This is a genomic window from Coprococcus sp. AF16-5, assembly GCF_003479365.1.
In the GTDB taxonomy this organism is placed as follows: domain Bacteria; phylum Bacillota; class Clostridia; order Lachnospirales; family Lachnospiraceae; genus Coprococcus; species Coprococcus aceti.
Map to the genome: position 1 here is coordinate 1 of NZ_QUGZ01000003.1, position 57,671 is coordinate 57,671.

A 57,671-nucleotide genomic window follows, 5' to 3' on the forward strand; every position below is an offset into this window, starting at 1 on the left:
TGTTTGGAATTTCAGGGTTGTCATGTTGTTAATTTTTCAAGGTTCTTATATAGCTCTGATACTAAGTATGTCTAACGGAGAAGGAGGGATTTGAACCCTCGCGCCGCTATTAACGGCCTACTCCCTTTCCAGGGGAGCCCCTTCAACCGCTTGGGTACTTCTCCAGTATCAAGCGCTTGAACTTTCATTATGTATGAAAGCCAGCGGAGAGAGAGGGATTCGAACCCTCGCGCCCTTTCGGACAAACGGTTTTCAAGACCGCCTCGTTATGACCGCTTCGATATCTCTCCAAGTTGTTTTTGTTCGTCGCCATCAACCGGCGACTTGTACATATTATCACTTTACCATCTTTGTGTCAACATCTTTTTCCAAAAAATTTGAAGCAATTTTTAAATCCTCAGGAGTGGTGATTTTCAGGTTCTCATACGCCCCCATTATCACCTTCGTTCTGACGCTGCTATAACGCTCCACTATCATTGTGTCATCCGTTATAACCTGACATTTGTCATGCGCCAGTCCATCATAACAGGTAAGCAGAAGTTCCCTGTTAAAACTCTGTGGAGTCTGAACCTGCCACAGCCTGGATCTATCAGGAGTATCCACTCCCATCTGATCCTCATCTACTATCTTGATGGTATCCTTCACAGGTACACCCACTGTACACGCAGAATATATCTTTACTGCATCTATAGAATCTGTGATGATTTTCTGGGTTATGCATGGTCTCGCACCATCATGGATGAGTACATACTTCGCACCATCCGCCGCAATAAGTCCATTATGTACGGAGTCATAGCGCTCTGCCCCACCGGTCACGATCTTCCTGACTTTGGTGATGTTGTACCTGTCTACTATGTCATTTCTGCAATATTCTACATAATCCTCACCTGTGACAAGGATTATGTCATCAACCGGACTGTCCTGAAAGGCCTTGAGCGAATAATACAGTACGGGATAATCTCCCAGCGTCATAAACTGCTTAAGTATATCGCTGTGCATCCTGCTGCCCTTTCCGGCTGCAAGGACTATTGCCGTGACCTTTACTTCATCCACTGTATCAAAGATTTCTATATTTGATTCCTTGTAATCAGCATTATCCGCATCGCCCATGTTCATCTTCTCCTTAGTAGTAGTCTGACACCATCACACACTTGACCAGGCTGGTTATCTCTCACCCAGCTTGAGGTTTGGTATGGCATTCAGATCCCATCCATGTCTTGTTCCATTTATGTATTCGTAGTATCCCGCCGCACCTATCATGGCCGCATTGTCCGTGCACAGTATCGGCGACGGATGATACAATGTAAGCCCAGCCTGCTCACAGGCCGCCTTCATGCTGGCTCTGAGAGCAGAATTGGACGCAACTCCGCCAGCTATGGCTATCTTATCCATATGGTATTCCTTTGCCGCAGCAACCGCATGCTCTGTGAGCACTTCCGTTACTGCTTTCTGGAACGATGCTGCCACATCGGCCTCATTGATCTGCTCGTCTCTCATATGAGCCTGATTGATATAGTTGAGCACTGCGGACTTCAGGCCACTAAAGCTGAAGTCATAGGCTGATTCTGCCACCTTTGCCCTTGGAAATTCTATAGCGTCAGGGTTGCCCTCCTTCGCCTTACGATCTATCTTCGGTCCTCCCGGGTAGCCCAGTCCTATAGCCCTTGCTACCTTGTCAAATGCCTCTCCTGCCGCATCATCCCTGGTTATTCCCAGTATCTCAAACTTGCCGTAATCGACTACCTTTACAAGATGTGTGTGACCTCCTGACACAACAAGGCACATGAACGGAGGCTCAAGCTCCTTGTTCTCTATATAATTTGCTGCTATATGACCTTCTATATGATGCACACCAACAAGTGGTATATCTTTTGCAAATGCTATGGCCTTGGCTGCTCCCACACCAACGAGAAGAGCACCAACAAGCCCCGGTCCATATGTGACTGCAACCGCATCTATGTCATCCAGTGTGCACTCTGCCTCTTTGAGCGCCTGTCTTATGACCTGTGTAATCTTCTCTATGTGCTTTCGCGAAGCTATCTCCGGCACAACGCCTCCATAAAGTGTATGGATATCTATCTGTGAATATATTATATTTGACAGTACGTTTCTTCCATTCACAACAACCGCTGCGGATGTCTCATCACATGAGGATTCTATAGCCAGTATCTTTACATCTTTCTCCATAATTCATCTCACCTTTGTCGATCTATTCTACTCCTCCGAAAACTTGAGCGTTGTTGTCGTCCTGTCCTTTGCTGCAATAGTTCTCGGGAATATCTCTCTTATCTCATCCATAAACACCGCCGGTTTTGCCATCGACGGACTGTAATGTGTAAGCCACATCTCCCCCACATCTGCCTTTGCCGCTATGGCCGCAGCCTCCTGCATCATCATATGCTTATGCTCTATGGCTTTTATCTCTTTCTCCTTTTCGCCGTACATACCCTCGCATATGAACAAATCTGATCCGACTGCATACTTCTCTATAAGGGGGGTCGGTCTGGTATCTGTGCAGTATGTGAGCTTCAGGCCCTTGCGGTCAGGACCAAGCACCATATCAGGAGTATATATGTGTCCATCCTCCTCGTATGTGTTGCCCTTCTGCAAGCCATTCCAGTATTTCATTGGAATCTCATTCTCTCTAGCTCTGTCCACGCTGAATTTTCCTGTTCTTGGAAGCGAAAGGGAATATCCATAACATGTCACATTGTGATTCACCCTGAATGCATCCACCCTGAGATCCTCCCACATAAAGCTCTCCTCAGCCTCTGAGAGCTCCTGGAACCTGATCTCAAACGGAAGCTCAGGCGCTATAACCCTTAGGGAATTGACTACCTTCTCAAGTCTCTTTGGGCCAACCATAAGAAGTGGCTCCGTTCTCTCGGCATTGCCTATCGTGAGCAGCAGCCCCGGCAATCCGCTTATATGATCTGCATGAAAATGTGTGAAGCAGATCACATCTATCTGCTTAAAGCCTATCATGCCCTGCTGACGCATTGAGGTCTGGGTTCCCTCTCCGCAGTCTATCAGCATCTCGTGTCCGTTATATCTGACCACGAGAGATGTAAGTGCCCTGTATGGCAGCGGCATCATCCCTCCGGTCCCCAAAAGACATACGTCTATCATCTTCTATCTCCATTTCTAAGGCAGAGTCTATATGCATACTCTATGCATACTCTGTCACATCATCTATTTCTGGAGGTATGACACATTCATTTACAAGTCTGTCGTAACAGCCCTCACACATCCTGAGTGTGTATTTTCTGCCATCCTTTTGTGAGAAATACCCCCATTCCTTCTGAATAAGGACGTAATCCTCCTTGTTATGCATATCTCCAAATACAATTATCCTTCCACACCTATTACATCTGATCTCACTCATATTTATCTCCTGTCCGACTGCATGCAGCCCTGTTATGAGTCTGATTATAAGCCAGATCCTTCACAGAATATACCGACAATGTTTTCCAGCCGTGCAAATGTGTTCTCCACGCACTGTATATTCTGCATATATCTATTACTACAACTGTTTTTGCATAACCAGACCATCCTCCACCGGTGAGTCGTAGTATTTTTTTCTTGTAGAAATTTTTATAAATCCAAACTGCTCATACATAGCTATCGCAGCAGCGTTGGATTCCCTGACTTCCAGAAATATGCTCTGCACATTCCTGTCCTTGCAGTCATCGATCATGGCTTCCATCAGCTTACAGCCGATGCCACGACGTCTTGATCCGGCATCCACTGCTACCCTGAGCAGATCTGCACTGTCACACACCGCCGAATATATGATATAGCCGGCGATTTCTCCTTCAGAAGTCTCAAGGATCTTGACATGATCGTATGTCCCCTGTATAGATGAGGACACCATCTCCTCATTCCACGGATGCGAAAACACCGCCATCTCAAGTGCAGCTATCCCGGCCAGGTCTTTCATATCTGCCAGTCTCGGGCGTACATGGGAAAAACAGCTATTCATGTCCATCATTCTCCAGTTTTGCCTTTTCAGCTCTCTCCCGCTCTGCCTGTGACTGTCTGAGATATTCAGGGGCAAATGTATCCCCCTCCTCATACTGTCCGGCTGCATATCTCACCTGGGCTGCGGCTGCCACCGAGCCAGCTCTCTGCTTATTCATGTGTGCCGGAGCAAATGCGTAGTCTGCCGTCATCTTCTCTTTTAAAACATCAGCATACACATCTATTCCATCTCCCACAAATATAACCTTTTCCCCTCTCTCATTGAGCTGGTCTATAAGGTCGGCAATATCCATAGGAGTCTGATCCATTATCGTCTCAAGCCTGTCATCACTGTTAAAACTGTAAAGTCCCGTATACACCTGTTTTCTTCTCGCGTCCATGATAGGGCAGATAAGTCTGTCAGTTCCCCACACATTGTATGCAAGCCCCTCAAGTGTCGGCACCGCAATAACCGGTATATTCCATGCAAGTGCAAGTCCCTTGACCGTCGCTGAGCCTATCCTGAGTCCTGTAAATGATCCCGGTCCTGCAGCAACAGCCAACGCATCAAAGCTCTCTTTGTCCGTCTCTGTCATCTTCACGATCTCTTCCAGCATAGGAAGCAGTGTCTGGGAATGTGTCTTCTTGTAGTTGGTTGTATATTCAGCTATCAAATTATTGTTCTCGACTATGGCAACGCTCGCCACAAGTCCTGAGCTGTCAAATGCTAAGATCTTCATATCTGATCATGCCTCTCTTCTATCGTAATACGCCTGTAATCAAGGCCCTTCGAAAGGTCCTTCTCTATGTCGATTCTGGTATATGTGTCAGGTAATATCTCCTCGATGAGGTTAGCCCACTCTATAAGGCATACTCCATCTCCATACACTATCTCATTGTAGCCTATCTCATCCATCTCGTCTACATCGCCGATCCTGTACACGTCAAAATGATACAGAGGCAATCTGCCCTCGTCATACTCCTTCACAATAGTGAAAGTCGGGCTGTTCACCACTTCAGTGATTCCAAGTCCAGCTGCCACCCCCTGGGATATTATCGTCTTGCCAACTCCCAGATCTCCATATATACAGTACACTTGGCCAGGAGCTGCATTCTGTCCAAGCTGCACTCCTGCATTGTAGGTTTCTTCCTTGCTATTACTCTCTATGACCATATTCTCTCCTGTCTGTCATACATATGTGTTCTCTCCGGTATTCCGGAACTATTCTGTTACCTCTAAAGATTGAGCGTGATCTTCCTGCCTTTTGCTTCAAATGGTCTGTATGCAACACCAGCCATGTCAAACATTTTCTTGGAGGCTATGGTGCTCTCTGTCATCGCATACTTGTCTGACATATACACTACTTCCTTTATACCGCACTGAATAATAGCTTTGGCACATTCATTGCACGGGAACAGAGTAGAATATATGATCGCATCCTTGAGATTGCCACCTCTGTAATTAAGAATAGAGTTCAGCTCCGCGTGGCATACATAGAAATATTTGTTGTCAAGCGGGGCTCCGGACTTTCCCCACGGCATTGTGTCATCGTCGCATCCTGCCGGCATACCATTATATCCCATGGACAGAATTCTGTTGTTCTTGTCCACTATACACGCGCCAACCTGCGTTGACGGGTCTTTGCTTCTCTCTGCCGACATCATCGCAATGCCCATAAAATACTGATCCCACGATATGTAATCTGTTCTCTTCATACCCTGACTCCTTTCAACTTCTTTTATATCCCCCTTATCTACGGGTGCAGACGCATGAAAGGCGCTCCGCGCGGCGTCTGCTTCATCATAAGGAATCCCCCGCCTTAACGGCGGTTCCCCCTTATGATAATATAAGCCGGAGTTTCCCCCGGCGTATATTGTAAGGTCCTGCAGAACAGAACTTCATATGATTCTGTTAGAATTAACGATCGCCGAGTGCGAACTTGTCATGGATCGCGTTCATTGCACGCTCTGTATACTGCTCGTCGATGAGAACTGTAACTCTGATCTCTGATGTTGAGATCATTCTGATGTTGATATTCTCATCATAGAGAGCCTCGAACATCTTGGCTGCAACACCTGCATTTGACTGCATTCCTGCACCAACGATAGAAACCTTTGCAACATTCTTGTTGACATCTATGCTCTCAAACTTGCCTATGTTGTTCTTGATGATCTCCTCTGCTTTGTCTGCATTCTCATCACTACATGTGAATGTAATATCCTTTGTTCCATGTCTTCCTACTGACTGCAGTATCATATCTATATTGATGTCATTCTTTGCAAGCAGGTTGAAAAGCTTGAATGCAACACCCGGTGTGTCCTCTAATCCTACAACTGCCACTCTCGCTGAATCTGCATCCGCTGCAACTCCACTAACTAACATCTTCTCCATTCCAGTATCCTCCTTAACTATTGTACCCTCTGAAAAATTGAGACTTGAACGAACAACCAGCTGAACGCCGAACTTCTTTGCAAGCTCAACTGAACGGTTGTGCAGAACGCCTGCTCCAAGTGTAGCAAGCTCAAGCATCTCATCGTATGTTATCGTATCCAGCTTACGTGCGGTCTTTACCTTACGTGGATCTGCTGTATATACTCCATCCACATCTGTGTATATCTCACACGCATCAGCGTTAAGTGCCGCTGCAAGTGCAACAGCCGTTGTATCTGAACCACCACGACCAAGAGTTGTGTAATCGTCATACTTGTTAATTCCCTGGAATCCTGTGACAATAACTATCTTTCTCTGCTCCAGCTCATGTCTTATTCTCTCAACATCGATTCTCTTCAGACGCGCATTGCCATACACTGAAGTTGTATGCATTGCCACCTGGAATGCATTCAGAGAGATTGCAGGAACTTTAAGAGAATTCATAGCCATAGCCATAAGCGATACGGACATCTGTTCACCTATTGTAAAAAGCATATCCATCTCTCTCTTAGGTGGATTCTCATTTACCTGCTTAGCCATATCTATCAGCTCATCTGTGTATTTACCCATCGCAGACAGAACTACGACTACGTCGTTCCCCCTCTGCCAGTCCTCAATACATCTTTTGGCCACGTTAAAGATTCTTTCGGTATTTCCAACAGAAGTACCACCAAACTTCTTTACTATTAACATATTGTCCTCCTGATCGCTCATTTGAAAATTTGTATATTTAACTCTTCACCGGAGCGGTCCGGTAAAAAGAAATAAGCCTTTTGTAAAATACCGCAATTCCACTAGGATTGCAAGGTCATTGAATAATATTGTACTAATCCAGCACTCTAAGAGCACTCTTGACACCAATCTTATTGCAACGTGCCTCAAATTCACCCTCTGTGATCACTGCTGTAACAAATGCCTTTTCATCGAGATCAGAATCGACATACTCAACATCACCAAATACCGCCTTGATGGCAGCCTCATCCTTCTCATCTGTTCTGACAAAGAATCTGCTCTCTGAGTCCGCAAATGTACCCATCTCAAGTTCTTCGTCCTCCCATATGATAGGAACATGTCTTCCCGCATTCTTCACTGCATCAATAACGTCTGATACAACCGCAGACGCTGTTGGAAGCTTTCCGGCGCCCTTGCCGTAGAACATTACGTCGTCAAGTGCATTACCATGTACAAGTATGCCATTGTATACATCATCTATCTTTGCCAGCGGATTGTCATGTGGAAGCATGACCGGGGCAACATATGAATATAGCTTGCCGTCTGTTTTTCTGGTTGTTCCGACAAGTTTTACAGAGTAACCCATCTTATCTGCATACTTGAAATCATCTGTTGTTATCCTGGTTATTCCCTCCATATGTATCCTGTTGTAATCCAGGTTCTTGCCATATACGAGAGATGTAAGTATAGCTATCTTTCTACACGCATCGCCACCCTCTACATCAGCCTCAGGATTGCGCTCCGCATATCCGAGCTCCTGTGCCTGCTTCAGCACTGTCGCATAGTCAGCCCCCTCTTTATCCATCTTGGTTAGGATGTAATTCGTTGTACCATTGAGTATTCCTGTGATCTCCGTAACATCATCCGCAGTTATGGATGTGTTAAGTGGTCTTATAACAGGAATTCCACCGCCTGCTGATGCTTCAAAGAAGAAATTGATATCGCCCTCTCTGGCAATCTTTATAAGCTCAGGTCCATGAACGGCCACAAGCTCCTTGTTGGAGGTTGCCACACTCTTGCCGGCAAGCAGACACTTCTTGACAAATGTATATGCAGGCTCAACACCTCCCATAACCTCCACAACGACGCTTATATCATCGTCGTTAAGTATATCTTCAAAATCATGGGTGAGAATGTTCTCGACAGGATCCCCAGGAAACTCCCTGAGATCAAGCACTCTCTTAACGTTTATCTCCTGTCCAGCTCTCTTGTTAACAATATCATGGTTGGTGTTAATCACTTCCACAACTCCTGAACCCACTGTACCATAACCTAATACTGCTATATTCACCATGTTTTTATCTCCTTCTTATCTCCTTTTTCTGCATAATAATGCAAGTTTAGTACGTCATTACTTTATCAGTATAAAGCGTCATTGTCAAAGACTAATTTCTTATCATCAAATGACTCTCATGTGCTGCTACACCTCAACCTTATTCACCCATTTGAGATAGGCTGTCATAAATCCATCAAGATCTCCATCGAGAACCGCCGATACATTTGAATTCTCATAGGATGTACGTTTATCCTTGACCATGGTATACGGTTGGAGCACATACGATCTTATCTGACTTCCAAAACCATTGTCAGTTACCTCTCCGCGGATGTCCGAAATCTTCTCCAGATTCTCCTGTTTCTTCAAAAGATAAAGTTTGGACTTCAGCATCTGCATAGCCTTATTCTTGTTCATGAGCTGTGATCTCTCATTCTGGCACTGAACAACTATACCGGTAGGATAATGTGTGATTCTGATGGCCGATGATGTCTTATTGATATGCTGGCCACCTGCACCGCTCGATCTGTAGGTATCTACCCTTATATCTTCATCCCTAATCTCTATCTCCAAATCCTGTTCTATATCCGGTATGACATCACAGGATGCAAACGAAGTCATTCTCTTGCCGGCCGAATTGAATGGTGATATTCTTACCAGTCTGTGCACTCCCTTCTCTGACTTGAGATATCCGTACGCATGCTGCCCATTTATCTGAATGGTCACAGACTTTATACCAGCCTCATCGCCCTCAAGGAAATCGAGCACCTCAACACTCATGCCGTGCTTTTCTGCCCATCTGGTATACATTCTGTACAACATACTCGCCCAGTCGCAGGACTCCGTTCCGCCCTCTCCTGAATGGAGTGTGAGTACCGCATTACAGTCATCAAACTCGTCAGTGAAGAGAAGATTTATCCTATACTCCTCAAATTCCTTCGTAAATATATCTATCTGCTCCCCTATCTCAGGCACAAGACTCGGATCATTCTCCTCCTCCGCCATCAGGATCAGTGTATCTATATCCACATAGTCATTCTCAAGCTTCTTATAGTTGTCAACCAGATCCTGAAGTCCCTTCAGTTCCTTCGATACCTCACGGGATCTGTCGATATCATCCCAGAAACCCGGCTGTTCCATCTCATAATTAAGCTTTGCTATTCTGTCTGTCTTGTTTTCAATGTCAAGGGATGACTTGACCTCCCCCAAGGGATCCCTATAGGAGGCCATCGTCGCCCTGAACTCATCCAATTCTATCACTTGGTTTCTCCTGTATCACGTATTTATGCGTTCTTACCGCAGCAGTTCTTATACTTCAGACCGCTTCCGCATGGACAGAGATCATTTCTGCCTATCTTCTTGGCTTTCTTTACAGGTCCCCTTGACACTGTGTCATCCTTATTAGTTCCTGTAACCTTATTCACCTCTTCACGCTCAATCTTCTGCTCAACCTTTATTCTGAGAAGAAGCTTTACGGTATCCTCACGGATCGCTGCTGTCATGTCATTGAACATGTCATATCCTGCGAATTTGTATTCTACAACAGGATCTCTCTGGCCAAGTGATCTAAGTCCGATTCCCTGTCTCAGATTATCCATGTCGTCGATATGATCTGTCCACTTTCTATCTATAGTCTTGAGGAGTATAACTCGCTCGATCTCTCTCATCTGATCAGGATCACCAATCTCTTCCTCCTTGGCAGCATAGAGCTCAAGAGCTTCATTGTACAGTCTATCCTTCAGCTCGCTGATATCTGCCTTTTTGATCTCCTCTTCGGTAAGTGTAACCGGCTCAGCAAATGGAACTATGCCCCTTATCATGTCATCCAGCTCTACCTGATTCCAATCCTCAGGTGCTGTCTCTGATGAGCATACCTGATCTACTGCTGCATTTATATCATCCTTTATCATCTTGAGGATAACCTCGTGCATGTTCTCGCCGTCAAGAACTCGTCTACGCTCCTTGTAAATGATCTCTCTCTGCTCGTTGTTAACACGGTCATACTCAAGAAGATTCTTTCTTATGGCAAAGTTGTTACCCTCGATCTTCTTCTGTGCCTTCTCTACGAAGTTGGAAATAGTCTTATGCTCTATCTCCTCGCCCTCAGGTATCTTAAGGGTATCGTACACTGACATAACTCTCTCTGATCCGAAAAGTCTCATCAGATCATCTTCCAGTGACAGATAGAACTTTGACTCTCCCGGATCTCCCTGTCGTCCTGAACGTCCACGGAGCTGATTATCGATACGTCTGCTCTCGTGCCTCTCTGTACCGATGATCCTGAGTCCTCCGAGCTCTGCAACACCCTCGCCGAGCTTGATATCAGTACCACGTCCTGCCATGTTAGTCGCGATGGTTACCGCATTCTTCTGTCCAGCATCCGCAACTATCTCAGCCTCAAGCTCGTGGAACTTGGCATTGAGCACCTTGTGAGGTATCTTTCTCTTGGACAGCATATGACTGAGTTCCTCTGATGCGTCGATATTGATCGTACCGACAAGCACCGGCTGTCCCTTTCTGTAACTTATATTAATCTGCTCAACGATCGCATTGAGCTTTTCTTTCTTAGTCTTAAATATAGAATCCGGCTGATCTATTCTCTGTATAGGTCTGTTCGTAGGAATGACAACAACGTCCATTCCATAGATCTCTCTGAACTCCTCTTCCTCTGTCTGGGCTGTACCTGTCATACCTGCCTTCTTGTCAAACATGTTGAAGAAGTTCTGGAATGTGATCGTTGCAAGAGTCTTGCTCTCTCTCTTGACCTTTACATTCTCCTTTGCCTCTATAGCCTGATGCAGACCATCTGAGAATCTACGTCCGGGCATGATACGTCCGGTAAACTCATCAACGATGAGTACCTCATCATCCTTCACCACATAATCTCTGTCTCTGAACATGAGGTTATGTGCACGGAGTGCCAGGATGATATTGTGCTGGATCTCCATGTTCTCAGGGTCTGAGAGGTTGTCAATATGGAAGAACTGCTCTACCATCTTCACACCATTTGCAGTGAGCATGACGTACTTGTCCTTCTCATTTACAAGGAAATCTCCATCCTCCTCTATCTCTGTCTTCATGAGCATATCCATCTTGGATATCTCTCCATCACCCTCACCTCGCTTCATCTGTCTCGCAAGGTAATCACACATCTTGTAGAGCTCTGTGGACTTGCCGCTCTGACCGGATATGATAAGAGGAGTACGTGCCTCATCGATAAGGACTGAATCCACCTCATCGATTACACAGTAGTGAAGATCTCTCAGAACAAGCTTCTCCTTGTAGATTACCATGTTATCTCTCAGGTAATCGAAACCGAGCTCGTTGTTGGTAACATATGTAATATCGCAGTTATACGCCTCACGTCTCTCGTCTGTTGTGGAACTGTTGAGTATGATTCCGACCTTAAGTCCGAGGAATTCATGCACCTGCCCCATCCATTCAGCATCTCGCTTTGCCAGGTAATCGTTGACAGTTACAACATGGACACCCTTTCCTTCAAGGGCATTCAGATAAGCAGGAAGTGTTGATACAAGTGTCTTTCCTTCTCCCGTTCTCATCTCTGCGATTCTTCCCTGATGGAGAACTATTCCTCCTATGAGCTGTACCCTGTAATGCTTCATTCCAAGTACACGGTATGCAGCCTCTCTCACAACCGCAAATGCTTCTACCAATATATCGTCTAACGTCTCGCCGGCAGCAAGTCTGTCCTTAAACTCTTGTGTCTTGCCCCTCAGCTCTTCATCTGAAAGTGCCTGCATCTTCTCGTCGAGTGCCTCTATCGCATCAACTATAGGATTGATCTTTTTCAATTCCTTCTCGCTGTGCGTTCCAAATATTTTCTCAAACAAACCCATGTTGTTTTTGACCTCCTAGCTATCGTTATTCAGGGTACATTCTAACATCATATGACATTTATATCAAGCAAAAAGGAGACCTTCTATAACCGAAAGTCTCCTTTAAAATACTATATTCAATTATCATCGGCACTTATATTAACCGTGCTTTTGCCAATATCTGATCTTAATATTCAGGCTCGATGATTCCGTATGTGCCGCCCTTTCTCTTGTATACGACATTGACCTCATCTGACTCTGCATTCCTGAATACATAGAAATTATGTCCAAGCAGATCCATCTGGATACATGCATCCTCTGGATACATAGGTTTTACTTCGAACTTCTTAGTTCTCACGATCTTGATATCGTCATCATCCTCAACGTCCTCGTCGACAAATGCATCGTTCAGGTATGCTACATTCTGCTCCTTGTCAATGAGCTTCTTACGATGCTTGGTAACCTGTCTCTCAATAACCTCTACAACGAGATCGATCGAAACATACATGTCATCACTAACCTGCTCGGCTCTGATGATATGTCCCTTCATAGGAATCGTTACCTCTATCTTCTGTCTATCTTTCTCAACGCTGAATGTGACCTGTGCGCCAGTATCAGCCGCAAAGTACTTCTCAAGCTTTGAGAGCTTGTCCTGTACTGCATTTCTAAGTCCTTCTGTAACTTCAATGTTCTTACCGCTGATTATGTAATTCATGATGCCCAACTCCTTCTTTTTTGGATATGATCCAAATTGATATGACCATTATACCACAACGAGTCTTTTTTTCAATATATTTGACGTATTTTTATGTGCATATTGACAACTTTATTTATTTTCGCTGTCATGTTTTCGCCATTTTACACAAAAAGCGCACATGTATACCATGTGCGCTTCAATGTATTCATTATACCCTATTATATACAGCTTGTCTACTGTCCTATGATTCTGACTGCACAGAGCGGATCTCTGTAGAATGCAGAGGATATCTTGATACCGGTCTCCTCTGTGCTGGCATGTACTATCATTCCGTCTCCGATATATATAGCGCAGTGCTCTATAGAGCTGTCTCCATAGAAAAGTATGTCTCCAGGCTCAAGACTTGAAGTGTCTACTCTTGTTCCATACTGTGACTGTGCTCCCGCTGAGTGTGGAAGTGAATATCCAAACTGAGCGTATACAGCCATGACAAAGCCTGAACAGTCAGCTCCATCCGTAAGGCTCGATCCGCCATATACATATGGATTACCCACAAACTGTGTTGCAAAGTTCGCAAGGTCTATTCCTGTCTGGCCGCTCGGTGCCACTACATTGTTCTGTGAATCGTCTGAATCACTGCTGTCAGATGATGTGTCGTCTGATGTATCCGATGACTGATCTGCAGAATCTGTATCCGGCTGATCTGGCGTGTAGGAATCATCCTCTGTGCTCTGGCTGTCATCTGATGCGTCCTCAGCTTCTGCCTCGTCTGCGCTCTCCTGTTCCTGTCTTGCCTGCTCCTCTGCCGCCTTTTCTTCCGCAGCCTTCGCATCAAGCTCTGCCTGGATCTGCTCCATGGACTTGGCAGTTGCAAATGCATATGTATCATCTACAAATTCAGTGCTGACATAACCATTCGTCTCGTCGTCAAGTGCTATCTGCACCCATTTGTCATCCTGTGATATGACATCAAAGCTCTGGCCTGATCCAACCTGTGTTATACAGTCGGAGTTCACATCAGCCTCTGTTCTTACGTTGAGTGTCTCTGTATTGACAGTTACCTGCTTCGGACAGTTCGCCTCGGCATAGGCTCCCGCATCATCTCCAAAAAGAAGCAGGTCATTCCTTATGTATCCTGTACAGTCACCTGATGTGACCTTGGTCCACTCCTTGCCCTTCTTCTCTATGGTTGCTATTCCATTGTTCCCTATGATACCAACTACATCTGAATCAGTTCCGGCTCCCGATCTTATATTCACATAATCCTCGGTGGCAACAAGACACTTATCCTTGAAATCAGGATATTTCACCTTGTTCTCTTCGCTTGTCTTGTCCTTCTTGGTCTCCGCAGCATTCTTTCCTGCGGATGCTGTAGTCTTCTGTGCATCTGTGGACGTTGCCGCCTTTGCAGCATCGCCTGCGTTTTTATCATTGCCCGCAAGGGTGTTAGCATATCTGTCAAATGCAGATGAAATACCTACAGTTGAATCGCTGTATATCTGTCCCGCGCTCACCGTTCCTATGGAAGTGGTGATCATCATTCCTGCCGCTGCAGCAACAACTATAGTCTTCTTAAATGACTTTGCTTTAGACATTATAAAAAACCTCCTGTGCTGATCTTAACGCAACAATTATTACATCTTTGTTACAAATCTATTGTAGTATAGCAATAATGATTACATTTGTCAACACAGGAGGCGTTGTTTTATACGTTTGTATTTATTTTTTGTTACATATTTGTTACATGTACTAGTTTGAAATTACAACTCCATCCTCGCCATTTACAGTAACTATAGAGCCCGACTTAAGTATCTTGGTCGCGTTCTGTGCACCCAGGATAACAGGTATGTCACGGCTGAGTCCGACTATGGCAGCATGTGAATTGCCCCCGTTCTTCTCACACACGATCGCAGATGCAGTCTTGAGCTGATCCATGATCCTGTTGCTGGTCTCATTTATGACGATTATGTCTCCATCCTTATAGTTCTTGATGAGCTCATCCTCTGACTCGCATACACAGAGCGGTGCGGTTGCAGATCTCTCATTTATAGAGAAGCCCTTTACAAGGATATGTCCTACAACGTGTACCTTTATCAGGTTTGTCGTGCCGGTCACGCCAAGTGGGACTCCGGCGGTGATTACAGTCACCTCACCGTCCTTAACATAGCCGTGCTTCTTTGCCGCATCAACAGCATGCTCGAAGAGATCGTCAGTGTTGTTCTCCTCACCTATAAGAAGAGGCTGAACTCCCCATGAAAGATTGATCTGTCTGGCAACCTTCTTAACAGGGGTACATCCGATGATCGGACATTTTGGTCTGTACTTTGAGAGCATTCTCGCTGTCTTGCCTGACTTGGTAACAGTGATGATGGCTGCCGCTGCAAGGTCTATGGCCGTTGTACATGTCGCATGTGATATAGCACTCGTTATATCAGGATTCTGCACCGCATCCCTGTTGAAGAATCTCTTGTTGTAATCTATGTCTCGCTCTGCTCTCTCTGCGATGGTCTTCATGGTGTGAAGAGCCTCAACCGGATACTTGCCCGCTGCGGTCTCTCCTGAGAGCATGATTGCACTTGTTCCGTCATATATGGCATTTGCAACATCTGTCGCCTCTGCTCTGGTAGGTCTTGGATGTATCATCATGGAGTCAAGCATCTGTGTAGCTGTTATGACCTGCTTGTCCGCATTGTATACCTTCTTGATGATCATCTTCTGGATGATAGGCACATCCTCAAGAGGTATCTCAACACCCATATCTCCTCTTGCAACCATGATTCCATCGGACACTCTGATTATGTCGTCTATATTGTCAACGCCCTGCATATTCTCAATCTTGGCGATGATATTGATATTGTCACACTCATACTCGTCAAGGATCTTCCTGATCTCAAGTATATCGTCGGCTGATCTTACAAATGATGCAGCGATGAAATCGAAATCATTCTCAATACCAAAGATTATATCCGCCCTGTCTACATCGCTTATGTATGGCATGGTGAGGTTAACTCTTGGAACATTTACACCCTTGTGGTTTGATACAGGTCCGCCATTCTCCACGCGGCACACGATATCTTTATCAGTAACCTTCTCTATCTTCATATTTATAAGGCCGTCATCGATGAGTATGGTATCTCCCGGCTTGACATCGTTCACAAGATTCTTGTATGTAATGGATACCTTTGCCTGGTCGCCCACCACATCCTCTGTCGTCAGTGTAAATGTCTGTCCTTCTACGAGTTCAACCTTGCCCTCCTTGAAGTCCCCAACCCTTATCTCCGGGCCCTTAGTATCAAGCAGTGTTGCAACCGGAAGTCCAAGCTCCTCACGAAGCTTCTCCACTCTGTCCTTGTTCTTCCTGTGCTGGGCATGATCACCATGAGAAAAATTGAATCTGGCAACATCCATACCCTCGATCATGAGCTTTCTGAGCACCTCATCATCGTCCGTCGCCGGTCCCAATGTACAAATTATCTTTGTCTTTCTCAAATTCATATGAATACTCCTCCTACTGTTTTATATATTGTATTTGAATGTGTCTTCTATAATTATTTACCTTTGCTCATACTGGGCAAATTCCTGCGCCAGATCATTCTGTTCTACCTGTGCCGGACCTTCCTGTGGATCGTCATCCGGGTTATTCTTATGATACTGCGATACAGCGGCAAATATGTATATCACAGATATGAAAAGCGCCAACATCCCCATCGTTCTCTTCGCCGGCCATATGTATGTTGCAATGACCATCATGAGGAAATACCATAATAACCTTATATATATGGCAGATTTGTAAATAGTGCCAAATGATACCTCTATCTTCTTCATGGATGCCGCTATCAGTCCCGCTACCGTTATGAGCAGTGACCAGAACAACGTGAGCACAAATCCAACAATTATCTGAAATACCCATGCAAGCACAAGCACTGGTGTGTCGAGCTTATTTATGAGATCGATCACATCCTGCTTTGTAACAGCCTTGAATCCATATGTCTCATTCAGGGATTCATATATATCCTTACATCTTATGATCTGTGTTCTTCCTGAGTTATATGTGAGTATCTCATCCGCTGATATGATGAATACGGTACGATACCCGCCGTCTGCAGCAAGGTCTCTTGCAACAGCTTCATCCACTTTCGTCTTCGATGTGTCGATCTTTATGTAGGACATGTTCTCATCATCCGACCAGTCGAATGTCCCATCGTAGTAAAAACCATCTCCGGTCAGTGAAAAATCCTCCATATTCCGGTCTATCCTGTCCGCAAACCTTCCGCCGCCAAACAACTGGTTATATGGAATAAAGAATATCACCAGATAAGTCAGTGTGCTCATGATAAATGTTATCAGCATCGCCGATGACATCCGTCCAAATCGTCCATTTCTGTAATAAGCTTCCGGTTTTGCGACACCTACGAACATGTTCTTCAGCGCGCCTAAAAATCCAACTCTTTTTTTATCATCCAACAGTTATTGTCCTCCAAATTTCATATGCCTGCTAATTATAACATAGACTTTATGTATTTAATATGAAAAACATCAACCTTTACCGACTTTTTTCTTGTTTTTCATTCAGGCTTTATGTTTTAGCTGGATTTTAATAAGCATTTTGTAATATATTCGTAACAAATCAGTGCAGTTTTATTGACTTTTCATAGCGTACATTATATTATGTAAACTGTGCTAAAAACTTTTTACAAAACGGGAGGAATTCATGATTATCAGAAAATTTACCAGGATAATTCTGGGCGCTGCTCTGGGTATAAGTGTATTCGCATTTGCCGGCAACGTGCCCGAAACAGCCTATGCCGCAGACATGTCCGACATAAGCGTTACATCGACGAGGGAGGATGTACAGCAGGTGGTGGACGATGGAAACTTCCACTACACAGAGCTGGACGGTACAGAGATCGATCACATATACGAGTTGTATAATAATGATCCCGAAACCATCAAACAGCTCCAGCGTCAATCCGATTACAACGCCACCGGCGATATAGCTACGCTGAGTGCCAGATATACCCACTCTTCTATGTTCGATGGCTACAAAGTCATCAAGGGCATAGACGTATCCGAGTGGAACGGCGACAACATCAACTGGAAAAAGGTTAAAGCCGCAGGAATATCCTACGCATTCATACGTGTGGGCGGACGCTACTACGGTTCAGGAAAATATTTCATCGATTCTACATACAAGGATAATATCAAAAATGCACTGAATGCAGGTGTTGACGTGGGTGTGTACTTCTACTCACAGGCCATCAGCACATCGGAGGCCAAGACAGAAGCCAAATACACTACCGACCTGATCTCAGGCTACAACATAACTTATCCCGTTGTCATGGATTATGAATACGCATGGGAAGATGGAGGTCTGAGCGGTCGTCTGTACAACGCCCACCTTTCCAAGAGCGCAGCTACAAATGTCATAAAAGCATTCTGTGCGGCAGTTGAATCAAAGGGCTACGTAGGCATGATCTACGCCAGCAAGACTGTCATCACAGACGACATGAACGCATCTTCGATCGCACAGTCATATCCTATATGGAATGCCCAGTACAACGACACGGACACTCTCACAGTGAAACATTCATACTGGCAGTACAGCGACGTCGGCAAGGTGTCAGGAATCAGCAATGCAACTGATATGAATTTCAGATATGTCAAATCTCCTGCCGCGCCTTCATCTCTGACACAGTCAGCGTGCACAGACTCCACTATCACACTGACATGGACGAAGATCCCTGAGGTCTATGCTTACCAGATCGTGCGTTACGACAGCTCCGAAGATAAATACGTCTCCGTGGGAACTGCCAAGGGTGCCGGAACAACTACATTTACAGATAAGAATCTTCAGGACGGTAAAAAGTATACATACAAGGTACGCGGATATTACAAATTGAGCTCAGGAGCCATCTACGGAACCTACTCAGCAGAGTGTACCGGTATTACAATAGCTGATACCATAGATAACTTTGCGGCTACAGTTACAGCGCCTACATCTGTAAAACTTTCATGGTCACCTATCCCTGCAGCAACAGGATACAGAGTATACAGAAGCAACGGTTCATCAGGCAGCTACGAGACGATTGCCACGACCAATTCTCCTGACGACTGCGACGTTACCGACAGCCAGCTCAATCCTGGCACAAAATATAACTACAAGGTACGCGCATACACAACAACTGATACCAACACCATCTGGCACGTTCTGTCAGATGCCAAGACCATAACCACCGACCCAGGCGAGGTTACAGGGCTCAAGATCACTTCAGCCTACACAAGCTCACTTACACTGAAGTGGAATAAGCAGGAAAATGTTGACGGATATATCGTATATGTATGGGAGCCATCCAATGCTACTTGGACAAGGCTTGCAAAGATCTCTTCCAAGTCTACTGACACATACACACACAAGGGACTTCCTCATTCAACCGAGTACAGCTACACGGTATGTGCATATTACAAGAAAAATGGAACATACCACTACACAGAGACAGCCAGCGCAGTGAGCGGATTTACCGGACCTGCTGTTCCTTCCCAGATCGCAACCGCATCAAGGACAGCCAAATCCGTGACCATAAGATGGACACAGATTTCTGATGCCACGGGCTACACGGTATACAAATATAATACGTCCATCAAGTCATTTGAGCAGGTGGCACGTATCAGCGGAAGCAGCAACAGAACATACACATTTACAGGACTTAAAGCCGGAACAGAATACAAATTTGGAGTGAGAGCATACACAGAGCGGAATGGATTCACAGGCTTCAGCGACCGCAAGGATTTCAGCTCCTGCACTCTCCCGGCAACCTTTACATCATCCTTCAAATACACACCACTTGGATCGCAGAGATTCCTCCAGTGGTCAAAGCTGTCATACGCTGACGGCTACATCGTATACAAGTATGATCAGAAGGCAAACAAATACACAAGAGTTAAGAAGATAACATCCAACAAGACAAATTTCTGTTTTGTTCCTAACCTCAGAAGAGGCTACGGTTACCGTGTTCTTGCTTACATGAAGTACAACGGCAAGATATACTACGGAGCAATGTCAAATGCACCGGTCAAGAATACATCTCTTACCGGAACAATCACTGACAGCAGCGTAAACCTCCGTGCAAAAGCCGGAACAAACAGCAGAGTAGTCAGAACGCTTGCAAGGGGTTCAAAAGTCAAGATCTCCGGCTATGCAAAGTCTGGAAGATATATCTGGTATAAGGTCACATACACCAGAGGCTCCAGAAAATATACCGGCTATATAAGATCTGATTTCATACGTGTCAAGTAATTCTTATACTTATACAATTAAAATAGGGAAAAGCATACATACTTTGTATCTCCTGCTTTCCCCTATTTTTTTATATTTTTCTCAATATTTTTCTCACGCAGGCCTTTTATTAATAATGTTTTAATAATCTTTTCGTAATATAATTGTAACATTTATATTAGGAGGCTTACATGAGAATAAAACGATTATCTAAACAACTTTTTATTATTTCCCTTGGAATATTTATACTGACTGCGGCAGATAATATCTTCCACTCTGCCACAGTATACGCGGCTGACACCTCCACCATCTCAACATCATCGACCAGATCTGAGGTCCAAGAGGTTGTGGATGAAGGTAACTTTGACTACACTCAGTTGACCGATGCCGAGATCGACCACATATATAGTATTTACGGCAACGATCCTGAGACGATAAGGCAGTTGCAAAAGCAGTCAGACAGCGCTAATCCTTATGGTGTTGCCACGCTCTCATCGACAACATATACACACGCATCCCAGTTCAAGAACTCCACTGTCATGAAGGGGATAGATGTATCGGAGTGGAACGGTTCCATCAACTGGAGCAAGGTAAAATCCAGCGGCGTTACATTTGCCTTTATCAGGGCTGGAGGAAGGTACTATGGTTCAGGTGCATATTTCGTCGACTCCAAATTTGCTGAGAATGTCAAGAATGCAACTGCGGCAGGGATTGATGTCGGAGCGTACTTCTACTCTCAGGCCATAAACGCCACCGAGGCCAGGCAGGAGGCGGCATACACCTTGAACATCGTATCCTCTTACAACCTTACACTTCCCATCGTCATGGACTACGAATACGCATGGGAGGGTGGACTGACCGGCAGGCTCTACAATGCGCACCTGTCCAAAAGCGCTGCCACCACGGTCATCAACACTTTTTGCAGTACAGTGGAAGCAAGTGGCTACGTGGGCATGCTGTATGCGAGCAAAAGTGTTATAACCGATGACATGAACATCACCAGTATAAACAACAAATACCCAATATGGAATGCGCAGTACAACGATTCAGACACGCTGACCGCCACTCATTCATATTGGCAGTACGATGACAACGGAACCGTCGCCGGAATAAGCTATCCGACGGATCTTGATTTCAAATATGTAAATACACCGGCAGCACCTACAAAACTCACATTTAAGTCATCGACCAGCTCATCCATAACCCTCACCTGGAATAAGGTTCCTGAGGTATATGGTTATCAGATAGTGCGTTACGATGAGGCCGAAGGAAAATATGTGTCGATTGGAACAACAAAGGGGGCCGGCACTCTGACCTACACTGATAACGGTCTCACCAGCGGTAAAAAATATACCTACATGGTGCGCGGATACCATAAATTAAATACCGGCACTGTATTCGGAGCTTACTCGCAAGAATATAGCTGCACCGCCATCTATGCAGAGGCTGTAACTGCATCGACAGATCCTGAACCTCCAATCTTCGATACCGCCCCGGACATGCCTGCCCAGGCCGCAATAGCAGACAGGACTTCCAGTTCCATTAATGTCCGCTGGAGCAAGATTTCCGGAGTCACAGGCTATTTCGTGTACAAATACAACACGTCCACTGGTAAATATGACAGAATTGCAAGATGCATAGGCGACGAATCCAGAAGTTATAACTTTACCGGACTTTCTCCCGCCACAACATACAAATTCGGCGTGAGGGCGTATTATGAATACAACGGTGTGATCATGTACAGCAACCGCCTGGAGTTCAGCAAATGTACAAAGCCACGAACCTTTACATCTTCATTTAAGTATACTCCTCTCGGTTCGTATCGCTGTCTGCACTGGCAGAAGCTTTCAAATGTATCCGGCTACATCATATACAAATATGATATTGCCCATAACAAATACACAAGAGTAAAGAAAATATTCTCTTACAAAACAACCAGTTGTATACTTCCTGCTTTGAAGAGCGGCTTCGGCTACAGGATTCTTGCATATAAGAATGTCAATGGTTCGATAGTATATGGCGACATTTCAAAAGCTCCCGCAAAAGCTAGCTCATTGAGCGGAACAGTCATTGACAGCCAGGTCCGTCTCAGGGCAGGGGCAGGAACCAACAAACGTATCATCCGGGAACTTGCCAGAGGATCAAAGGTCAAGATCAGCGGCTGCAAATATTCCGGCAAGAATGCGTGGTATAAGATCACTTACACCAAGGGCTCAAAGAAATACACCGGATATGTAAGATCCGATTTCATAAGAATAAACTAGTCTTAATTCAAACAACAAAATAGGCATCATACCTGATCAGGTATGACGCCTATTTTGTATCTATCATAATGATCGTCTGTTAGCGGAAACTATTTCACAACCTTGAATGAAGCCTTTACATAGCCATCTGCATAAAGCACAAGCTCTCTGCCATTGCTGCCCCACATGAGCTCTTCCTCTGCGTATGAAGGCTCTACAAACTTAACGTCAAGTCTCTTCAGGTCCTCGTGTGCACATGCTGCTGTGCGGAGGAGCAACATTCCCTGAACTACAGGATGGTCTGTGAGGTGGATCTTATTCTCGTCTCCTGTCTCCTTGCTGAATGCATAAACCTCTTCCTTTGTAAATGTGTGGAATGGCTTCTCGTCCTCATAATCCGTCTTCTCCACTCTCTTGATCTCCTTCTCCTTGTCTGATGCCTTTACGAGTGTGATGGTCATCTTCTCAACAGGAGTCTCTTCTCCCTCTACCTTTCCAAGGATAGAGAGTATGTACATGAATGCGTTCTCCTTAACATCACCATACTCATATGTGATGCTATCGGCAGCCTCTGCCTTCTCTCTGTCTACTGTGTAGGATATCTTGCCTATGAATGCGCCCTGATATGTGGATGCATCCATGTCTGTCATCTTTGTTCCAAGTCCCATGATCCTGTCATAAATCTTCATATAATTCTCCTTCTAAAACTTATTCTGCCTGTTATATTCTCTTATTTGCGTGCAGTTAATCCTTCTCATCCAATTGCCTTGCGCACGGAGCACCCACTAATGTCTATGAATGTTTTCTGTCCGTGACAAATCCGTTTCTTCTTATCATGTCAAAGTCAAGGTCAAATGATGTGCCATCGGTGGTCAGGAAGTCACCGCTTATGACCGCATTTGCCCCGGCTGCAAGTGCAGCCTCGCCGTTGTCCTCATATCTTCCTCTTCCGGCCGCAAGCCTTATCATGACTTTTGGCATGACAAATCTGTATACCGCTATCGTTCTGACGTACTCCTCCTCAGTGAGAGGTGTCTTGTCATAGAACGGCGTTCCCTCCCTCGGATTGAGGAGGTTCATCGGAACCGAATCCACGCCAAGCTCTCTGAGTTCAAATGCAAGTGCCACCCTGTCCTCAAGTGTCTCGCCCATGCCGAACAGACTGCCACTGCACACCATGAGTCCCGCATCCTTTGCAGCGCGTATTGCCGCCTTCTTCTGTTCCTGTGTGTGACTGGTACACACCTCCGGGAAATATGCCGGAGAGGTCTCAAGGTTGTTATGTATCATCGATAGTCCCGCACCCTTAAGCTTCGTGAAGTCCTCCTGATCCAGCAGGCCAAATGACGCGCATATGTTGATATCCACATTGTCGTGTATATCCTTGACCGTTTTCTCAGCAAGCTCGACCTCACGCTTTGAAAGTCTCCTGCCCTCAGCCACAAGGCAGTACCTGAAGCTTCCCTTGCCACAGTCAATCGATGCACCCTCAGTAACCGCTTCTTCACCCAGAAGATTTATCTCAGGTACATCCTTCTTCGCTATCCTGGACTGTGCACAGTATCTACAGTTCTCTGTGCATCTGCCCTCCTTCACGCTTATGACCGAACACACATCGCACCGGTCTCCGCAGAAATACTCTCTTATCTCATTTGCTGAAGCCGCCAGTATATCCAGATCCTCATGTGCAAGCTTTAGAGCCTCATCATATGTGATCTCCGCTCCACCATTCAGCACGCGGTTCTTAAGCTCCTCTACATACTCTCTGCCCATATGATTCCTACCTCTTTTCTGTAAAGTTCCCAGTTTCATCTGGTCTTCAGCCCTTGTGTATGTAAATCACAGAATCTGCCGGATGTCTGCAGTGTCTACCGCCCATCTGACAGTTCATATGTATATATGGAAAGAGCCTGCCACCGGCAGGCTCCCCCATCTGTATATAACTCTCTATATCTTTCACAGATATTTAGTATCAGCTATTTATCTTGTGTTCTCTGTTATGTCTCCAAATGATCACATTAGGATTACAGCGCAGCCTTGATCTGCTTGTAGATACCCTCGGCATCAAGCTCATACTTGTGAAGCAGTTCCTTTGCAGGGCCTGACTCACCAAATGTATCTCTCACACCGATCCTTGTCAGCTTTGTAGGACACTTCTCAGCAAGCACCTCTGCAACAGCACTTCCGAGACCACCTATGATGGAGTGCTCCTCAACTGTGAACACTCTTCCTGTCTTCTGAGCTGTCTCAGCGATGATATCCTCATCGATAGGCTTGATAGTGTGGATGTTGATGAGTTCAGCATCTATACCGTCAGCAGCGAGCATATCCACAGCCTTCACAGCCTCAGATACACAAAGTCCTGTAGCTATGATAGATATGTCCTTGCCGTCCTTGAGCTTAACCCCTTTGCCGATCTCAAACTTGTATGTGCTCTCATCATTGAGTACTGGAACTGCCAGTCTTCCAAATCTGAGATATACAGGTCCAACATACTCGTATGCAGCTTTCACTGCTGCTCTTGCCTCTACATCATCACATGGGTTAATGACAACCATGCCTGGTATCTCTCTCATGAGTGCGATATCCTCACAGCACTGATGTGTTGCTCCATCCTCACCTACTGAGATTCCTGCGTGGGTTGCACCGATCTTCACATTCAGATGTGGGTAGCCGATGGTATTTCTCACCTGCTCAAATGCACGTCCTGCAGCGAACATTGCAAATGAACTCATAAATGGAACATATCCGCATGTTGACATTCCGGCAGCTATTCCTGCCATGTTCGCCTCCGCGATGCCACAGTCAACGTGTCGCTCAGGATAAGCTTTCTTAAAAATAACTGTCTTGGTTGCCTCTGCAAGGTCTGCATCTAAAACAACAAGATCATCATGCTCCTTTGCGATCTCTACTAAGGCATTGCCATAGCTCTCTCTGGTTGCGATTGCTTTATTCTCTATCATAATGCTGCAGCCTCCTTCTCAAGTTCTTCCATGGCGATCTTATACTCTTCTTCATTCGGAGCCTTTCCATGCCAGCCGGCCTTGTCCTCCATGAATGATACACCCTTGCCCTTGATCGTGTGGGCGATGATCGCTGTAGGCTCACCCTTGTGGGACTTTGCCTCAGCAAATGCCCTGTCGATCTCGTCAAAGTCATTGCCATTGATATTGATAACATGGAAGTTGAATGCCTTGAACTTCTCATCTATAGGATATGGTGAACATACATCCTCAACCGTTCCGTCAATCTGAAGATTGTTGTTATCTACTATAACGCACAGATTGTCAAGCTTTCTATGTCCTGCGAACATAGCTGCCTCCCATATCTGTCCCTCCTGGATCTCTCCATCACCGCAGAGACAGTATGTTCTGTAATCCTTGCCCTGCATCTTGGCTGCAAGTGCCATACCTACTGCAACTGAAAGTCCCTGTCCCAGTGATCCTGATGACATATCCACTCCTGGAGTGTGCTTCTTGTCAGGATGTCCCTGAAGGTAAGATCCAACATGTCTGAGTGTCTTTAAGTCTTCTATTGGGAAAAAGCCTTTTAACGCAAGTGCTGCGTAGTAGCCCGGAGCTGTGTGTCCCTTTGAGAGCACGAATCTGTCACGATTCTCGTCCTCAGGATTCTTAGGATCCACATTCATCTCCTCGAAATAAAGATAAGTAAACAGGTCTGCTGCTGATAATGAGCCGCCTGGATGTCCGCTCTTTGCATTGTATACACCTGTAACAATGCCCTTGCGAACTTCTACAGCTTTTTTCTGAAGTTCTAATTTGTTCATCTCATTCTCCTTTTAACTGGATACTGTATTTGTATCATACAGAGCCATTATAACATAATTTCTTCTATTTAGAAGTACGTTTTTACATGCATTTTTCAAGAAATATTACAAGGTTTTTTCAAGGTTATCTGTGCATTTCGACCAAATATACCTGCATGGGTGTCCGGCGGATCATTGTATTCACTTTGTCCGCCTTGCAGCGCACCTGTCCACGTATCAGCCACTGATCCACTCATACAGTATGCCTGCCATCTCCCTGACATAGTATGTCGGAAGCAGCCACCATGCAGTGCTTCCGGCTATGGAGCCCGTCTCTATGCCCTGTTTGTCCGCTATACGCTTTGCCCTGTACTCGTGGAATTCATTTGTCACTATATTCATCTTGTCCGGCAGTCCGTTCTGTCTGATGATCTCAGCCGAAAACTTTATGTTCTCCCTTGTGGACGTGGACTTGTCTTCCATATATATTCTCTCCGGAGCAATTCCGTGCTCTGTAAGGTATTCATACATGCACTGAGCTTCCGACATGCTCTCATCTGCGCCCTGTCCACCGGACACAACGCATACGGCCTCCGGGTTCTCCTCAAGATAATCCTGTGCTGCTATAAGTCTCTCCCTCAGCATAAGGCTTGGTCCACCGCCTCTAACTGCGCATCCGAGCACTACGACTGTGGCATCCTGTTTAGGCTTTACATGAGCCGCATAGACCATGTGATAAGTGATGACCACAACAAGGGCAAGCGCAGCAGTGACAAGTGCAAGCACGAAACTTAAGCATATCTTTCCTGCTTTTTTATCCCAAAGCTTTCTGACAGATTTGTCTATCTTTGCCCTGAATACTCCATACAATGTGAGAAGTGCAAACACGCCTGTTCCCAGCAGGGTTCCTATATTCACATGGCAACCTCTGAACACCGGATATATGAACATCAGCATTCCCAGCACGCCTATTATACAGAATATAACTCTCCATATATGATATCCCCGTGTACGCACCGCCACACCATCCTTGTTTATTTCTTTACTCATATCTTCATGGCTCTTCTGAGTCATTTTATCTGTCATCTATTCTATCCTCCCTGTTTTTTCTCTTTTCAGCTTCTTAATACCATTCACACAGAATAACAGTGACATGACTGTTGCTATAGTCCAGCCTATCGGCCAGGCCAGCCATATTCCTGTGGCGGAACCTATAACTCTTGACAGCACTATCGCCAGCACCACTCTGAGTATCAGATCCGTAAACGTCGATGTCATGAATCTGCCCATCATGCCTGTTCCCCTTAGTATTCCATCAGCTACAAGTTTTGCCGATACTACAAAGTAGAACGGCGCCAGTATCCTGAGATACGTGACTCCCGTGTCAAGGGCAAGTCCTGTCCTGTTCTCCATAAATGGATACATGCCATAACGGCCAAAGAAGAAGTACAAAACCGCAAATGGTATGCATAGTCCCCATATGAGTTTTATTCCAGCTTTAAGTCCCTGTCCTATCCTGTCGATCTTACCCGCGCCAAGATTCTGTGCGGTATAGTTGGATATTCCATTTCCAAGTGTTGTAAATGACGTTATGACGAGATTGTTGAGCTTTACAGCCGCCGCATAGCCCGCTATGACAGAGGCTCCAAATCCATTGATGACGCTCTGAATAATTATATTTCCAACTGAGATAAAGCTCTGCTGAAGTATGCTCGGTATGGCTATGACTGCTATCTTGCCCAGCATGCTTCCCGAAAATACACGGACCTTCCCCTCAGTGCGAACTGCTGTCAGGCGTCTGAACACAACTATTATCGCAAGTACAGCGCTCACGCCCTGACAGATGAATGTAGCCCACGCAACTCCATTTACTCCCATTTCAAATGTCTTTACAAACAGTATATCAACAGCTATATTGGACACCGATGAGATGGCAAGGAATATGAACGGTGTTCTCGAGTCGCCCAGCGCAGAGAATATTCCTGTCGCTATGTTGTAGAAGAACAAAAATGGCACGCCCAATATGTATATGTTCAGATAAGTAAGCGAATCTCTCATCAGCTCATCCGGGGTATCAATAAGTGCCAGCAGTCTCTCTCCAAGCAGGAATCCAACCAGCATGAGAACCGCCACAAGTACCGCGCTTGCTATGAGAGTAGTCCAGACCGCAGTCTTCATCTCGCTGTATTTCTTTGCCCCGAACAGCTGGGATACTATGACCGAACAGCCTATATTGCATCCAAATGCAAATGCTATGAAGATAAGTGTTATCTCATAGCTGTTGCCGACCGCCGCCAGAGCATTTTCTCCTATGAACTGCCCCGCCACAAAGCTGTCCGCTATGTTATAGAGCTGCTGAAATATCACACTTCCGAAAAGTGGCAGGCAGAATCTCCAAAGCACGGATTCAGGCCTTCCCACAGTAAGATCTTTGTTCACTTTTTTCCCTTCTTTTCTATAATTTACTCCTGTTTTCGGTTTTATTCTAAACTCGTTCACCCGGCATTACAATAGGCAAAATAGTAAACATCTTCGGCTGAACACCCGTTTTTTTGTACTTATTTCCATATATTTTTATGCATATAAAAACGACAGTACATGCCGAGATGGACATATACTGCCGGATCTTTTTATATTTTAAGTTTCTTGGTAATTACAGTATATCTATGTATTCCCCTGACAGCGCCTTGTTCATCGATCTGACAGCACAGAATTTACCGCACATACTACACGTGTCGCTGTACTCGTCATCAGGCTTCCTGCTGTCCCTAATCTCCTTTGCGGTCTCAGGATCTATGGCACATGCAAACTGTGCATCCCAGTCGAGGACACGTCTCGCATCCGCCATCTTGTCATCTATATCCCTCGCTCCAGGTATCCCCTTTGCTATATCTGCCGCATGGGCTGCTATCTTGGATGCGACGATTCCCTGCTTGACATCTTCTACATTTGGCAGGGCAAGGTGCTCTGCTGGTGTGACGTAACAGAGGAATGCTGCGCCGTTCATGGCTGCGACCGCTCCGCCTATGGCACTTGTGATGTGATCGTATCCCGGTGCTATATCTGTGACAAGAGGTCCAAGTACGTAGAATGGTGCGCCCATACAGAGTGTCTTCTGAACTTCCATGTTGGCTGCGATCTGATTGAGTGGCACATGACCAGGGCCCTCAACCATAACCTGTACGTTATGATCCCACGCGCGCTTTGTCAGCTCTCCAAGTCTGACAAGCTCCTCTATCTGACATACATCCGTTGCGTCCGCAAGACATCCCGGACGACATGCATCTCCAAGTGATACTGTCACATCGTATTCCTCGCATATATCAAGGATCTGATCAAAATACTCGTAGAACGGATTCTCGTTACCAGTCATGGTCATCCATGCAAATACAAGACTGCCGCCACGGCTGACTATATTCATCTTTCTCTTGTGTTTCTTGATCTGTTCGATCGTCTTTCTTGTTATTCCGCAGTGGAGAGTCACGAAGTCAACTCCATCCTCCGCGTGAAGACGTACCACATCGATGAAATCCTGTGCTGTCAGTGTCGCAAGATCTCTCTGATAGTGGATAACGCTGTCATATACCGGCACAGTTCCTATCATAGCCGGACACTCTGAAGTGAGCTTCTGTCTGAACGGCTGTGTATTGCCGTGGCTTGACAGATCCATGATCGCCTCTGCTCCCATCTCGACAGCACTCATAACCTTCTGCATCTCGATACCATAATCCTTGCAGTCTCTTGACACACCGAGGTTGACATTGATCTTGGTCCTCAGCATGCTTCCAACTCCCTCTGGGTTTAAACATGTGTGCTTCTTGTTAGCTGGTATCGCTACCTTGCCCTCTCCTACCAGTTTCATCAGCGCCTCAGTGGACATATGCTCTTTCTCGGCAACTTTCTCGATCTCAGGAGTTACTATGCCTTTTCTTGCTGCGTCCATCTGTGTTGTGTAATTTCTCATCTGTTCCTCCAATCTGATCCGGCTTTATAAATCTGTTCCAGATCTAATATTTGTTTCTCTTACACTTTTATAGTGGCGGAAGGTGGTGCCCCCAATCAGCCACTTTAGGAATCCTCCCACTTACGTGGGTCCCTCCTTATAAAGGAGCAGACGCATGAAAGGCGCTTACGCGCGGCGTCTGCGTAATATGTCGTCAAGCACCGCTTGATGACCTGCGCGCACATCAGTGCGCTTCCACTCTTCACAAGGAATCCCCCCACTTACGTGGGTCCCTCCTTATAAAGGAGCAGACGCATGAAAGGCGCTTCGCGCGGCGTCTGCGTGCTTCACAAGGAATCCTCCCACTTACGTGGGTCCCTCCTTATGAAAAAAGAGACACAGGAATGCGTCTCTTCTTTATTACTTACATCATTATGTATGTATCAAACGTATCCCTACGGCGGCATTATCCGCATCAGGTTGTGGGTCGAAGCGTTCAGCCTCCTCTCAGCCGGCTAACTCGCCAGCTCCCCATATACTATCCAATTCTCTGACAACAAGTATACCGCTGTCAGATCGTAACATCAACATATTTTTCTGTGATGTTACACCATATGCTGCAACTCATTACTGATCTGCATCTTTTCTAAGGTCATAATAGTGCGGAATGATATCCTCGTAATGTCCATCCGGCATTCTGAAGCCTCCCGGTATGACTCCCAGCGGAGTAAAACCAATCCTTTTATACAGATGGAGTGCATGTACATTTGATGCTACTACGGCATTGAACTGGAGCACTCTAAAGCCTTTCTTCTTTGCCATGGATATACAGTCAAGCACAAGCTTTTCTCCTATGTGTTCACCGCGGACGTCGCGTCTCACGGCATAGCTGGCGTTACATATATGTCCGCATCTTCCCACGTTGTTCGGATGAAGTATGTAGAGTCCTACCACCTCACCACTCTCTGAGTTCTCGGCGATACCGGTATATGTCTGCTCTTTGAAAAATGCATCTCCTGATTCCGGTGTCAGGACTTCCTCCTGTGGAAATGCCACGCCATCATCCACAACCTGGTTCCAGATCTCTGATGCTGACTTTGCATCTGCTGCCATGTACTCTCTTATGTTTATATTCATCTGTGCTTCCTCCCATTATAAATAATAAGATTTTACTTATTTCTATTTATTATTTTATCGTTCTGTCTGGCATCGCACTATGTATACATCAAAACAGTGTATATTGCCGATATTCAGCAATAATAATCAGATTATGGTGCTGACAGTTATGGGCATATAGCTTCAGCACTTTAAGCATTGTACTACTGTCTATTTATGTTGCGAATTGCACCTCATTTATCTGCTACAAATCCACAGCCTGCCTCACTTCCCTCTTTTTCCAGCTCACAAAGCCATACATATCATTCGCAAAGAATATGACGAAGTTTACAACTACAGGAATATATGCCGGATTCTCAAAAGATGCGAGAACCCATAATACTATGAGTACTACATCATTTGCTGCATATCCCACCGCATAGTATGACGATCTCAGCATGGTGAGCGTAGCCGCCAGGAAACTTGTGACTATGGATATTGTGCTGAACACTATATTCGGCGTGTCAAGTATCATGAGTATATAGTAGAATACAACCGTTACAAACACTGTGCTGACAGTGAGCCATATCACATGTCTTCTTGTCAGTTTCTGTATGGCAACCTCACTGCTGTTGCCCTCCGACGGATTCTTGAACCACGTTATGGCGGACCACACCGCCATCGGCATCGTCATCCCGAGATAGGTTATCATCTCCCCCCAATAACGGAACCTGAAGGATATGATACCGTATAATATGCTGAATACGACCATCAATATCTGCGCCCACACATTTCCCTTTGCCGCAAATATAAGCGATGTCACGCCTATGAGTGCCGCCGCAAGTGTGAGTATGTCCAGATCTGCAGTAAGAAGATTCGACACCAGCACTATAGCCAGGGAACTCAGCCAGATAAGCCATTCCCGCTTAGTCAGTTCTTTTATTGGATTGTACATTTCGATCTCTCCTTTTTATCGCCTATCTTTAGCAAACTCTTTTCTAGTTGCCTGAATTTTCAAACAATTCTATTGTTCAAGAAAGTCATTCATCTTCTAATTTCTCTCAGATTTTGACTATATTCTTTTTTGACTATATTCTTTCCTACCCATCTCTAAAGTCTTATTTTCTCCAAATCATCTGGCACATGCAGGTTGCCACTGTAATACCTTTTGCCCTCTGCCACGTACAATTCTTTTCTATGTGTTATATTTTTATCCTCTGTATGATATAGCAACAGATTCTGAACTTCAAGCTTTTCTGCAAGTTCACAGGCATCCTTGACTGTTGAGTGGTGTTTCTCATATGGATCAAATATATCCGCCTCGGAATACAGACAGAATGCCTCATGGAGCAGCCATTTGCTGCCTCTCGCATACTTCTCCTCACAATCATTGTAAGGCTCGTCTCCGCAGCACGTAATTTTCGCGCCATCACCCATATCCATACAGAATCCAAATTGCTTTGTCTTAGTTGAACCAGTATCAAAAAATGTGACCTTTTTGCCCATTATCTCTTTCGTATCGCCGTCATTCACCTCAACCAGATGAAGTCTGTCACCAATATATACTGTCTCCTTCTTATTAAGAAGTTGCATTGCCATCTCCCTAAGTAAAGCGATGACCTCGTCATGTCCGTATATAACGGCTTCGCCTTCATACGAACCTTTTTTCATATGCTGGCATATCATGCGGATCATCCACACCGCGCCGAGTATATGATCCATATGTTTATGCGTCACAAATATTGTCCTCATATCCTGCCAGTTAAAACCCGCTTTCTTAAGCTGTGACAGTATGCCGTTACCACCGCCGCCATCCACTAGAAAATGTTCGTCTCCATCTGACAGCACAAAGCATGTATTATAACACTCTGTCACAAGTGCACTTCCTGTTCCAAGCATCGTTATGTCCATACACCCATTCTTTCTTTCCCAAATACTTAATTCGTATAATAAGCACCATCCGCAGACTCATATTAACCTGATTAACAGCTTACTTCTCCGGCTCCTTGCACACATCAACCCAGCCGGCAGCCCCAGATGCATCCTCAAGCTCAGAGATGGTGAGATTCACTGCACTGTGGTCATTGCCCGCCGCAGGAAAAACCCTCTCGTATCTCTTGAGGCTCTCATCAAGGTATACATCTATCCCCAGATTTATTCCAAATGGACACACTCCGCCCGGTGCATGTCCGACAAGCTCCTCCACGCTATCAAATGGCACCATCTTCGCCTTGACGTGGAATCTGTCTCTATATTTCCTATTGTCAACTCTGGCTATGCCCTCGGTGAGTATGAGTACTATCTTGTCATCCTGTATGAACGCCATGGTCTTAGCGATCATGCCCGGCTCAACTCCAAGCGCCTCCGCCGCCATGGCAACAGTTGACGTCGGAGCGTCCATAAGTATGATCCTGTCTCCATATCCTTTATCTTCAAGAAACTTTTCTGCCTTTTCCAGTGACATGGCTGTACGTCCTCCTTGTTGTAATTATCTGTATTCTAGCACTTCATCCATTTTCTTTCCAGGCCGCATCTCCGGATTCTCTGCAACAGGTTCTGGATCGCCGCACCTCGATAAGCTGTCTTATAATCGCCGGCTCCACTGGGATGTCTTTAAACTTTCTAATACTGCGTCTTTTTTCTATGCTATCTCTTACCTCCATAGCTATGTCTGTCTCCGTAAATATATGTATGTAAACCGTATATTATCCAAAGCATCATAATTGCTGTATATCTATAACCATGCACTCCTCAGATGCCTTAAATCCCATTGATTCGTACAGCGGTCTGCCGCTTTCCGTGGCATCAAGACTTATCTCCGTGGCACCATGTACACGCGCATCCTCTATAAGCATATTCACAAGCTGCCTGGCGATTCCTCTCCTCCGATAGTCCTTTTCTGTATATACATTCATGAGATGTGCTCTCTTTCCAGAAGTATGAGAAAATGTTGGCATTATTTCAATATAAGACATACTGGCACACGCCACACATCTTCCGTCATCGACAGCTACAACAGTTGTATGATCACCTTCAAGAAAATATCTCCTGCTGTTTGTCACCAATTTATCGTCAAATATATAATCAACTGGAAGATCATTGACTATCCTAAGCATGGACAATCTGACATTCATCAACATATCTATATCGCTCGCGTCCGCCATCCTATATTCCATAATATCCCCCTAATCAGTCCTTGACATTTGCTAACCTCCTGTTATAATAACACAAGTCGGACGGTATGTTGAATATTAATATACCTTGCAAGGTGTTCTGCAGATGCAGGATTCCCGGATGGAACATGAATCGCGATAAAAACATATCAGAATTTTCATGAGCCAGATAAGATACTTTATCTTATCTGGCTCTTTTTTTATGCGGCTGGCAGGTTAATGTGTCCCCGCGATCATGTGCCTTTCCGATTTTCAATGATTTTCAATTATAAACTATTTTTGTTAAGGAGATTTACAAATGGACCTGTTAAAAGACGATCTGAAAAAGCTTTACTTCAAATTCCTCATTCCTTCCCTTGGAAGTGCCATGGTCATGTCCATATACACCCTGACTGATGCCATCGTCATCGGCAAAGGTGTTGGAGCTGATGCCCTGGCCGCTCTGAGCATCACAACGCCTCTGCTGTGCATACTTATGTCAACCGGAATTCTCTTTGGCGTAGGTGGATCAGTACAGATGAGCGTGCACAGAGGAAGTGGCAACACAGTGAAATCTAACCGTTACTTCACCGTGTCATTCATGATGATCGCGGCAATCACCGCACTGCTGTGGATACTGTACGTAACATGTATGCCATCACTGCTGAGGCTCATGGGTGCAAATGCCACTCTATACCCATATGCCATGTCATACATGCACTATATAAATATGTTCCTGCCGGTTGCAGTATTTTCCAACTTCGTAGCTATATTTGTGAGAGCTGACAATGATCCGAACCGCGCCATGGCAGGCGTCCTGCTAGGCGGAGTGTTCAATATCGTGATGGACATCATACTGGTATTCCCGCTGAAGCAGGGAATCGGCGGAGCCGCACTTGCCTCTGTTATCGGTATGATGATCCAGGTACTTGTCGCCTCATCGCATTTTCTCAGCAAGAAGAATGAGCTGCATTTCATAATGCCACACAGGCTCCTGAACAGCATGAAGAATATCGTGACAGCCGGTATCCCGAGCTTTTTCAATGAATTTGCAAATGGATTTATAGTACTGCTGTTTAACATACAGATATTGAAGTACTGCGGCGAGAATGCCCTGTCCATATACAGCGTCATCTCCAACTGCGTCATCCTGTTCAATTCTCTGTTCACAGGAGTTGGTCAGTCTGTGCAGCCTGTGATCTCGACCAACTACGGAGCAAATAACATAGGCAGAATAAACGCCATAAAAAGAATGGCTTACACAACCATCCTGATCATGGGTGCACTGTTCTCACTTCTTGGAATACTTTTTCCAAGGGTGCTCTGCGGTGTGTTTATAGATATGAATGAAGGTCTTGGTGTCATTGCCGATCTTGGTGTCAGAGCGTACTTCTTTGCATTTGTGCCATTTGGAATCAACCTGATGACCTCCTACTATCTCCAGGCCATACTGAAATCCGGGCAGTCTCTGTGTATATCACTGCTCCGAAACATCATACTCAGCAGCGTGTGTATACTGACGTTCCCAGTTTTGACCGGTGGCAACAGCTTGTGGTTTGCTGCACCTGTGACCGAGGCTGTGACACTTACTGTCAGTCTGGTATTTCTGGCGTGGGAATCCCAAAGGTAGGGTGTCCATTACATGTGTATGCAAATTAGGCGATATAAGGTATAATGGATGTGTTGACTTTAACAAATAGGGATTAGGGGGTATAAAATGAAAATGCACGAAATGGATTTGATCGAATTCCTTATTAAAGAAGGACACACTGATATTGCAGAAAGTATTAAAGACTACCGAAAAAATACTATTAAAATGTGTATGAAGGATGTGGAAAATGTAATTGCAAAAGGCACAAGTAAAATCGGCGGCTTTCCCGATCTTCCGCCCGAAATTCCATATCCCACAATGTCGGGCTATTCCTGCAAGCGCGGAGATGACACTGAGCGGTACGAAAAATCAGCAATGCAGCTTGTTGCTCAAATCAATCTTGCGGACATTGCCGACTTAGATATTGAAAACAAGCTTCCGCACACGGGTATTTTATATTTTTTCTGGAGCGGAGAAATCGACTCAATTCACCAGACCAACAAATGGGTTGAAAGCGTTGCTGACGACCCCGAAAATTCGGCTTATCACAAGGTGATCTGGTACAATGGCGACCTGGCAAATTTAAAGAGAACTGAGCCACCTGTTCCATATTATTCAAAGTATTTTACAGGAGTTTTTGAGGAAAAGGCCGTCGAGTTTGAACTCACCACAGATTATCAGCCACTGGGAGATGTGCTTGACTGTGACCTATTTGACCGTCTTGAAGAAGTTGCTCCAGATTATGATATCGAATATCTTTCGTATGACGGAAACAAATTATTCGGTTATCCTACAGGGGGTAATATACCGGATGTAAACACAAAAACTCATCTGCTGTTTCAATATGGTTACAACGTTGGTTGTCTATGGAATATCTTTTGGATCATTTCAGATGAAGATTTAAAGAACCGCAATTTCGACAAAGCGGTCTTTAGTTTCGATTTGGACTAATAACTATAATTCTAAGTAGGAGCAGAACACTCCTGCTCCTACTTGGTATAAAATCAGTGCTTTATACAGAATTCGCAGCCACCGCTATGTCCAATACAGTCTCTGCAATCAGAATCTATCTCAAACACATCTTCACCCGCGATCAGATATGTTCCAACAAGACTCATCTTCGGCGACATGCATTCTCCGTTCCATGACACGCCTACCTGTGATGCATCCATAAGTCCAAGCAGCTCAGGTACAGCATCCATGCCCATTCCATAATATCCCGGACCGAATGACGGACTGCAATACTTCTTCTCATATACACTGTTCTTTCTCTCAAGATATCCCTGTAGCCACCCTCTTATGACATCCATGCATGCCACCTGAAATGCCTCCATGTAATACTGTTCAAGAACCGAACCCGCACTTTCCATGTCAATCTCCGGCGCATGGAATGCATACAGATATCCATTTTCAACGCTGCTCAGATCAAGCTGTTCAAGGACATTGCATTTTATCCTCTTCCTGCCAAATTCAAAATAGCCCTCATGAACGCACTCCACCGCAAATGGCTGCAGCAATACTGACACCTGGCAGTCCACTGAGGTTTCCGAAGCATTTTTCGTCATGATCCGGTCAAGCACTATTTCTGCCTCCCGCTGATGTTCCACACGCATATCAGGCTCCATGTCATTTATATGCGTGATCTGTACCAACCTGTCCTTTATTTGCTGTCTCAGCTTTCTCAAATCTACATGCAGTATCTCTTCCTGCCTCTGCAAATGAGCAATGACTTTGTCATACATCTCCGGTCTGTGAACCACCAGACATGAGCTGCAATCCTTTATCTTCTGTCCCCTTCCATTCACTATATACTCAGGACTGCCTATGCAGCTCTCATCAAAATAAAGTGGGCAGTAACAGAACAGGCAGTTAAATTTATCTTCATCTTTTACCTTATGGCACGGGAAGAATTCGCAATCCCGGTTCTGGAAAAATTTGTAGTTGTTATTCATTGTTCAATTATTTTATGCAATTTCTTTCTTCTTTTTATACTTTCTCTTTCTTATAACTTCCATACATGCATAGAGAACAAAACCAACTACAGATGCGACCGCACCAGATCTCAGCCCCGGCGTATGATATACCATTTTTATGGTATGCTGTCCTTTACTCAGTTTAATCCCCATAAATGTATCCGCAAGCTCTTCTATATCAGCACGCTTTCCATCAACTGTCAACGACCATGTCTTTTCGTATGGTATTGAAAGGAATATCTCTGAATCACTGTCCAGCGCCACTTCTCCTGATATTTTATTTCCTGATATATTCAGATTGCTTGTATACCCTGATTTCAGCTGCTGAACGGCATTATCAAATTCTGCCATATCCAACTGCGCTGCATAAATCGTATGTCTCTTATCCTTATTGGTATCTCTCTTTATCTTCAGCTCTATTTCATCACCAGCCTTATAATCTCCAAGGTACATGCTGTTAATTTCAAATCTATGACATGCATTCTGAACAAATTCGCCATTCGCATATATCCTGCAATTGTGGTCATATAAACTGTTGTGTATATCACTTCCATCAACAAATACATACACAGGACCATCGTTCGCTACACTAAGTTTCCACACCTCATTATTTTTTTTGTCTTTACGAACATATTCAGTCTGAACATCATTATATACTCTGGTATTCTTACCCGTCATTGCAGATATCAGATTTTCCTGATTCTTAAACGGATCACTTCCGAATGACAGATTTCCCATATCCTCACTAACAGGATATCCAAGCGGCAATGCATATTCATTTTTGTAAACCTCTGCATTTTTAGTCTTTATTCCTGTATCCTCATAACCTGTTGCCGCATCCTTAAGCTGGACATACTTTATAGACAGCAATGAATCAGCAAGCAGCATCGGACTATTCCAGTATGTTTCACACAAGAAATATTTTTCGCCAGGGATGTCCGAATATCCCATATTTGCAAGGAACCTGTCAACATTAAAGTCATATGCCGAACTATAATGCTCTATACTGTTATATCCATACAGTAATGATTCTCCAGTTGCTATCTCTCTTCCCAGGCCATACAGATAATTATAATTGTTTTCGTATCTGTAAAAAGTATCTCCAGAATCAGCATTCAATTGATCCACAACATTTTCTGCCTCCAGAGAATACTCCGTAAATGCATTTACATCATTATTATATTCCGAAAAAGCAAGATATACATTATACCCCGACTCCAAAACAGTTAATCCTATTGCAATCCAGCAAACAGTATTTATCAACAATCTACTGTTCCTAATACACCTTATCACCAATGCTCCAATGCAAAGTATAAATAAATACAATACCACAAGACGCAATGGGGAATTTATCTTTTTTATGTAATATAAAAACGCTAAACCTGCTGCTACAGCCATCATGGCTCCGGCTATTTCCTTATTCTCGACTTCGCCGCGCTCATATAACTGAATTTCCCGTGCTGCAATCATTATCATTACAAAAGAGAAAACAAAACTAAACCTGAAAAAATATGATGTACTCCTGACAAATACGGTCCATACAAGTTCCATATCTCTAAGGCAATAACTTCCACATAGCAAGGCCAGAAGACAGAACATACATATTTTTTCTGATCTTTTTACTTTTTTATTGACAAAAAATGCGATTACCGCAACTAAAACTATCGTTCCCGTGAATATCAATGGGGCATCCTGCGCATTTACTTTTGCACTCACATCAAATCCACTCAGGAACTGTGTTATGTCCATGTTTACAATTCTGCTGAGACCAACCGTATTATTTGTTGCTTTTCCACCTATTAATGATACACATGCCGGAAGTAATATACACATACTCGCCAATACTCCGCATATCATCGTTGCCACATATCTGCCTATACTTCTCAGATCATTTTTCAATGCATCTTTTATTTTGTAATCATATGCATTAAGATATTCGACAATAAACAATATTCCCGACATGAGGCATACCATATATCCGGTATACCAGTTACACAGAATTGCCATAAACACAGATCCAAACAGCAAACCTGTTCTTTTCTCATTGATACATTTCCACACACCAAGTGCAATCAGCGGAAGAATTATAACCCCATCAAGCCACATGACATTCCTACAATTATACACATTGTATTCCATAAGTGCATAAAGCGTGGATAAAACTAAAGAAGACTTTGCCGATATACGGAATCTGTTATGAATATATATATATCCTGTTATGCCGCATAATCCAATTCGTAAAATTATCATAAACACCATAAAATATGGAATATGCGCCTTAGAAAAGAAAACCAGGAAAATATTTAACGGACTAGAAATATAGAAACCAATCAGACCAATCATCCTACCGCCAAGGGATTTCCCCGCAGAATATTCTATGCTCGCCTTACCATGAAACACATCCCACAAATATCCATAATAATCTTTGTGTTGCAATAATGAATCCCACACCAAAGTTGACTTACTGCCAAACGGGATCACCCCACATATAGCCATAACAGCCAGCAGCACCAGAATCGGCAAGACAAAAGCCAGTATTATAATAACCGCAATTCTTTTTTTAGATCTCTGTTCACTCATCAATAACCTCCATACCTATTATGACACCGAGACGAGCACGGCTCCAACCAATATCAAAATAACTCCACCTATCTTTTTTTTCGATATTTTCTCTTTCAAAATAAAATAGGATATAACCATAGTCCAGATATATGTAACTGATGTCAAAGGCAAAACGACTGAATAATCAAGATATCTCAGAACATATATGTTTAACAGCGCTGATACAAGATACAACGCACCACCTATGTATAAATTAATATTTTTTATTGTAGCTATTATGCTCTCAGAAGCGGACGCCTTTTTCAAAAATAATGATGCCACCGCACCACTTAATGTCATAATCACAAGTACAATATAATATATCAGCATTCTTCCGTATCTCCTCCTGCTATCATTATCACTCCTGCAATTATAACAAGAACACCTATACATTTCACAAAGCCAACTTTTTCACCAAGTACTATAGCTGCAAGCACTATACTTAACACATAATTCAAACTCAGCATCGGTTGTAAAACTGATAATTTACCATACCTGTATGCAATTATCATCACAAGAGCTCCAACGCCATAAAATCCAAAACCGACTATCATGTATATAAGGCCTTTATCAGCCGACATTTTCCAGAGCATCTGCCCTATACAGGCACATACCGAGGAAATTATCATCAATATGATTCCCTTTTTATTTTTCTTTATTGACTCGAGCATAATTTTGTCTCCTGTAAAAATTTGATTTTTCTATCTACGAAACTATTTTCCGTAAAAGTGGTATTTTTTTCACGATCAGAGTAACAACATATCCACACATGAAAAGCACAACACAATAAATCAACGATGCTAACACTGGTGTTGAATGTAATTTATCCTGAAGAAAACTCATCAAATTCTTGAATGTGTCTGTATAGTTTTTAAAATATACATGAATTAGATAAATGCCAAAAGTACATCCGCCAACCGAGACTATCGGTTTTTTCAATCTAAACAGTATGTTTGTATTCGAATTCAGATATTGACATGTTGCAAATATTGCCACGCAGTTTACCAGAACAAATGTACCAAAAAACATTTGAGAATCCTTTTCGTTACAAATTCCTGTAATTCGAGCTCTGTAATATGTCATATAACAAGAGATCAAAATAGCAACTATGTTTATCCCCCACAAAACTAACAACCTTTTCTTAGTCCAAAAGTTTTTAAGTCTGCAATTAAGGAAATATCCTGCCAGAGGAAAAACAACAATGTTTGTTGCCAGCCACTCAATAGAAACATTTACATTCAATGGATGTCTATCCTGAAATACACGATACTGCAAGCATGGAACCAGCATACAAAAAGCAATATATAAAACCAGTGCATACTTATAATCATTATCAGAAAGCCCCTGTGCAAATCGCTGCAATAATGGAAGTACTATCAGCATTGAAAGATAGGCATATAAATACCAGTATGAAAAATTCCACCCGTTAGAATATAATTTTGTAAAGAAGTGAAATATATTAAATTTTTCATTTCCTTCGCCAACTTCTAACAGATAATAAAATACGGACCAGACAAGCAGAATACTGAATATATGCAGGACCCTATGCCGCCATAAATATTTTACCGGTTCCGGTTCTCGTCCCAACATAAGTGCACCTGCTATCACCAAAAACAACGGCACAGACACCTTACAGGAAATAGACAAAAACAAATATAACCAATAATGGAACGTATGAGGATCATAAGACAAAAACTTTGAAAATCCATTCGCCCCTGTATGATTATATAGCACAAAAAAAGCTGCTATTATACGCATAAGTTCAATATCCAACCTCTTTTTTGCAACCAAATTCAATTTTCCCCCCCTCAGGTATCATACGTTTTCTTTTTCATTTTGAAGTTTTCTTCATATGATCAACTTGAATAAGCTTATACTCAAAGTCTCTCTTATCCTGACTTCTAAGTGTGCTGAGAAGTACTCCCACCGCAAAGAACAGAATTGCCATCACCATCACAAATCCGCAAACGATCAGAGTTGGGAACCTGTCTACAACACCAGTTTTAAAATATGCAGAAAGTACCGGGATGAAGAATAATATGCTACACAGCGCAAGTACAAGTGATATGGCTGTAAAAAATCCAAATGGCTTGTAGTTCTTATACAACTTAACTATCGTAAGCAATACCTTTATACCATCTGAGTATGTATTTAACTTAGATTCACTTCCATCAGGTCTATCTCTATATTCAATAATTACATTCTCAACCTGCATATTTCTATCTACAGCATGGATACTCATCTCTGTTTCAATCTCAAATCCTTTTGACATAACCGGATATGTCTTAACAAATTCATAGCTGAATGCTCTGTATCCCGTCATTATATCTTTTATAGATGTCTTAAAAAGATTATTTATAGACCACCTTACTATACTATTTCCAAAATTATGAAATGGTCTTTTATTCTCCTGGAAATATGTACTGGATAATCTGTCTCCAACAACCATATCAGCATTTTTGTTTATCACAGCGTCAACCATTTCAGGTGCACATTCAGCAGGATATGTATCATCACCATCAACCATTATATACACTTCTGCATCAATCTCCCTGAACATTCTTCTGATGACATTTCCTTTGCCCTGCTTGTACTCTTTTCTTACAACTGCTCCAGCTTTTTCTGCAAGTTCAGATGTCTTATCACTGGAATTATTATCATACACATATATTGTGGAGTCTGGCAAAACTGCCTTAAAATCTGTGACAACCTTATAAATTGTCTTTTCCTCATTGTAACATGGAATCAGTACTGCTATTTTATCCATTCTATGTTCTCCTCATTCGATTATTTTCTACGCTCTATTCTTAGCGGCCCCCATAAACATGACAACCGGAACAACTATTCCAACGATCATCATGACAACGGCTATAAGCTTGCTGTCACCGGACACCAGTGTCACTATACCGCTTATTATCGCAAGTATCACCAGAAATGCTGCCCATACAACTATGGCAGACGCCTTTGCAACCTTGTTGCTTCCGGCTATTCCAAATATACCGCCTATGATGGCTGCAAGCGATGCTATTCCGGCCACAACGCCACATACGACAGCCTTTGTCGATGGCTCATCTGCAAGCACAAGCTTTGCAATGTCATAATATCCGGCATTTACAAGCCCCCATATGAGCATGATGAGCGACGATGCCGTCACCATTCCCTTTCCAGGTAATTTTTCCATAGATTATTTCTCCTTTTTCATTCTCATATCACTGTCTGCTCCACACATAACAGAAGGCCTGTGTTCTGGCTGCAAACTTCTCAGTCTTGAGCAGTTCTCTTACCTCTGCCTTTGTGTACCATCCTGGAGTGATCTCCTCCAGAGTTGAAGTGCTCGGCTTGAACTCGCCTCTCGCCTTGCCTACAACACACATATTTGTCTCATTTGAAAATCCTACAGCACTGTAGCTTGTCCCTATTGTGTCACTGATCTCGTACAGCTCAAGTCCCGTTTCCTCCATAAGCTCACGTCTGGCACTGACCTCAGGAGTCTCCCCCGGATCTATGAGTCCGGCAGGGAAATTATATACCCATTCACCCGGAGCAAGTCTGAACTCCTTATCTATAAGGATCCTCTCATCTGCCTCGTCTGTGGCGATGATGACCACCGCATCTGCTGCCTTGCCATGAAGTCCCTCGAAATCGGTGATTTCTCCATTCCTGCTTATCATCTCATAGTTCTTAACTATTCCGTCTACAGTCTCGTACTGAACATCGTATCGTGTGATGAACTTTCCCTGTTCTTTCTTTTCAATTCCTACAAATTTCAAAACACTTTCTCCTCTACTTGCAAAGCTCTGCCACAACCTGATTGATGACCTTGCCGTCTGCCTTGCCCTTGAGTTCAGCCATAACAGCCTTCATGATCTGGCCTTTATTCTTTGTTGCTATCACATCTGCAAATTTTGTTGTGAGGATATCTCTCACCTCATCCTCTGACAGAAGTTTTGGCGCATACTCGTTGAACACATCATATCTTGCCTTGTACTGCTCCAGAAGATCTGTTCTGTCTGCAGGGCAGGTATCGATCTGCTCTTTTACAGACTTGATCTCCTTGAGGATAACACTGTCAACTATATCCTCAGGAATGTTGTCTCTGCAGCCGTTATCGATTCCGACCTTCTTAACTGCTGATACGAGGGATGAGATGCTGTCCTTTCTCTCCTTATCCCTTGCCTTCATTGCTGCTATCATATCCTTCTGTAACTTCTCAAGTGTCATTTTTATTTCCTTCTTTCTTTATTTTTATCACTTTTTTATTTTATACCATATTGAACGCTGCTTTTGCAAAACAACATTCTCTGCCTGAAGCTGTTCCAATTTCTTCTGAATATCTGCTTTTTCTGCCTGAAGTTCTCCAAGTTTTGCCTGAAGATCAGATTTCTCCTTCTCAAGTTCTTTTATCCGGATACCCCTGTCAGCCTTTTCCTTATATGTCTGCTGTAGTTTTGCATTTATCTCCGACTTTTCCTTGTATGTTCTTTGAAGCTTGGCATTTATCTCTGACTTTTCCCTGTAGGCACGCTCATTTTCTTCAATGCGTTTCTTTAATTGTCTGGAATTTCTACCAATCTCATTCCTCAATTCTCTGCGTTCTTTTTCATGACATTCACATACCCTGATCAGTGCATCCTCTACCGGCTCTCCATCATATTCAAGAATCTTATTCGCAAGTGCATTATCTCCATATTCAGGTTTAAGCCATTCCTCTATCTTCTGTAACTGAACGTCATTCTGGTCGGCGTCCACATTCTTATGGTAAAGGCCTATTTCCTGTGAGCCCGGTAAGTACCGAAGATCCTCACATGGCATAGCCGCCACAACCGGAACTCCTGACATGATCTCTATTAGCTTAAGCCAGATGTCATCCGCCCACAGGCACATCTCCACCATCTTGTCTTTGTCGAACCACTTATCATCATAAATTCCTGGTGGATATAAAGTTCCTGCGCCCCCGGTTGCAAATAACTGCATCTTTGGTCTGTACAGACAGGCAACCGTCTCCTTCATCCAATACCTGTACGGAATAAGCTGCCCTTTATCCGAAATGACCATCCAGTGTGTCCTCACAGCGGATACCGCCTCTGGATACTGTAAATATGACATATACAGATTCTCAAGCATGTATGGAGGATATTGCAGATCGTCATCTATCGTCACGACCACGTCGTCCGTGAACTCCTGCAGCGCATAGAAATACTTCTTGTGCGGCTTCAGATCATCACACCATCTGACCTCCAGCTTATCCTCAAACTGCAGCTTTCTGAGATCATCCGGGAGATCGTCATCCCTATTAGGGAACTGCTCCTCCGCCAGCCACAAAACGATCTTATCTGCCTTTCTGGTCTGTGAATATATCGACTCAAGCATCTGTGCTATGCCCGCAATTCTGGCGGGATAGGATGTGAGCGACACTATTATCCTTCTCGTCTTGAGCTTTTTCAGCTCCGATGAATCATGTTTCTTTATGATGGAATATTTGCGGAATAACTTGTCATCATTGAGTCCCTTCTCTGTCAATCCGTCAAATATCTCACTGTTAAATACGCTGTGCGCTTTCTCGTAAAACTCTATTCTCTCTGCAGAATCCAGTTCTCTGCAATACTTCTCATAATTGTCCACATACTGACGTATGGCAAAGTACATAACAGCATTCCACAGATCAGTCCTGTCTGCCATGCCCTTCACATGCTCCGTCACACAGTCAACGGTCTTCGGAACATCCGGCAGCTTCTCAGCCTCACTCTCAGGAACAACATTCCTTGAAAATGTCAGATTGCTTATATATGCTATCTTCTCCGCCGCTACAGCTCCAATTGCCGAATATATAGCTTCGCTGTCACAACCGGCAATGCCCAGTCCTGCATCTATTATGAACTGCTTTCTGTAGAGTTTATTGCCAACTAATGGTCGTACCACATTCATGATCCTGCCACGGCAGTCCTTCCAGTTAAACACCTGCTTTCCGCCGTGAACCCACTCAAAATGTACACCTCTTCCGAAGGTCTTCCCACCGTCACTGTCTATAAGCTCGCAGTTCGAAATCACCATGTCCGCCCCGCTCTGCTCTGCGGCGTCATGCAGCTTCTCCAGCATGTTCTCCGGATAAACCTCCGAGCCATCCACGAACAGTATATATTCTCCATGCGCGCGCTCAAGCCCCGCGAATCTGTCCGCTTCTATTATCTCGTACTCCTTAAATGTCTGGCCAGCCAGCTTTGCCCGGCATGTCTCCACACCGCTTCCGGCTGTAAAAATCACTGATATAACCGGTTTCATAACCCGATACTCCTTTCATTGAACACCATCCTATTGCTGTCCCTCATGATGTCCCGACTTTAGGTCTGTCAATAAATTTTATATCTTAAGTATTTCCGATAGATTCTTCTGTATTCCTGCCGCAACCTCAGGCTTATTCATGGAATACACATGTATATGCTTCACTCCATTTGCCATGAGATCTATGATCTGGTCTGTGGCATATGCAATTCCCGCCTGCCTCATCGCAGCCTCAGTATCGCCAAATGCATCGACTATGCTCTTGAATCTCTCCGGCACGTTACAACCTGAGAGCTTGACAGCATTCTTGACCTGTACTCTTCTTGTTATAGGCATAATACCCGGTATGATCGGCACTGATATTCCCGCCTCTCTGATTCTGTACATGAAATTAAAGAATATGTTGTTGTCGAAGAACATCTGGGTCGTGAGATAATCACATCCAGCATCGACCTTTTTCTTAAGCCCAATTATGTCTTCGTGCTTATTTGCCGAGTCTGGGTGTACCTCAGGGTAACATGCTCCGCCCACGCAGAAATCTCCTGTCTCCTTGATGAGCTCCACCAGCTCTGATGCATGTGAGAACTCTGCAAATACCTGTCCATCATAGTTCTTCGGTATATCGCCGCGGAGAGCAAGTATATTCTCTATACCGGCATTCTTCATGTCAGCAAGCGCAGTCTTGATGCCCTCTTTGCTGGCACACACGCATGTCAGATGTGCTATGGTCGGCACGTCGTACTTCTCCTGGATCTCCTGGGCAAGCTGGATCGTATGCCCCTTGGTGCTTCCCCCGGCACCATATGTAACGCTCATGTAATCCGGCTTAAATGCCGCTATACCAAGCGCCGCTGCCTCAACATCCGCAAAGTCTGTATCCTTCTTTGGCGGGAACACCTCAAATGAGAGTGTCGCCTTGTCCTGTGTTATCAAATCTCTTATCTTCATGTACTACCTCTGTATATTTGTCTATTACTGTTTATTTCAATCTGGACTCATTTATATCCGGACTCATTTGTATCCGGTCCCGATAAATAATTTTGTTTTTTTGCTTACAGCTCTTCAAGCAGCGCCGGAATATCCATAAGTTTTTTCACCTCATAGTCCGGATGTATATCCGCCGCCTGCTGACCATCAGGGTTGAACCATATCGTCCTTATCCCAGCGTTTATTCCGCCCTGTATATCTGATGTCAGACTGTCTCCTATGATCACAGTCTCATCTGCCTTTATCTCTGGTCTCCTACCAAAGCAATAGTCAAAGAATTCTCTGGACGGTTTCTCCGCTCCGGCATCCTCAGATATGAATATATCCTCAAAATACTTTCCTATACCGCTGTCCGCAAGTCGTCCGCTCTGTACATTTGAGCCTCCATTTGACACAATGTACATTCTGTATCTTCCGTGCAAGGTTTCAAGCAGCTTTATCGTATCAGGGAACATAAATCCCTTCTGGCTGAGCTGATCCTCATAGTAGGCTGTCGCCTCCGCAGCAGAGTAGTCAACTCCCAACTCTGCAAATAGTATCTCGTATCTGCTTTCCTTCACCTGCTGCCTTGTGAGCAGCCCCTGTTCAAGCAGCTTCCATCTTGATTTGTTGATTTCGCTGTATCTGGATATGACCTTTTCTGTAGGCTCCACCCCTATATGCCTGAGCATATTGGAGAGCGCTCTGCTCTCGCTGCGCTTGAAGTCCAGCAGTGTCTCATCCAGATCAAACAATATGTTCTGTACCATATAAATTCCTTATATCTTTCTTTTCAAATTCATATGCTGACTTATCAGTGTCTGTCGTTATGATTCTGCATTTTATACATTACTCTTATGCGTAGCTGCCGGATTTTTCCTGTGCGCACATTCTTAAATATTATATTCCACTCACCTGATAATAGCAATAGAGCCGGTTACAAATCTTCTGCTGTGACCGCCCTCTCTTCGGCAATCCTGCACAATCCGCAACCGGCTCTGTTCCGTCTATTTTATTAAGTTTAGTTGTATTTTCATTTACTTCATGCTCTTGCTGAGTCCGCTCATTGCATACTCTGACAACTGTTTTCTGTAGAGAAGTGAACTGATCAAATACTCTATAACACCACCCAAAAGGATGGCCGCATATCCAAGGACAGCAAGTTTTACAAGCCCAAGGCTTATAACCTCTGATATATGATGGTGACACAGCCAGGAACTGATTGTCGACATGCAGGTTATTATCACCAACATAAACACAATAAAGCTTGCCACAAAATATTTGTAACATACACCGCAGAATATCATAGCTCCGAACAATATAAATATGATCATAAACAATGTATCCTGATAGTTTTCTGTATTCTCCGGATACATTCTGATAAGTATATATTTCTCCGCAACAAGTATTGTGAAAAGTACAAGATACACAACTGTGCTGACGATCACTGGCATTCCCACTTCCAGCTTTCTCTTCATCGCGCTTGACTGCACATAATCCGATGCATTCATATATATTATCATCTGATAGGCAAACATTCCAGTAAGCATAAAGTAGAAACCACCCAGCATATTCGTTCCATGTGATGACAGTTCGACCGCAAACCCTATTGCAGTGAACAAAATAAGCATCATCACATTTGTCTTTAACTTATATCCATATCTGAGAAGTTTAAAACCAAGTATCAAATCTTTCATCCCTTAATCCTCCTTGTCTAATATATATATCATTCCTCCCGCCGGCAGGCGGGGCGGATAGTCTAAGCCGTTTCCGGCCTTGAACAACAATCTGTTAATCTATATCCAGATAAGACGCCTCAACCTTGTGGTACATATGTCTGCGCGTCACATATATTCCAACCGGCAGCAATACCGCCAGTGCTGCAACTATGAGCCATGTAAACTTCTGCAATCCCGAAGATATCGTTATATATATAACCGCAGCTCCCGATGCTCCTGATGACAGCATGGACAGCAGACTCATGACCTGAACATTCTGGACATATCTCGTAATGTTCAGCACCCACACGGAAATATCTGCTGTGAGCAGTATCGACAGGCAAAGCAGTCTTACCGGGTTACCCACCATAATTCCATATGGTACGGCCACTATCACCATGCATATCGCGATCCTCACCGGTCGGACAAGCAGATCCGCCGTAAGCGCATTCCGTAACATGGCTTTCCCCTTTGTTGACGTCTTCAGATAATCCATTCCAAGGCAGCCCTTCACACATATTGCACCGAATCCCCAATAATCAGCCATAACCTCGATCGCAGTCATGAGCGCCGCTCCCACACCGAGCATGACCGCTGTTACATAATATTTTCTCACTCCTATATCGATCAATGCCAGTATCACCCCCAGTATGATCGGTATCAACACATTACACACTAGCCGGTATTTTCCATTCGTAATGGCTCTGTAATCCTTTATCATCCTCATAATTACGCTCCTATAAATACGTGAAACACTCTAAGCTGTTTTTACTTTAATACCATTTTTGTATTATTCTTCATGACCGCCACACTTATCTGAAACAGCGATGGTATCTCCTTGCTCACATTCATGCCGGCAAGCTTGTCCAGATTCTCTGCAAGACAGATTCCCTCAAAACCATATGGATTCTTAGTCATGGTATAAAGGATCTTTGATGCCGTCTCCGCATCCTGGGCATCTCCCTTTATCAGTATGTACTTTTCCTTCAGATCCTCCACAAATCCGCACTCGACCACATTTCCATGTTCCATGATGATCGCATAATCAGTGATACTCTCCATATCGGATATATTGTGTGTTGAGAACAATACACTCTTCTCCCCCGCTCCGTCGCTTATATAATCGCCGATCATCTGACACAGCTTGTCTCGCATAAGAGGATCAAGAGGCGATGCCGGCTCATCGAGCAGCAACAGATCTGTATCCCTCGCCATAACCCCGGCAAGCATCAGCTTAGTTCTGGTTCCATCAGAGAGTGCTGAACACTTTTTCTTCAGAGCAACACCGTCCGGGGAATCAGGAAATATCGCAAGTTCTCGGCAATATCTTTCGAACTCGTCCCTGTCAAAATTGTCAAAGAGCAGACTGCTTATCTCCTCCACATCAGATACAGTCCACTGTGGAAGGTAATATCTGCCTGTTCCCGTATAGCCTATCCTGTTCTTTACATCCGCCCTTCTCTCCTTTTCCTCCGATGAATACTTGTCAAAGAAAGTCAGCTCACCTTTGTAATCAAGCCTTATTCCTGAAAGCATATTGAGAAGTGTCGTCTTTCCCGCTCCATTTTCTCCGATGAGTGCTGTCGCAAATCCCTTTGGCACCCTCAAATCAGGTATATCCAGTGTAAATGTCTTAAACTTTTTGGAAATATTCTCCCCTTTTACAGCGCAGTCATAATTCATCATCCAATCCTCCATTAAACCTTAAACTCTCTTCACGTCTTTCTTTTTCCCTATTCTCTGTCCACTTTGTCCTCTGCCTGTCAAATCGTCAGTCCTGTACCATCAGCAGAGCATCAAGCATGTTCTTGAGCTCATCGTCCGACAACCCCGCAATACGTGCCGCAGCTATGGCCTCCGTCAAAGATGCCTCTACCTTTCGAAGATGCTGCTCTATCAGCATCTCACTGTCCTGTGCATTCACATAAAAGCCCTTGCCCTGTTCAGCGGTGACCAGCCCCTCCTGCTCCAGCAGCTCATAAGCTTTCATGGTGGTGATAACACTTATCTTCAGATCCCGTGCCAGCCCCCTGATAGACGGCAGATATTCGCCCTGGGCATATTTGCCCGCCAGAATGTCCGACTTGAAGCTGTCTGCTATCTGCTGATATATAGGCACTCCTGAGTTCTGAGAAAGTCTCATATGTACACCTCCTTAAACTGTTCTCAACTGTTTATATGTTATATATACACTATGCACAGATATGTGTCAACAACTTTTTACTCTAAACCCTAAAATAATAATATCTTCATCTCCTTGTCCACGCAAAAAATCCCCGCCGGCACTGATCTGTTCGGTACCGGCGGGGATTTATCTGTCATATTATTCTATTGTTCAAGCGGGCATGTTATCTGGAACATCTCCTCACACACCTTGTGTACAAGTCTGGCTGTCTCCGTGTCTGCCAGCTTGTAATATACCTCCTTGCCCTCTCTGCGGCTCACGATCAGGCCGCTGCCCTTGAGCTGCTTCAGGTGGTGCGATACGGCCGGATCACTCATCTCCATGGCCGCCGCTATGTTGCTGACACATTCCTCGAGGTGGCACAGCATCCAGAGTATCCTTAGCCTTGTGCCATCGCTGAGCTGTTTGAATATATCTGCCATGCTGCTACAATCTTCCACAGACGGCATGCATTTTATGATCTTGTTCTCATTGTCGCAGTGACAATGCGGCAAATGTATCTCTCCCATGCGGTCTCCTCCTATTCTTTGAAGCTCAGTGCTCTTGTCGCATTTAATACCGCAAGGATCATAACTCCTACATCTGCAAATATTGCCCACCACATGTTGACAAATCCAACTGCGCCCAGTGCAAGGCATGCAAACTTGATCACAAGTGCAAATACTATGTTCTGGTGTACGATCCTGAGTGTCTTCTTGGATATCTTCATGGCTGTCGCTATCTTTGCAGGATCATCATCCATGAGCACGATATCCGCAGCTTCGATAGCTGCATCGGAACCAAGGGCTCCCATGGCGATTCCTATATCTGCTCTCGAAAGTACAGGGGCGTCATTGATTCCATCTCCGACAAATGCAAGCTTCTCCTTCTCTCCCTTGGCTGCGATGAGCTTCTCGACCTCATCCACCTTGTCTCCAGGGAGAAGTTCACTTCTCACCTCATCCACGCCAAGCTCGCTTCCGACTGCATCTGCAACCTTCTTCGCATCACCTGTGAGCATGACTACCTTCTCCACGCCTGCTGCCTTGAGACCACTTATAGCCTCCTTTGCATTTGGCTTGACAACATCTGATATGAGAATATATCCTGCATACTTTCCATCCACGACAACATGTATCTCTGTTCCAACCGATGTAGGAACCGCTGCCTGTATGTTCATCTGCTTCATGAGTTTGACATTTCCTGCGGCAACCTCATGACCATCAACAACCGCTGACACACCGTGTCCGCTGATCTCCTTTGCGTCTGTGACCCTGTTGTTGTCGATTTCCTTGCCATATGCCTCCTTCAGGCTCTTGCTGATAGGATGGTTGGAATAGCTCTCGACCAGCGCTGCCTTTTCAAGAAGATCAGCTTCGCTCATTCCTCCCTCAGGATGTATCTCTGTAACCTGGAACACACCCTTTGTGAGTGTTCCTGTCTTATCGCACACGACATACTTTGTGTATGAGAGAGCCTCAAGATAGTTGGAACCCTTGACCAGAATACCCTTTGCCGAAGCTCCGCCGATTCCTCCAAAGAAGCTCAGTGGAATGGATATTACCAGTGCACATGGACAGCTTATAACAAGTGTTGTCAGTGCTCTGATGATCCACTTGGACCATGCTGCAGGATTACCCATGATAATGTTTACCAATGGCGGAAGCACTGCAAGCGCAAGTGCCGCTATACATACAGCCGGTGTATAATACTTTGCAAATCTTGTGATGAAGTTCTCTGATCTGGACTTCTTCATACTTGAGTTCTCAACGAGATCAAGGATCTTTGATACAGTTGACTCTCCAAATTCCTTGGATGTCTCGATCTTTATAAGTCCTGTGAGGTTGACACATCCACTGATGATCTCATCGCCGACATGAACCTCTCTAGGTACGCTCTCACCTGTGAGGGCACTTGTGTTGAGTGAGGATGAGCCCTCCACAACCTTACCATCGATAGGCACCTTCTCGCCCGGCTGTACAACTATGACTGTTCCGATCTGAACGTCATCCGGATCAACCTGTTCCAGCTTGCCATCCTTCTCTATGTTGGCATAATCCGGACGGATATCCATGAGTGCTGTGATATTCTTCCTGCTCTTGCCTACGGCGTAGCTCTGGAACAGCTCGCCTATCTGGTAGAACAGCATAACCGCTGATGCCTCCTTGTACTCACCGAGCACCATGGCACCTACAGTGGCTATAGCCATGAGGAAATTCTCGTCAAATACTTCTCCGTGTATGATTCCGAGAAACGCCTTCTTAAGTATATCGTAACCGATGATGAGATATGGAATCAGGTACGCCACGATCTCTATACATCTCCACATGATCGACGGATTTTCAAGATCTACAGTTCCGGTCTTTTCAAGAACTGTGAATGTGACAGCCATGGCAACCAGAAGAACCGCCGATATTATAATTCTTTTGAGCACTTTTTTCTGTTTCTTTGTCATAACATCCTCCTATCTGATAGAGCACAGATCTTTCACAGTTAGCCGTGACTAAACAACCTGCTATACCATAATCCGGCAGTCAGCATGCACATGCATAACCGCCTTTGGTTACATAAAGATCTCGCAGTCAGGCTCAACCTTCTTACAAGCCTTAAGTACGTTCTTCATAACCTCAGCCTCGTCAGCTCCGTCGTCGAACTCAACGCTCATCTTCTGTGCCATGAATGCTACAGTTGCATCCTTAACACCTGCTACCTTCTTTGTAGCCTCCTCCATCTTTGCTGCACAGTTTGCACAATCAACTTCAATCTTATACTTCTTCATAATAGTTATCTCCTTTTCATTGTTCTCATTGAATCTATGAACATTTAAACATGTATTTAATTATATGTCAACAGTAAAATGCTATTCTTTTTAAAATTTATTTATATGAACATCTGTGCATTTAAAAAAACCTGTGTATATAACATATACACAGGTTTTTGTTCCAGATATATCTGATTCCACTTTCAGATCATGTTTCAGATCCTACTTCAGATCCTCCACAAGCTCATAGAGAGCGATTGCTGAGTTGAAGTTATCAGGTATGATCTCATCACTTGGGATGACAACTCCGTACTTATCTGCTATCTCTGAAATGATAGAGATGATATCGAGTGACTCCAGGATTCCATCGTCAACGAGTGCCTCTTCATTTTCAAAATCAACATTTGGCTTGATCTTCTTGAGCATCTCAATAAATTCTTTCATTGTTCAATTCTCCTTTGTATGATCTTCTCTGCAAACCATCTATACGTTCTGCTCTGCAAGCTTTCTTACTTCCTTTCGCAGAACTGAACCCTTGAACGTCTTTGGTATACTTTCAACATAGATATACTTTCTTGGAAGCTTATAGCTCTCAAGTCTGTCAGCAAGAAAGCCTTCAAAATCAGCTTCCTCATAGCCATCCTTCTGCACGACCAGTATGACCGGAAGCTCTCCGGTGATCGGGTCTTTGATTGAAGTGTAAGCCACATCATCTATATACTCATATCCAAGTGCAAGGTCTTCTATCTCTGCAGGAGATATCTTGCTTCCACCATAGTTTATCACATCATCGGCCCTGCCTACAAGTATGCAGTCGCCATCCTCATCCAGATATGCCAGATCCTTTGTCCTAACATATCCATCCACAATGGTCTCAGCAGTGAGTTCAGGGTCATTGTAATAGCCTTCCATGACTATAGAACCGCCCCAGGACAGAAGTGCCGGTGACTCCGGGCTGCCATTTGTAACAACGTTACCCTCGTCGTCAGAGAATCTTACGACCGAGTTCACGGTAGGTCTTCCTATACATCCTGTCTTGTTGCCATTGCCACTGAACTCCAGTATGCATGCGCATCCGGCTTCAGATGAACCATAAAAATTATACAGTCTTGTATGTGGAAGCAATCTGAGCAGCTTCTCCTTGTCTGACTCGGCAAGAGGTGCTGAGCCTATCTGTATATAATCAAGCTGATCTGCATAATCCGCGATCCTGTCATCCGACAAATGGAATATCATTCCGAGTGATGCCGGTGATATCGCCATGGATGTCACTCCGTATTTCTCTATGAGCTTCCACAGCGTTCCGATAAATACCATTCCGTCCATCAGACATACTGTGCCGCCATTTACCATGTCTGACTGGTATCTTCTTATTCCAAATGAATGGTTGAGAGGCATTGGTATTATCTCCACATTGCCCTTCTTCATGGCTGTTCCCTCGATGACATTGCCGGCTATTCCCACATCACCTCTGTGGTGCATGACAACGCCCTTTGAAGATCCAGTAGTTCCCGTTGTGAAGAGCAGCATCGATCTGTCCTCCTCACCCGGAAGCTCAAGCTCTGCCTCGCTCTCATCCTTCATCCTGGTTATTATTTCCTTCTGGCTTATACACTTTATTCCATCCACAGGCTTGTCTGATATGAGACATGCCGCGTCAACTCTCTGGCCTATCTCAACTGCCCTCTCTGCGGATGTGGATTTCTCTATCGGCACGACAAGCACCTGCATGTACTGCAGTGCAGTGAACACTGTCAGATAATCTATGTTCTGTGTGCATCTGATCATTACATGATCGCCCCTGCATATGCCCATATCCCGCAAAGCGTGTGCAGTCTTTCTTATATTGCTCCAATACTCTGCGTATGTGACTGTCTTTCTTAGCTCACACACCGCCAGAGTGTCCGGCTGCGTCTGGGCATACTCCTGAATATAATGTAATACCGTCTGCTTATACATTATTCGTTCTCCTTCTTGTACTTCTCCCATTCTGCCATGAGACTGCATTCCTCATCTGCCCAGGCATCACAGGCATCAGTCCAGCTCTGCTTCTGCTCATCTGTAAGCTTACTCTGCAGGCCGTAATTGTCCTCTATATATTGTGCAAGATATGTGGTAACCTTCTTGGCACCCGCAATATTTACATGCTTGCTGTTGTAGAAATCTGTTGAATAATCCAGATTCAGTTCATCAAGAACATTGTTCATGTTCAGATAATCATATCCCTTTGAGGCTATGTACTCGTCAAGCTGAAGCTGCTTGGATGCCTGACCCCTTGATGGGTAGTAAGGTGTCGCAACCAGCAGAACCTTAACTCCGAGCTCCTCTGCCTTTGCCTCTATGTCATCTATATATCCGAGTGTCTCATCCGACAGATGAAGCTGTCCGTCAGACTCAAACACAGGCTCCTTGATCTTCGTGATCTTCGCCCTCTGCCTGCCCGTCTTGAACTCGTCCGTTCCCTGATTGAGTCTGTCTATAAGCACCTGTCTGTCAAATGTCAGCAGATTATCGTGATACTTCAGAATAGGGAACATGAGCTCGAACTTGGACTTCTCGTCCGCTCTGTAATACTTCTGTATCATCTCAAACTTCGTCGATGATGGTCTCATGCCCGATGTCATGACTTCCATACGATAATTGTAATGCTCATCCTTTATCTTTGTGACATCGCCTCGTATGATAATACTTCTGACCTCAACCACAAACAGATCCAGATCCTGGGTCTTGGCAGCCTCCTCCATGAGATACGGCGCAAGTCTTATATCCTGAGCCGCAGTACCTATGAGCATTGATGTGTACCCCTGCTCCTCATACGCCTGGGTCGGTATCCAGTATCTGTACATCGAGCTGGAGCCGATGAGCACCGTATTGATGGTGTTATCCTCCTCCGCATAGTAGTTTGTCCACACATCAGAGTCAAAATCCTGTGGTCTCGCCAGTTCTCCCGCCTTGTTCAAGCCAAGGAAAAGCACTGTACATATCGAAAATACTGATATTGTATATTTTATCCACGCTGGCATATCTTTCTCCCTTCTCATCAGAACTGTTCATATATAAATGACGCGCCCGCACCGGAGCCGTATACTCCGCAAATGGCAATGAATGCCAGACCTGCTGCCATGACCAGCCATTTGAATACTATGTTCTGCTTTGCAAGCCATTCTCTGACATCGCCTGTGTTGCCTCTTCTCTCCATGATCTCCTGCGCGATGGA

General features: G+C 44.4%; 56 protein-coding genes, 2 tRNA genes and 1 riboswitch (1 of these 59 running past the window's edge). Of the genes, 4 read left to right on the plus strand and 54 right to left on the minus strand.

Features of this window, described 5'->3' with window-relative positions; translation table 11 throughout:
* Positions 1-75: 75 nt before the first annotated feature.
* The 18 genes from DWW70_RS08545 to DWW70_RS08630 all read right to left on the minus strand — a co-directional run bounded on the left by DWW70_RS08545 (position 76) and on the right by DWW70_RS08630 (position 17,393).
* A tRNA-Ser gene (locus tag DWW70_RS08545) sits at positions 76-164 on the minus strand.
* 40 nt (positions 165-204) lie between these two features.
* A tRNA-Ser gene (locus DWW70_RS08550) sits at positions 205-290 on the minus strand.
* 46 nt (positions 291-336) lie between these two features.
* A complete protein-coding gene (gene ispD / locus DWW70_RS08555; RefSeq protein WP_118649669.1) occupies positions 337-1,110 on the minus strand; it encodes a 2-C-methyl-D-erythritol 4-phosphate cytidylyltransferase in 774 nt (257 codons plus the stop codon).
* Between the two features lie 54 nt (positions 1,111-1,164).
* Entirely contained in the window at positions 1,165-2,187 is a 1,023-nt protein-coding gene (gene tsaD, locus DWW70_RS08560) for a tRNA (adenosine(37)-N6)-threonylcarbamoyltransferase complex transferase subunit TsaD (protein WP_118649670.1), read from the minus strand.
* 27 nt (positions 2,188-2,214) lie between these two features.
* A complete protein-coding gene (locus DWW70_RS08565; RefSeq protein ID WP_118649671.1) occupies positions 2,215-3,129 on the minus strand; it encodes a ribonuclease Z in 915 nt (304 codons plus the stop codon).
* Between the two features lie 40 nt (positions 3,130-3,169).
* Complete coding sequence (locus tag DWW70_RS08570; protein ID WP_118649672.1) at positions 3,170-3,385, minus strand: hypothetical protein; 216 nt, start codon at positions 3,383-3,385, stop codon at positions 3,170-3,172.
* A 138-nt stretch (positions 3,386-3,523) separates the two neighbouring features.
* The gene (rimI, locus tag DWW70_RS08575; RefSeq protein WP_118649673.1) at positions 3,524-3,982 is read right to left on the minus strand and encodes a ribosomal protein S18-alanine N-acetyltransferase; all 459 of its coding nucleotides are present in this window, start codon (positions 3,980-3,982) and stop codon (positions 3,524-3,526) included.
* Positions 3,975-4,700: a tRNA (adenosine(37)-N6)-threonylcarbamoyltransferase complex dimerization subunit type 1 TsaB gene (gene tsaB, locus DWW70_RS08580; RefSeq protein WP_022215805.1), complete on the minus strand. Its 726-nt coding sequence runs from the start codon at positions 4,698-4,700 to the stop codon at positions 3,975-3,977. The genes rimI and tsaB overlap by 8 nt, the downstream gene beginning before the upstream one ends.
* Positions 4,697-5,134 (minus strand): tRNA (adenosine(37)-N6)-threonylcarbamoyltransferase complex ATPase subunit type 1 TsaE, encoded by a 438-nt coding sequence (gene tsaE / locus DWW70_RS08585; protein WP_118649674.1) that lies wholly within the window; start codon positions 5,132-5,134, stop codon positions 4,697-4,699. Before tsaE ends, tsaB begins: the two co-directional genes overlap by 4 nt.
* Before the next feature lie 62 nt (positions 5,135-5,196).
* Complete coding sequence (locus DWW70_RS08590) at positions 5,197-5,676, minus strand: deoxycytidylate deaminase (protein ID WP_015533858.1); 480 nt, start codon at positions 5,674-5,676, stop codon at positions 5,197-5,199.
* Between the two features lie 202 nt (positions 5,677-5,878).
* Entirely contained in the window at positions 5,879-7,084 is a 1,206-nt protein-coding gene (locus DWW70_RS08595) for an aspartate kinase (RefSeq protein WP_022215807.1), read from the minus strand.
* A 133-nt stretch (positions 7,085-7,217) separates the two neighbouring features.
* Positions 7,218-8,417 (minus strand): homoserine dehydrogenase, encoded by a 1,200-nt coding sequence (locus tag DWW70_RS08600; protein ID WP_117550604.1) that lies wholly within the window; start codon positions 8,415-8,417, stop codon positions 7,218-7,220.
* Positions 8,418-8,543: 126 nt separating this feature from the next.
* A complete protein-coding gene (gene prfB, locus DWW70_RS08605; protein ID WP_118649675.1) occupies positions 8,544-9,656 on the minus strand; it encodes a peptide chain release factor 2 in 1,113 nt (370 codons plus the stop codon).
* A gap of 23 nt (positions 9,657-9,679) precedes the next feature.
* Positions 9,680-12,253, minus strand: a complete 2,574-nt coding sequence (secA, locus tag DWW70_RS08610) for a preprotein translocase subunit SecA (RefSeq protein WP_015533855.1) — start codon at positions 12,251-12,253, stop codon at positions 9,680-9,682.
* 166 nt (positions 12,254-12,419) lie between these two features.
* Positions 12,420-12,947, minus strand: a complete 528-nt coding sequence (gene hpf / locus DWW70_RS08615; protein ID WP_022215810.1) for a ribosome hibernation-promoting factor, HPF/YfiA family — start codon at positions 12,945-12,947, stop codon at positions 12,420-12,422.
* A 215-nt stretch (positions 12,948-13,162) separates the two neighbouring features.
* On the minus strand, positions 13,163-14,524 hold the full coding sequence (locus DWW70_RS08620; protein WP_117874608.1) for a C40 family peptidase: 1,362 nt from the start codon (positions 14,522-14,524) through the stop codon (positions 13,163-13,165).
* Positions 14,525-14,678: 154 nt separating this feature from the next.
* Positions 14,679-16,424: a pyruvate kinase gene (pyk, locus tag DWW70_RS08625; RefSeq protein ID WP_015533853.1), complete on the minus strand. Its 1,746-nt coding sequence runs from the start codon at positions 16,422-16,424 to the stop codon at positions 14,679-14,681.
* Positions 16,425-16,481: 57 nt separating this feature from the next.
* On the minus strand, positions 16,482-17,393 hold the full coding sequence (locus tag DWW70_RS08630; RefSeq protein ID WP_118649676.1) for a DUF1189 family protein: 912 nt from the start codon (positions 17,391-17,393) through the stop codon (positions 16,482-16,484).
* A gap of 247 nt (positions 17,394-17,640) precedes the next feature.
* On the opposite strand from DWW70_RS08630, the gene DWW70_RS08635 reads away from it, so the two are divergent.
* Together DWW70_RS08635 and DWW70_RS08640 are read left to right on the plus strand one after the other, a co-directional pair.
* Positions 17,641-20,223, plus strand: a complete 2,583-nt coding sequence (locus tag DWW70_RS08635) for a fibronectin type III domain-containing protein (protein ID WP_118649677.1) — start codon at positions 17,641-17,643, stop codon at positions 20,221-20,223.
* 170 nt (positions 20,224-20,393) lie between these two features.
* Complete coding sequence (locus DWW70_RS08640; protein ID WP_118017364.1) at positions 20,394-22,466, plus strand: GH25 family lysozyme; 2,073 nt, start codon at positions 20,394-20,396, stop codon at positions 22,464-22,466.
* A gap of 89 nt (positions 22,467-22,555) precedes the next feature.
* Here DWW70_RS08640 and DWW70_RS08645 read toward each other — a convergent pair whose 3' ends face one another.
* The 13 genes from DWW70_RS08645 to DWW70_RS08700 all read right to left on the minus strand — a co-directional run bounded on the left by DWW70_RS08645 (position 22,556) and on the right by DWW70_RS08700 (position 34,425).
* On the minus strand, positions 22,556-23,134 hold the full coding sequence (locus DWW70_RS08645) for a hypothetical protein (protein WP_022215816.1): 579 nt from the start codon (positions 23,132-23,134) through the stop codon (positions 22,556-22,558).
* Positions 23,135-23,237: 103 nt separating this feature from the next.
* The gene (gene bioB, locus DWW70_RS08650; protein ID WP_118649678.1) at positions 23,238-24,218 is read right to left on the minus strand and encodes a biotin synthase BioB; all 981 of its coding nucleotides are present in this window, start codon (positions 24,216-24,218) and stop codon (positions 23,238-23,240) included.
* 251 nt (positions 24,219-24,469) lie between these two features.
* Positions 24,470-25,408 (minus strand): transketolase family protein, encoded by a 939-nt coding sequence (locus DWW70_RS08655; RefSeq protein WP_015533848.1) that lies wholly within the window; start codon positions 25,406-25,408, stop codon positions 24,470-24,472.
* Positions 25,405-26,232, minus strand: a complete 828-nt coding sequence (locus tag DWW70_RS08660) for a transketolase (protein WP_004850272.1) — start codon at positions 26,230-26,232, stop codon at positions 25,405-25,407. The genes DWW70_RS08655 and DWW70_RS08660 overlap by 4 nt, the downstream gene beginning before the upstream one ends.
* A gap of 216 nt (positions 26,233-26,448) precedes the next feature.
* The gene (locus tag DWW70_RS08665) at positions 26,449-27,297 is read right to left on the minus strand and encodes a YdcF family protein (RefSeq protein WP_055223200.1); all 849 of its coding nucleotides are present in this window, start codon (positions 27,295-27,297) and stop codon (positions 26,449-26,451) included.
* The gene (locus DWW70_RS08670) at positions 27,298-28,650 is read right to left on the minus strand and encodes an MATE family efflux transporter (RefSeq protein ID WP_022215819.1); all 1,353 of its coding nucleotides are present in this window, start codon (positions 28,648-28,650) and stop codon (positions 27,298-27,300) included.
* Between the two features lie 214 nt (positions 28,651-28,864).
* The gene (thiC, locus tag DWW70_RS08675) at positions 28,865-30,175 is read right to left on the minus strand and encodes a phosphomethylpyrimidine synthase ThiC (RefSeq protein WP_022215820.1); all 1,311 of its coding nucleotides are present in this window, start codon (positions 30,173-30,175) and stop codon (positions 28,865-28,867) included.
* 414 nt (positions 30,176-30,589) lie between these two features.
* Positions 30,590-30,698: riboswitch (TPP riboswitch) on the minus strand.
* A gap of 83 nt (positions 30,699-30,781) precedes the next feature.
* Positions 30,782-31,291, minus strand: a complete 510-nt coding sequence (locus tag DWW70_RS08680; protein WP_118649679.1) for a GNAT family N-acetyltransferase — start codon at positions 31,289-31,291, stop codon at positions 30,782-30,784.
* Positions 31,292-31,514: 223 nt separating this feature from the next.
* Positions 31,515-32,204, minus strand: a complete 690-nt coding sequence (gene pnuC / locus DWW70_RS08685) for a nicotinamide riboside transporter PnuC (protein WP_118649680.1) — start codon at positions 32,202-32,204, stop codon at positions 31,515-31,517.
* Positions 32,205-32,359: 155 nt separating this feature from the next.
* Positions 32,360-33,160, minus strand: coding sequence for an MBL fold metallo-hydrolase (locus tag DWW70_RS08690; protein WP_118649681.1), 801 nt, complete (start codon positions 33,158-33,160; stop codon positions 32,360-32,362).
* 79 nt (positions 33,161-33,239) lie between these two features.
* The gene (locus DWW70_RS08695) at positions 33,240-33,713 is read right to left on the minus strand and encodes a YbaK/EbsC family protein (RefSeq protein ID WP_055223190.1); all 474 of its coding nucleotides are present in this window, start codon (positions 33,711-33,713) and stop codon (positions 33,240-33,242) included.
* A 43-nt stretch (positions 33,714-33,756) separates the two neighbouring features.
* Entirely contained in the window at positions 33,757-33,912 is a 156-nt protein-coding gene (locus DWW70_RS14880; RefSeq protein WP_156327906.1) for a hypothetical protein, read from the minus strand.
* 54 nt (positions 33,913-33,966) lie between these two features.
* On the minus strand, positions 33,967-34,425 hold the full coding sequence (locus DWW70_RS08700) for a GNAT family N-acetyltransferase (protein WP_118649682.1): 459 nt from the start codon (positions 34,423-34,425) through the stop codon (positions 33,967-33,969).
* Between the two features lie 295 nt (positions 34,426-34,720).
* Here DWW70_RS08700 and DWW70_RS08705 point away from each other — a divergent pair, with 295 nt between their 5' ends.
* Complete coding sequence (locus DWW70_RS08705) at positions 34,721-36,031, plus strand: MATE family efflux transporter (protein ID WP_118649683.1); 1,311 nt, start codon at positions 34,721-34,723, stop codon at positions 36,029-36,031.
* Between the two features lie 87 nt (positions 36,032-36,118).
* Positions 36,119-36,943 carry a DUF1963 domain-containing protein gene (locus DWW70_RS08710; RefSeq protein WP_118649684.1) on the plus strand — a complete coding sequence of 275 codons (825 nt, stop codon included), beginning with the start codon at positions 36,119-36,121 and terminating at the stop codon, positions 36,941-36,943.
* Positions 36,944-36,996: 53 nt separating this feature from the next.
* Here the strand turns inward: DWW70_RS08710 and DWW70_RS15325 are convergent, their stop codons facing one another.
* From DWW70_RS15325 to DWW70_RS08825, 23 genes are all read right to left on the minus strand, one after another.
* Complete coding sequence (locus DWW70_RS15325) at positions 36,997-37,944, minus strand: cysteine-rich small domain-containing protein (RefSeq protein ID WP_118649685.1); 948 nt, start codon at positions 37,942-37,944, stop codon at positions 36,997-36,999.
* 12 nt (positions 37,945-37,956) lie between these two features.
* The gene (locus DWW70_RS08720; protein ID WP_118649686.1) at positions 37,957-40,545 is read right to left on the minus strand and encodes a YfhO family protein; all 2,589 of its coding nucleotides are present in this window, start codon (positions 40,543-40,545) and stop codon (positions 37,957-37,959) included.
* 18 nt (positions 40,546-40,563) lie between these two features.
* On the minus strand, positions 40,564-40,959 hold the full coding sequence (locus tag DWW70_RS15570; protein WP_308936783.1) for a DMT family transporter: 396 nt from the start codon (positions 40,957-40,959) through the stop codon (positions 40,564-40,566).
* Positions 40,890-41,237, minus strand: coding sequence for an EamA family transporter (locus DWW70_RS08730; protein WP_118649687.1), 348 nt, complete (start codon positions 41,235-41,237; stop codon positions 40,890-40,892). Before DWW70_RS08730 ends, DWW70_RS15570 begins: the two co-directional genes overlap by 70 nt.
* 34 nt (positions 41,238-41,271) lie before the next feature.
* A complete protein-coding gene (locus DWW70_RS08735) occupies positions 41,272-42,363 on the minus strand; it encodes an acyltransferase (RefSeq protein WP_118649688.1) in 1,092 nt (363 codons plus the stop codon).
* A gap of 34 nt (positions 42,364-42,397) precedes the next feature.
* Positions 42,398-43,333, minus strand: coding sequence for a glycosyltransferase family 2 protein (locus DWW70_RS08740; RefSeq protein WP_022216680.1), 936 nt, complete (start codon positions 43,331-43,333; stop codon positions 42,398-42,400).
* A gap of 27 nt (positions 43,334-43,360) precedes the next feature.
* Complete coding sequence (locus DWW70_RS08745) at positions 43,361-43,747, minus strand: hypothetical protein (RefSeq protein WP_118649689.1); 387 nt, start codon at positions 43,745-43,747, stop codon at positions 43,361-43,363.
* A 28-nt stretch (positions 43,748-43,775) separates the two neighbouring features.
* Positions 43,776-44,336, minus strand: a complete 561-nt coding sequence (locus DWW70_RS08750) for an NUDIX hydrolase (RefSeq protein ID WP_055146459.1) — start codon at positions 44,334-44,336, stop codon at positions 43,776-43,778.
* 13 nt (positions 44,337-44,349) lie between these two features.
* On the minus strand, positions 44,350-44,787 hold the full coding sequence (locus DWW70_RS08755) for a GatB/YqeY domain-containing protein (RefSeq protein WP_015533834.1): 438 nt from the start codon (positions 44,785-44,787) through the stop codon (positions 44,350-44,352).
* A gap of 27 nt (positions 44,788-44,814) precedes the next feature.
* Positions 44,815-46,845 (minus strand): glycosyltransferase, encoded by a 2,031-nt coding sequence (locus tag DWW70_RS08760; protein WP_118649690.1) that lies wholly within the window; start codon positions 46,843-46,845, stop codon positions 44,815-44,817.
* A gap of 78 nt (positions 46,846-46,923) precedes the next feature.
* The gene (gene metF / locus DWW70_RS08765; RefSeq protein ID WP_015533832.1) at positions 46,924-47,793 is read right to left on the minus strand and encodes a methylenetetrahydrofolate reductase [NAD(P)H]; all 870 of its coding nucleotides are present in this window, start codon (positions 47,791-47,793) and stop codon (positions 46,924-46,926) included.
* A 104-nt stretch (positions 47,794-47,897) separates the two neighbouring features.
* Positions 47,898-48,581: a YjjG family noncanonical pyrimidine nucleotidase gene (locus DWW70_RS08770; RefSeq protein ID WP_118649691.1), complete on the minus strand. Its 684-nt coding sequence runs from the start codon at positions 48,579-48,581 to the stop codon at positions 47,898-47,900.
* A 267-nt stretch (positions 48,582-48,848) separates the two neighbouring features.
* A complete protein-coding gene (locus DWW70_RS08775) occupies positions 48,849-49,508 on the minus strand; it encodes a hypothetical protein (protein ID WP_118649692.1) in 660 nt (219 codons plus the stop codon).
* Between the two features lie 94 nt (positions 49,509-49,602).
* Complete coding sequence (locus DWW70_RS08780) at positions 49,603-50,256, minus strand: hypothetical protein (RefSeq protein ID WP_118649693.1); 654 nt, start codon at positions 50,254-50,256, stop codon at positions 49,603-49,605.
* Between the two features lie 41 nt (positions 50,257-50,297).
* Positions 50,298-51,215, minus strand: a complete 918-nt coding sequence (locus DWW70_RS08785) for an ATP-binding cassette domain-containing protein (RefSeq protein WP_243017701.1) — start codon at positions 51,213-51,215, stop codon at positions 50,298-50,300.
* Positions 51,216-51,300: 85 nt separating this feature from the next.
* The gene (locus tag DWW70_RS08790) at positions 51,301-51,672 is read right to left on the minus strand and encodes a GntR family transcriptional regulator (RefSeq protein WP_022058324.1); all 372 of its coding nucleotides are present in this window, start codon (positions 51,670-51,672) and stop codon (positions 51,301-51,303) included.
* A gap of 185 nt (positions 51,673-51,857) precedes the next feature.
* Positions 51,858-52,223, minus strand: coding sequence for an ArsR/SmtB family transcription factor (locus tag DWW70_RS08795; protein WP_022216672.1), 366 nt, complete (start codon positions 52,221-52,223; stop codon positions 51,858-51,860).
* An 11-nt stretch (positions 52,224-52,234) separates the two neighbouring features.
* Positions 52,235-54,148, minus strand: coding sequence for a heavy metal translocating P-type ATPase (locus DWW70_RS08800; RefSeq protein WP_117874588.1), 1,914 nt, complete (start codon positions 54,146-54,148; stop codon positions 52,235-52,237).
* Positions 54,149-54,256: 108 nt separating this feature from the next.
* Complete coding sequence (locus DWW70_RS08805) at positions 54,257-54,475, minus strand: cation transporter (RefSeq protein ID WP_055146474.1); 219 nt, start codon at positions 54,473-54,475, stop codon at positions 54,257-54,259.
* 201 nt (positions 54,476-54,676) lie between these two features.
* Entirely contained in the window at positions 54,677-54,898 is a 222-nt protein-coding gene (locus DWW70_RS08810; protein ID WP_015533823.1) for a phosphopantetheine attachment site, read from the minus strand.
* Between the two features lie 39 nt (positions 54,899-54,937).
* Complete coding sequence (locus tag DWW70_RS08815) at positions 54,938-56,413, minus strand: class I adenylate-forming enzyme family protein (protein ID WP_118649695.1); 1,476 nt, start codon at positions 56,411-56,413, stop codon at positions 54,938-54,940.
* Positions 56,413-57,477 carry a hypothetical protein gene (locus tag DWW70_RS08820; RefSeq protein ID WP_117874586.1) on the minus strand — a complete coding sequence of 355 codons (1,065 nt, stop codon included), beginning with the start codon at positions 57,475-57,477 and terminating at the stop codon, positions 56,413-56,415. The genes DWW70_RS08815 and DWW70_RS08820 overlap by 1 nt, the downstream gene beginning before the upstream one ends.
* A gap of 17 nt (positions 57,478-57,494) precedes the next feature.
* Positions 57,495-57,671: the final stretch of an MBOAT family O-acyltransferase gene (locus DWW70_RS08825; protein WP_118649696.1), read on the minus strand. 1,413 nt of this gene lie beyond the right edge of the window; the window shows 177 of its 1,590 coding nt (coding positions 1,414-1,590); the start codon falls outside the window, past its right edge; its stop codon occupies positions 57,495-57,497.

Bases quoted from the DNA above. Each gene is read 5' to 3' on its own strand.
- rimI (WP_118649673.1), bottom strand. From the start codon at position 3,982: ATGAATAGCTGTTTTTCCCATGTACGCCCGAGACTGGCAGATATGAAA.
- metF (WP_015533832.1), bottom strand. From the start codon at position 47,793: ATGAAGATAAGAGATTTGATAACACAGGACAAGGCGACACTCTCATTT.
- tsaB (WP_022215805.1), bottom strand. From the start codon at position 4,700: ATGAAGATCTTAGCATTTGACAGCTCAGGACTTGTGGCGAGCGTTGCC.
- DWW70_RS08640 (WP_118017364.1), top strand. From the start codon at position 20,394: ATGAGAATAAAACGATTATCTAAACAACTTTTTATTATTTCCCTTGGA.
- DWW70_RS08600 (WP_117550604.1), bottom strand. From the start codon at position 8,417: ATGGTGAATATAGCAGTATTAGGTTATGGTACAGTGGGTTCAGGAGTT.
- DWW70_RS08755 (WP_015533834.1), bottom strand. From the start codon at position 44,787: ATGACACTTGAGAAGTTACAGAAGGATATGATAGCAGCAATGAAGGCA.
- DWW70_RS08590 (WP_015533858.1), bottom strand. From the start codon at position 5,676: ATGAAGAGAACAGATTACATATCGTGGGATCAGTATTTTATGGGCATT.
- DWW70_RS08820 (WP_117874586.1), bottom strand. From the start codon at position 57,477: ATGCCAGCGTGGATAAAATATACAATATCAGTATTTTCGATATGTACA.
- DWW70_RS08665 (WP_055223200.1), bottom strand. From the start codon at position 27,297: ATGACAGATAAAATGACTCAGAAGAGCCATGAAGATATGAGTAAAGAA.
- hpf (WP_022215810.1), bottom strand. From the start codon at position 12,947: ATGAATTACATAATCAGCGGTAAGAACATTGAAGTTACAGAAGGACTT.
- DWW70_RS08800 (WP_117874588.1), bottom strand. From the start codon at position 54,148: ATGACAAAGAAACAGAAAAAAGTGCTCAAAAGAATTATAATATCGGCG.
- DWW70_RS08695 (WP_055223190.1), bottom strand. From the start codon at position 33,713: ATGTCACTGGAAAAGGCAGAAAAGTTTCTTGAAGATAAAGGATATGGA.
- DWW70_RS08775 (WP_118649692.1), bottom strand. From the start codon at position 49,508: ATGAAAGATTTGATACTTGGTTTTAAACTTCTCAGATATGGATATAAG.
- DWW70_RS14880 (WP_156327906.1), bottom strand. From the start codon at position 33,912: ATGGAGGTAAGAGATAGCATAGAAAAAAGACGCAGTATTAGAAAGTTT.
- DWW70_RS08780 (WP_118649693.1), bottom strand. From the start codon at position 50,256: ATGAGGATGATAAAGGATTACAGAGCCATTACGAATGGAAAATACCGG.
- DWW70_RS08770 (WP_118649691.1), bottom strand. From the start codon at position 48,581: ATGGTACAGAACATATTGTTTGATCTGGATGAGACACTGCTGGACTTC.
- DWW70_RS08645 (WP_022215816.1), bottom strand. From the start codon at position 23,134: ATGAAGATTTATGACAGGATCATGGGACTTGGAACAAAGATGACAGAC.
- tsaD (WP_118649670.1), bottom strand. From the start codon at position 2,187: ATGGAGAAAGATGTAAAGATACTGGCTATAGAATCCTCATGTGATGAG.
- pnuC (WP_118649680.1), bottom strand. From the start codon at position 32,204: ATGTACAATCCAATAAAAGAACTGACTAAGCGGGAATGGCTTATCTGG.
- DWW70_RS08620 (WP_117874608.1), bottom strand. From the start codon at position 14,524: ATGTCTAAAGCAAAGTCATTTAAGAAGACTATAGTTGTTGCTGCAGCG.
- DWW70_RS15570 (WP_308936783.1), bottom strand. From the start codon at position 40,959: ATGTATAGGTGTTCTTGTTATAATTGCAGGAGTGATAATGATAGCAGG.
- DWW70_RS08740 (WP_022216680.1), bottom strand. From the start codon at position 43,333: ATGGATAAAATAGCAGTACTGATTCCATGTTACAATGAGGAAAAGACA.
- DWW70_RS08570 (WP_118649672.1), bottom strand. From the start codon at position 3,385: ATGAGTGAGATCAGATGTAATAGGTGTGGAAGGATAATTGTATTTGGA.
- DWW70_RS08660 (WP_004850272.1), bottom strand. From the start codon at position 26,232: ATGAACAAATTAGAACTTCAGAAAAAAGCTGTAGAAGTTCGCAAGGGC.
- pyk (WP_015533853.1), bottom strand. From the start codon at position 16,424: ATGAATTTGAGAAAGACAAAGATAATTTGTACATTGGGACCGGCGACG.
- thiC (WP_022215820.1), bottom strand. From the start codon at position 30,175: ATGAGAAATTACACAACACAGATGGACGCAGCAAGAAAAGGCATAGTA.
- DWW70_RS08785 (WP_243017701.1), bottom strand. From the start codon at position 51,215: ATGATGAATTATGACTGCGCTGTAAAAGGGGAGAATATTTCCAAAAAG.
- DWW70_RS08810 (WP_015533823.1), bottom strand. From the start codon at position 54,898: ATGAAAGAATTTATTGAGATGCTCAAGAAGATCAAGCCAAATGTTGAT.
- secA (WP_015533855.1), bottom strand. From the start codon at position 12,253: ATGGGTTTGTTTGAGAAAATATTTGGAACGCACAGCGAGAAGGAATTG.
- DWW70_RS08635 (WP_118649677.1), top strand. From the start codon at position 17,641: ATGATTATCAGAAAATTTACCAGGATAATTCTGGGCGCTGCTCTGGGT.
- DWW70_RS08655 (WP_015533848.1), bottom strand. From the start codon at position 25,408: ATGATAGAGAATAAAGCAATCGCAACCAGAGAGAGCTATGGCAATGCC.
- tsaE (WP_118649674.1), bottom strand. From the start codon at position 5,134: ATGGTCATAGAGAGTAATAGCAAGGAAGAAACCTACAATGCAGGAGTG.
- bioB (WP_118649678.1), bottom strand. From the start codon at position 24,218: ATGGGCAGAGAGTATGTAGAGGAGCTTAAGAACCGCGTGCTGAATGGT.
- DWW70_RS08730 (WP_118649687.1), bottom strand. From the start codon at position 41,237: ATGCTCGAGTCAATAAAGAAAAATAAAAAGGGAATCATATTGATGATA.
- DWW70_RS08595 (WP_022215807.1), bottom strand. From the start codon at position 7,084: ATGTTAATAGTAAAGAAGTTTGGTGGTACTTCTGTTGGAAATACCGAA.
- DWW70_RS08760 (WP_118649690.1), bottom strand. From the start codon at position 46,845: ATGAAACCGGTTATATCAGTGATTTTTACAGCCGGAAGCGGTGTGGAG.
- DWW70_RS08795 (WP_022216672.1), bottom strand. From the start codon at position 52,223: ATGGGAGAGATACATTTGCCGCATTGTCACTGCGACAATGAGAACAAG.
- DWW70_RS08720 (WP_118649686.1), bottom strand. From the start codon at position 40,545: ATGAGTGAACAGAGATCTAAAAAAAGAATTGCGGTTATTATAATACTG.
- DWW70_RS08565 (WP_118649671.1), bottom strand. From the start codon at position 3,129: ATGATAGACGTATGTCTTTTGGGGACCGGAGGGATGATGCCGCTGCCA.
- ispD (WP_118649669.1), bottom strand. From the start codon at position 1,110: ATGGGCGATGCGGATAATGCTGATTACAAGGAATCAAATATAGAAATC.
- DWW70_RS08700 (WP_118649682.1), bottom strand. From the start codon at position 34,425: ATGGAATATAGGATGGCGGACGCGAGCGATATAGATATGTTGATGAAT.
- DWW70_RS08705 (WP_118649683.1), top strand. From the start codon at position 34,721: ATGGACCTGTTAAAAGACGATCTGAAAAAGCTTTACTTCAAATTCCTC.
- DWW70_RS08790 (WP_022058324.1), bottom strand. From the start codon at position 51,672: ATGAGACTTTCTCAGAACTCAGGAGTGCCTATATATCAGCAGATAGCA.
- DWW70_RS15325 (WP_118649685.1), bottom strand. From the start codon at position 37,944: ATGAATAACAACTACAAATTTTTCCAGAACCGGGATTGCGAATTCTTC.
- DWW70_RS08690 (WP_118649681.1), bottom strand. From the start codon at position 33,160: ATGGACATAACGATGCTTGGAACAGGAAGTGCACTTGTGACAGAGTGT.
- DWW70_RS08745 (WP_118649689.1), bottom strand. From the start codon at position 43,747: ATGGAAAAATTACCTGGAAAGGGAATGGTGACGGCATCGTCGCTCATC.
- DWW70_RS08680 (WP_118649679.1), bottom strand. From the start codon at position 31,291: ATGAATATAAACATAAGAGAGTACATGGCAGCAGATGCAAAGTCAGCA.
- DWW70_RS08710 (WP_118649684.1), top strand. From the start codon at position 36,119: ATGAAAATGCACGAAATGGATTTGATCGAATTCCTTATTAAAGAAGGA.
- DWW70_RS08815 (WP_118649695.1), bottom strand. From the start codon at position 56,413: ATGTATAAGCAGACGGTATTACATTATATTCAGGAGTATGCCCAGACG.